46 protein-coding genes (1 of these 46 only partly in view) are annotated in these 55,772 nt (G+C 54.4%); 33 read left to right on the top strand and 13 right to left on the bottom strand.

Annotated elements, in window-relative coordinates:
- Window positions 1–41: 41 nt before the first annotated feature.
- Together NLX71_RS13595 and NLX71_RS13590 are read right to left on the bottom strand one after the other, a co-directional pair.
- The gene (locus tag NLX71_RS13595; protein WP_254364213.1) at window positions 42–1,952 is read right to left on the bottom strand and encodes a hypothetical protein; all 1,911 of its coding nucleotides are present in this window, start codon (window positions 1,950–1,952) and stop codon (window positions 42–44) included.
- Between the two features lie 19 nt (window positions 1,953–1,971).
- Window positions 1,972–2,910, bottom strand: coding sequence for a hypothetical protein (locus NLX71_RS13590; RefSeq protein ID WP_254364212.1), 939 nt, complete (start codon window positions 2,908–2,910; stop codon window positions 1,972–1,974).
- A 417-nt stretch (window positions 2,911–3,327) separates the two neighbouring features.
- Between NLX71_RS13590 and NLX71_RS13585 the strand changes: the two genes are divergently transcribed.
- The 8 genes from NLX71_RS13585 (at window position 3,328) to NLX71_RS13550 (ending at window position 17,791) form a co-directional block, all read left to right on the top strand.
- Window positions 3,328–5,043, top strand: a complete 1,716-nt coding sequence (locus tag NLX71_RS13585; RefSeq protein ID WP_254364223.1) for a vWA domain-containing protein — start codon at window positions 3,328–3,330, stop codon at window positions 5,041–5,043.
- A gap of 38 nt (window positions 5,044–5,081) precedes the next feature.
- On the top strand, window positions 5,082–8,471 hold the full coding sequence (locus NLX71_RS13580; RefSeq protein WP_254364211.1) for a tubulin-like doman-containing protein: 3,390 nt from the start codon (window positions 5,082–5,084) through the stop codon (window positions 8,469–8,471).
- 330 nt (window positions 8,472–8,801) lie between these two features.
- Entirely contained in the window at window positions 8,802–11,195 is a 2,394-nt protein-coding gene (locus NLX71_RS13575; RefSeq protein ID WP_254364210.1) for a hypothetical protein, read from the top strand.
- A gap of 9 nt (window positions 11,196–11,204) precedes the next feature.
- Window positions 11,205–11,753, top strand: coding sequence for a GNAT family N-acetyltransferase (locus NLX71_RS13570; protein ID WP_254364209.1), 549 nt, complete (start codon window positions 11,205–11,207; stop codon window positions 11,751–11,753).
- 16 nt (window positions 11,754–11,769) lie between these two features.
- A complete protein-coding gene (locus tag NLX71_RS13565) occupies window positions 11,770–13,068 on the top strand; it encodes a vWA domain-containing protein (protein WP_254364208.1) in 1,299 nt (432 codons plus the stop codon).
- An 18-nt stretch (window positions 13,069–13,086) separates the two neighbouring features.
- On the top strand, window positions 13,087–13,725 hold the full coding sequence (locus tag NLX71_RS13560) for a hypothetical protein (protein ID WP_254364207.1): 639 nt from the start codon (window positions 13,087–13,089) through the stop codon (window positions 13,723–13,725).
- A gap of 14 nt (window positions 13,726–13,739) precedes the next feature.
- A complete protein-coding gene (locus tag NLX71_RS13555; protein ID WP_254364206.1) occupies window positions 13,740–15,005 on the top strand; it encodes a TRAFAC clade GTPase domain-containing protein in 1,266 nt (421 codons plus the stop codon).
- Window positions 15,002–17,791: a GAP1-N2 domain-containing protein gene (locus NLX71_RS13550; protein WP_254364205.1), complete on the top strand. Its 2,790-nt coding sequence runs from the start codon at window positions 15,002–15,004 to the stop codon at window positions 17,789–17,791. The genes NLX71_RS13555 and NLX71_RS13550 overlap by 4 nt, the downstream gene beginning before the upstream one ends.
- A 70-nt stretch (window positions 17,792–17,861) precedes the next feature.
- On the opposite strand, the gene NLX71_RS13545 is transcribed toward NLX71_RS13550, so the two are convergent.
- Together NLX71_RS13545 and NLX71_RS13540 are read right to left on the bottom strand one after the other, a co-directional pair.
- Window positions 17,862–19,352: an oligosaccharide flippase family protein gene (locus NLX71_RS13545; RefSeq protein WP_254364204.1), complete on the bottom strand. Its 1,491-nt coding sequence runs from the start codon at window positions 19,350–19,352 to the stop codon at window positions 17,862–17,864.
- Between the two features lie 78 nt (window positions 19,353–19,430).
- Window positions 19,431–20,537, bottom strand: coding sequence for an amidase domain-containing protein (locus tag NLX71_RS13540; RefSeq protein WP_254364203.1), 1,107 nt, complete (start codon window positions 20,535–20,537; stop codon window positions 19,431–19,433).
- Between the two features lie 263 nt (window positions 20,538–20,800).
- On the opposite strand from NLX71_RS13540, the gene NLX71_RS13535 reads away from it, so the two are divergent.
- Complete coding sequence (locus NLX71_RS13535) at window positions 20,801–21,028, top strand: 3-dehydroquinate dehydratase (protein WP_254364202.1); 228 nt, start codon at window positions 20,801–20,803, stop codon at window positions 21,026–21,028.
- A 40-nt stretch (window positions 21,029–21,068) separates the two neighbouring features.
- On the opposite strand, the gene NLX71_RS13530 is transcribed toward NLX71_RS13535, so the two are convergent.
- The gene (locus NLX71_RS13530) at window positions 21,069–21,875 is read right to left on the bottom strand and encodes an AraC family transcriptional regulator (protein ID WP_254364201.1); all 807 of its coding nucleotides are present in this window, start codon (window positions 21,873–21,875) and stop codon (window positions 21,069–21,071) included.
- Between the two features lie 136 nt (window positions 21,876–22,011).
- Here NLX71_RS13530 and NLX71_RS13525 point away from each other — a divergent pair, with 136 nt between their 5' ends.
- From NLX71_RS13525 to NLX71_RS13500, 6 genes are all read left to right on the top strand, one after another.
- Window positions 22,012–22,785, top strand: coding sequence for a sugar phosphate isomerase/epimerase family protein (locus tag NLX71_RS13525; RefSeq protein WP_254364200.1), 774 nt, complete (start codon window positions 22,012–22,014; stop codon window positions 22,783–22,785).
- Between the two features lie 29 nt (window positions 22,786–22,814).
- A complete protein-coding gene (locus NLX71_RS13520; protein WP_254364199.1) occupies window positions 22,815–23,834 on the top strand; it encodes a Gfo/Idh/MocA family protein in 1,020 nt (339 codons plus the stop codon).
- Between the two features lie 263 nt (window positions 23,835–24,097).
- The gene (locus NLX71_RS13515; RefSeq protein ID WP_254364198.1) at window positions 24,098–25,156 is read left to right on the top strand and encodes a BMP family lipoprotein; all 1,059 of its coding nucleotides are present in this window, start codon (window positions 24,098–24,100) and stop codon (window positions 25,154–25,156) included.
- Between the two features lie 92 nt (window positions 25,157–25,248).
- On the top strand, window positions 25,249–26,781 hold the full coding sequence (locus NLX71_RS13510) for an ABC transporter ATP-binding protein (RefSeq protein WP_254364197.1): 1,533 nt from the start codon (window positions 25,249–25,251) through the stop codon (window positions 26,779–26,781).
- On the top strand, window positions 26,774–27,850 hold the full coding sequence (locus NLX71_RS13505) for an ABC transporter permease (protein WP_254364196.1): 1,077 nt from the start codon (window positions 26,774–26,776) through the stop codon (window positions 27,848–27,850). The genes NLX71_RS13510 and NLX71_RS13505 overlap by 8 nt, the downstream gene beginning before the upstream one ends.
- A complete protein-coding gene (locus tag NLX71_RS13500; protein ID WP_254364195.1) occupies window positions 27,851–28,813 on the top strand; it encodes an ABC transporter permease in 963 nt (320 codons plus the stop codon).
- A 90-nt stretch (window positions 28,814–28,903) separates the two neighbouring features.
- Here NLX71_RS13500 and NLX71_RS13495 read toward each other — a convergent pair whose 3' ends face one another.
- From NLX71_RS13495 to NLX71_RS13485, 3 genes are all read right to left on the bottom strand, one after another.
- Window positions 28,904–29,635 carry a nucleotidyltransferase domain-containing protein gene (locus tag NLX71_RS13495; RefSeq protein ID WP_254364194.1) on the bottom strand — a complete coding sequence of 244 codons (732 nt, stop codon included), beginning with the start codon at window positions 29,633–29,635 and terminating at the stop codon, window positions 28,904–28,906.
- Window positions 29,636–29,721: 86 nt separating this feature from the next.
- On the bottom strand, window positions 29,722–30,444 hold the full coding sequence (locus NLX71_RS13490; RefSeq protein ID WP_254364193.1) for a class I SAM-dependent methyltransferase: 723 nt from the start codon (window positions 30,442–30,444) through the stop codon (window positions 29,722–29,724).
- 65 nt (window positions 30,445–30,509) lie between these two features.
- A complete protein-coding gene (locus NLX71_RS13485; RefSeq protein ID WP_254364222.1) occupies window positions 30,510–31,235 on the bottom strand; it encodes a polysaccharide deacetylase family protein in 726 nt (241 codons plus the stop codon).
- Window positions 31,236–31,436: 201 nt separating this feature from the next.
- Between NLX71_RS13485 and NLX71_RS13480 the strand changes: the two genes are divergently transcribed.
- On the top strand, window positions 31,437–32,597 hold the full coding sequence (locus NLX71_RS13480) for a hypothetical protein (protein WP_254364192.1): 1,161 nt from the start codon (window positions 31,437–31,439) through the stop codon (window positions 32,595–32,597).
- 11 nt (window positions 32,598–32,608) lie between these two features.
- Here the strand turns inward: NLX71_RS13480 and NLX71_RS13475 are convergent, their stop codons facing one another.
- Window positions 32,609–33,691, bottom strand: coding sequence for a hypothetical protein (locus NLX71_RS13475; RefSeq protein ID WP_254364191.1), 1,083 nt, complete (start codon window positions 33,689–33,691; stop codon window positions 32,609–32,611).
- Window positions 33,692–34,038: 347 nt separating this feature from the next.
- Complete coding sequence (locus tag NLX71_RS13470) at window positions 34,039–34,857, bottom strand: Cof-type HAD-IIB family hydrolase (protein WP_254364190.1); 819 nt, start codon at window positions 34,855–34,857, stop codon at window positions 34,039–34,041.
- Window positions 34,858–35,166: 309 nt separating this feature from the next.
- Here NLX71_RS13470 and NLX71_RS13465 point away from each other — a divergent pair, with 309 nt between their 5' ends.
- Window positions 35,167–37,455, top strand: a complete 2,289-nt coding sequence (locus tag NLX71_RS13465) for a putative bifunctional diguanylate cyclase/phosphodiesterase (protein ID WP_254364189.1) — start codon at window positions 35,167–35,169, stop codon at window positions 37,453–37,455.
- Window positions 37,456–37,507: 52 nt separating this feature from the next.
- Here the strand turns inward: NLX71_RS13465 and NLX71_RS13460 are convergent, their stop codons facing one another.
- Window positions 37,508–39,691: a 5'-nucleotidase C-terminal domain-containing protein gene (locus NLX71_RS13460; RefSeq protein ID WP_254364188.1), complete on the bottom strand. Its 2,184-nt coding sequence runs from the start codon at window positions 39,689–39,691 to the stop codon at window positions 37,508–37,510.
- A 301-nt stretch (window positions 39,692–39,992) separates the two neighbouring features.
- Between NLX71_RS13460 and NLX71_RS13455 the strand changes: the two genes are divergently transcribed.
- From NLX71_RS13455 to NLX71_RS13390, 14 genes are all read left to right on the top strand, one after another.
- Window positions 39,993–40,439 carry a tellurite resistance TerB family protein gene (locus NLX71_RS13455; protein ID WP_309248951.1) on the top strand — a complete coding sequence of 149 codons (447 nt, stop codon included), beginning with the start codon at window positions 39,993–39,995 and terminating at the stop codon, window positions 40,437–40,439.
- Between the two features lie 139 nt (window positions 40,440–40,578).
- Window positions 40,579–41,178 carry a TerD family protein gene (locus NLX71_RS13450; protein ID WP_254364221.1) on the top strand — a complete coding sequence of 200 codons (600 nt, stop codon included), beginning with the start codon at window positions 40,579–40,581 and terminating at the stop codon, window positions 41,176–41,178.
- 32 nt (window positions 41,179–41,210) lie between these two features.
- Window positions 41,211–41,786 carry a TerD family protein gene (locus NLX71_RS13445; RefSeq protein WP_254364186.1) on the top strand — a complete coding sequence of 192 codons (576 nt, stop codon included), beginning with the start codon at window positions 41,211–41,213 and terminating at the stop codon, window positions 41,784–41,786.
- A gap of 81 nt (window positions 41,787–41,867) precedes the next feature.
- Window positions 41,868–42,449 (top strand): TerD family protein, encoded by a 582-nt coding sequence (locus tag NLX71_RS13440; protein ID WP_254364185.1) that lies wholly within the window; start codon window positions 41,868–41,870, stop codon window positions 42,447–42,449.
- A 76-nt stretch (window positions 42,450–42,525) separates the two neighbouring features.
- Window positions 42,526–43,767 (top strand): TerD family protein, encoded by a 1,242-nt coding sequence (locus NLX71_RS13435; RefSeq protein WP_254364184.1) that lies wholly within the window; start codon window positions 42,526–42,528, stop codon window positions 43,765–43,767.
- A gap of 39 nt (window positions 43,768–43,806) precedes the next feature.
- Window positions 43,807–44,610 (top strand): TerC family protein, encoded by an 804-nt coding sequence (locus NLX71_RS13430; RefSeq protein ID WP_254364183.1) that lies wholly within the window; start codon window positions 43,807–43,809, stop codon window positions 44,608–44,610.
- A 97-nt stretch (window positions 44,611–44,707) separates the two neighbouring features.
- A complete protein-coding gene (locus NLX71_RS13425; protein WP_254364182.1) occupies window positions 44,708–45,934 on the top strand; it encodes an HpcH/HpaI aldolase/citrate lyase family protein in 1,227 nt (408 codons plus the stop codon).
- A complete protein-coding gene (locus tag NLX71_RS13420; RefSeq protein WP_254364181.1) occupies window positions 45,855–47,255 on the top strand; it encodes a phosphoribosyltransferase family protein in 1,401 nt (466 codons plus the stop codon). The genes NLX71_RS13425 and NLX71_RS13420 overlap by 80 nt, the downstream gene beginning before the upstream one ends.
- 5 nt (window positions 47,256–47,260) lie before the next feature.
- Window positions 47,261–48,403 (top strand): cysteine protease StiP family protein, encoded by a 1,143-nt coding sequence (locus NLX71_RS13415; RefSeq protein WP_254364180.1) that lies wholly within the window; start codon window positions 47,261–47,263, stop codon window positions 48,401–48,403.
- Entirely contained in the window at window positions 48,400–49,227 is an 828-nt protein-coding gene (locus NLX71_RS13410) for an HAD family hydrolase (protein ID WP_254364179.1), read from the top strand. The genes NLX71_RS13415 and NLX71_RS13410 overlap by 4 nt, the downstream gene beginning before the upstream one ends.
- A gap of 21 nt (window positions 49,228–49,248) precedes the next feature.
- Complete coding sequence (locus NLX71_RS13405) at window positions 49,249–50,271, top strand: ATP-grasp domain-containing protein (RefSeq protein ID WP_254364178.1); 1,023 nt, start codon at window positions 49,249–49,251, stop codon at window positions 50,269–50,271.
- A 457-nt stretch (window positions 50,272–50,728) separates the two neighbouring features.
- Window positions 50,729–51,523: a thymidylate synthase gene (thyA, locus tag NLX71_RS13400; RefSeq protein WP_254364177.1), complete on the top strand. Its 795-nt coding sequence runs from the start codon at window positions 50,729–50,731 to the stop codon at window positions 51,521–51,523.
- A 39-nt stretch (window positions 51,524–51,562) separates the two neighbouring features.
- Window positions 51,563–52,063, top strand: coding sequence for a dihydrofolate reductase (locus NLX71_RS13395; protein WP_309248949.1), 501 nt, complete (start codon window positions 51,563–51,565; stop codon window positions 52,061–52,063).
- Between the two features lie 103 nt (window positions 52,064–52,166).
- Complete coding sequence (locus tag NLX71_RS13390) at window positions 52,167–52,484, top strand: hypothetical protein (protein WP_254364176.1); 318 nt, start codon at window positions 52,167–52,169, stop codon at window positions 52,482–52,484.
- A gap of 85 nt (window positions 52,485–52,569) precedes the next feature.
- Here the strand turns inward: NLX71_RS13390 and NLX71_RS13385 are convergent, their stop codons facing one another.
- Window positions 52,570–52,923 carry an NUDIX hydrolase gene (locus tag NLX71_RS13385; RefSeq protein WP_309248950.1) on the bottom strand — a complete coding sequence of 118 codons (354 nt, stop codon included), beginning with the start codon at window positions 52,921–52,923 and terminating at the stop codon, window positions 52,570–52,572.
- Between NLX71_RS13385 and NLX71_RS13380 the strand changes: the two genes are divergently transcribed.
- The gene (locus NLX71_RS13380; RefSeq protein ID WP_309248948.1) at window positions 52,922–53,437 is read left to right on the top strand and encodes an FtsW/RodA/SpoVE family cell cycle protein; all 516 of its coding nucleotides are present in this window, start codon (window positions 52,922–52,924) and stop codon (window positions 53,435–53,437) included. The genes NLX71_RS13385 and NLX71_RS13380 overlap by 2 nt on opposite strands.
- Before the next feature lie 114 nt (window positions 53,438–53,551).
- On the opposite strand, the gene NLX71_RS13375 is transcribed toward NLX71_RS13380, so the two are convergent.
- Window positions 53,552–54,415 (bottom strand): helix-turn-helix domain-containing protein, encoded by an 864-nt coding sequence (locus tag NLX71_RS13375; RefSeq protein WP_254364175.1) that lies wholly within the window; start codon window positions 54,413–54,415, stop codon window positions 53,552–53,554.
- Window positions 54,416–54,698: 283 nt separating this feature from the next.
- Here NLX71_RS13375 and NLX71_RS13370 point away from each other — a divergent pair, with 283 nt between their 5' ends.
- Window positions 54,699–55,772: the 5' portion of an alpha-amylase family protein gene (locus NLX71_RS13370; RefSeq protein ID WP_254364174.1), read on the top strand. Its footprint extends 903 nt past the window's final position; the window shows 1,074 of its 1,977 coding nt (coding positions 1–1,074); its start codon is at window positions 54,699–54,701; its stop codon lies off the right edge, out of view.

The raw sequence follows: 55,772 nt of genomic DNA, 5'->3' as shown, positions 1-55,772 counted from the left end.
AGCCTAAGACAGTTCCTCTTGAACCGCATCAGCGGTTGTTATTATTCATTTTCATTTACTGACATGCGAAATGTGGGTTTAACCGTCTTGTTTCCTTGCTTCAGGTCCTCGGTGGAAGTGTATATGCCCGTTACGACCGCCGGACCGGTGCTGAACTTGAATTTGCCGCTTAGCACAATGTACAGGTCGTCGAACTTGACGATGGCCCGATTGTTCGCGACCGATTGGATGTCGCATTGGAACTCGACCTTCGCGTTTTTGTGCTTCGGCAGCTCGTTGGCCACGATGCTTTTGACTTCCTTTGCGGCGTCCTTCGTTTCTTTTTTATCCGCGTCCTGCTTCACGTCGCTATTTCCGTCTCTGCCGGCGTTATCCGCGAAGTCCTTGTCGGACTTGACGAAGACATACCGCCCGCTGCGGTATTCGTAGACCGCTCTCGCTCCGGCTTCAAGTCCCGAGACTTCCGTACCGTTCTTGTCCTGAGTGTTCTCCATACTGTTCTTGTCCGCGTCGTTCTTTTCCGTCCGCTCGGGCACCGGATTATCGGCGCTTACGACGCCCTTACGCACCGTCTCCAGCTTGTCGGCCTCCAGATCGAGAATCGGCTTAAGCTCGGCCCCGTGCGCTTCGAACGCGACATAGCGGGCTTTCCGCTTTTTGGAGGCCGCTTCGAGCAGCAGCACGGGCTGTCCTTCCGGGCTGAGCTCGTCGGCCGGGCGAATCGCTTTGACGGCGGTCAGGTCGCCCGGCACCGCTCCTTCTGCGACCTCGATGCGCTGGTCCGGGAACAAGCGGACGAGCACGAGCTTTTTCTTGTCCGTAACCGCCGCGGCCGCCGTTTGCGCGCCGTTCGACCCTTTTAGACTTGTGGCTGCGGTAAGGGCGCCTTCGATGCCGGCCTTTTGAAGCAGCACGGCCGGATCGCTTTCCAATCGGCGCTGATCGAGCGCCTGTAGTTCTTTGGACGTGTCGCGGAACGCGCCGAGTGTTTTGTACAGCTCGTCGGCCTCCGCGTACTTTTTCGCGGCGATCAACTGCTCCGCCCGGGCCAACCGGCCGTTTACCACCGTTTGGATATACCCGTTCAGCTTGCTGGCGTTGCCGAAGAGCTCCTTGTTGGACTGCACGATTTTGGCAGCGGCCAGAAAGCCGCCCAGATCGTTTTTCTCTAGCTTGGCCAGCGTGTCCTGAGCCGCTTTCTCAAGTCTTGCAGCGACCCAGGGAGCCTCCCAGCCCCGATTCTTATAAAATTTTTGCAGTCCTTCGCCTTCCTTCAACATTTCCTCCAGCGATTTGGATTTGACAATTGCGTCCAGTCGGCCTTGGTCGTATTTTTGCAGCAGCGGATTCAGAGCTTTTCGCTTCGCCGCTTCGTCCTTATAGTAGACCGCGGGAATTTGCAGCAGGAAGCCGACCGCAGTGTCGGTGTCGAATTTTTTCTTGGCGACGGCGCCCTCGACGTTTTGGAGCAGCGCTGTCTTGACCGAGCCGAACGCTTCCGCGAAGCGTGCGTCGATATTGTAGGACGCCGCCGTTTCCGCGAACCGCTTCTGCGAGCCTTCGTCCAGCTTCGCGACCTGCGACTTGGCAGACTGATACGATTCGTACGCTTTCACTAAACTGCCGGCATCGTTGACGGCAACCGCAGAGGCGATCTGGTCGGTCAGAGACGAGAACAGCCGCTTCGCTTGCGTAACCGGCTGAAGAGCGCTGAGCGCCTGCTCCATTTCCGCCTCTTTATAATCGACGAAGCTGATTTTTTGCGCCTTGAGGAGCAACTCCTCGGCTTCGACCGCGTTGCCTGCGGCAAGCTGCGCCGCCGCCTGCTGGTAAAGCTCCGCTTTTTTCCACCAAGCGTAGACTTTAAAGCCCGCCGCCAAAAGCAGGAGGACGAGGACGGCAATTGCGGCGTTTCTGTAACGAACGGACCGTTTATACGTAGAGATTGACATAGGCAGCCTCCTTTCCTTTCTACAGGATGCCTTGGAATTCCGGGTCGAAGTCGTATTTCAGCTTCACGGCATCGCGCGCCTTCTGGGTCAGCTCAGGGTCGGCGTCCGGCTGCTCGGCAAGCAGCCGGCACAGCCGCAGCAGTCGGTCCTTGGGCAGCTCCTGGGCATGGTTCATCAGCAGGCTGCGGTACGCGTACAGATTGGATTTCACGCGCAGCGCGGCTCCGGCAGCCGCCGTCAGAACGTCTCTTCCCCCGGGAAGTCTCTCGATCATGCCCCGGTATTTCATGACGTAGTCGAGCGCTTCGCGGTTAATCAGCTGCGGACGCACCTTGCCGATTTCATGCATGTATTCGACGATGTCTTTGTCGAAACGGTTCGGCAGAAGCGAACTGAGCTCCAGATCCATGTCGCTGCGCAAAATAAATTTGTTCAGGCAGTACACCTTTAAGATTTTGATCGAGTCGTCGCGAATGAAATACCCGATCTCGCGGAGCTTTTCATAAGCGGTTTTAAAATCTTCCGCCCGGAGGTCCGCTTCCGCATCGTCGATGTCGAGCAGCAGGCCTTCGCGAATTTTTTGCTGATCTTGCAGGAGTAAACGGCTTAGCGTACGTCTATATAAAATAGGCTCGTAGCGCTTATGCAAAAAAACGTACAGCGCGAGCAGCAGAGCGGCGCCGACGACGGATAAAATCATCTGCTCCGCGTTGCGGGCGAGCAGGAAGGCGAGGGCGCCGATCGCGCCGATGGCCAGCAGACCGGTCTGCCTGTGGTGCTTTAGCACCGCTCCGGCCTGCTCAGGGACGGCGCTGCGGCTTTGCTCGGCTTCGCACGAGAGGCAGCGGTCGTCCCACAGGCAAGAATACCGGCTGCAGCGCCGGCACTGCCTCAAACGGTCAAACAAATGCGAGGTTGCTTGCGTTTTGCGGAATTGAACGGCGGACTTAGTCGTCATGACGTTCACCCTGATTTAAACTTGCCGCGAATGCGGCATCAATGTCTGCAAGCGGAGCGTCTTGCTTCCGTCTATAAGAGCAATACATAAAAAATGCTAGAAGAAACAGGGCTCCAAGAGCCAACACAGCTACGGTCAGCATAATTCTCTCCCCGGTATTTTCGAATTTGAAAGGCAATAACTTAAGAATTCTGTAAGGTTTCGTTAGTGGAATTTTACTTTGTGACCAGTTAATATGTAGATTAGTAGTCGACATGCAGTTCCATTGTACTACCCTCTACGGCAATTTACTACACTATACCATATTGGTTCGGAATGGTTCGACATCGGGCCGTCCATAGGTTTGGAGGAATGAACCCCGTGAAAATCATCAAAGCGCTGCTCCGACCCGCCGCCGCTCTTCTGCTCGCCGTCCTGATGCCGCTTCAGGCTGCGGCCGCTCCGGCAGGTGCAGTCGATATGAAAATGGACGCCGTTCTGTCGGTGGACGTCAGCACGTCCATGAACGAGAGCGACGTCAACAAAGTCAGCAACGAAGCGATGAAAATGTTCGTCGACATGGCGTCCGTGCAGGGCGATAAAATCGGCATCGTCGCCTATACCGATCAAGTAATGCGCGAGAAGGCGCTGCTCACCATTAACTCCGCCGCGGATAAGCAGGACTTGAAATCGTTCATCGACAAGCTGTCCAAGGGGCCTTACACCGACATCGCCGTCGGCGTTAGCGAAGCGGTGAAGGTGCTGGAATCCGGCACGGAGCCGGGGCACGTTCCGCTTATCGTGCTGATGACCGACGGCAACAACTGGCTGAACGCCGGCCGCACGCAGCAGCAGTCGGATCAAGAGCTCGCCGATGCGATCAAGAAAGCGCAGGACAAAGGCATCCCGATTTATACGATCGGGCTCAATGCCGACGGAACGTTGAACAAGGCGGTGCTGGAGCGCATTTCCCACGAAACGAAGGGCAAATCGTTCATCACGAGCACGGCGGACAATCTGCCGCAAATTTTGAGCGAAATTTACGCGAGCCACTTCAAGCTGAAGGTCGTGCCGCTGAACGGCTTCGTGGCGAACGGACAGTTTCAGGATGTGAAGGTGACGATTCCGAACGCCAGCGTGCAGGAAGCGAACATCTCGATCATGTCCTCGAAGCCGGTGGAAGTCAAGCTGTTCGACCCGTCCGGCAAAGAGCAGAAAATTCCGTCGGACCGCGTCGTTTATACGGCTTCGAGCGCTTACTCATTGTTGAAAATATTGACCCCGGCGCAAGGCGATTGGAAGCTGCAGGTCAAAGGTGTGCAGAAGGAAAAAATCAACATTAACCTCGTGTACAATTACGACCTCCAGCTCATTATGGAACCCTTGGCATCGACGACGTTAAAGCCGGGCGACGAAGTGCAGGTCAAAGCGTACCTGCAGACCGCCGGGCAAAAGACGGCCGATGCGGATTTGTACAAGGGCTTGAAGGCGTCGGCGGTCGTAACGGATCTGGATACGAAGAAGACCGAGGAGAAGCCGCTGACGATCGGCGCGCAAGGCATTGCGGGCAGCTTCAAGGTTCCAGACGCGCACGACTACGAGCTTAAGATCAAGGCGGAGGGCGCGAACTTCCTGCGCGAGACGCCGCCCGTGAAGCTCTCGGCCAAATCCGGCGGAGCGGCGTCCAAGCCTGCGACCGAGACGGCGAAGGAACCGGCGGCAGGTGCGCTCAGCCCGACCGTATGGGCGGCGATGATCGCCGGGGCGCTTGTGCTTGCGGGAGCCGTCCTGTACGCGCTGGCGGCTTACCGCAAGGCGAACAAGGGCTTCGTCGGGCAGCTCGTGATCGAGGTGAAGGACGAGGACACGGGCGAGCGGACGAATCCGCAGTACCGCAAGCTGAACGCGTTCAAGGGCAAGGTGACGCTGCATCAGCTGCTCCAGCTCGCGCCGGAGTTTGCAGAGACGAAGGACATCGTCTTCCGGCCCGGTCCGAACGACACGGTACTGCTGAACAATGCGACGCCATGTGTCGTCGAAAAAGGTGGACGGGTGTTCGATGCCGCCAAAGGAAAAGAAATTCGTGCAAACGACCGCATCAAAATCGCACTTCAAAACGTCAATAAGTCGATAAGCGTCGAATACTTGAAATAATTATCCTATTTTGCCTTGGTAACAGGAGGAGTCCGGACATGAAAGCAGTAGTCAGAGAGCATATACAGCAGTTGGACGTATCCTTGGGCGGCGGCATTGTCAGCGAGAAAATCCGCGTCGACACGATCGACAACCCGATGCTGGTCATCGGTCTCGGCGGAACGGGCATCGATGCGCTGCTGCGGCTCAAGTATCAGGTAAACCGGCGGTTCAGGCTGCCGGAGGACCCGTTCACGAAGAAGAAGCGCGAGAAGCCCGACAACATCGAGTTTCTCGCGTTCGAGACGAACGAGCACGACCGCAACAAGCGGTACAAGGGCATCGGCCTCGATCCGATGACCGAATTCGTGCTGCTGTCGAACGCGGAGATCGGCAGCGTGCTGCAAAACCGCAGCATTTTGGAGCCGTACATGAAAGAATGGCTGTCGCCGGAGCTGACGATTACGGACGGCATCAACGGCGCTTCCGGCGTTCGGCAAGCCGGTCGGCTGCTGCTGTTCACGAAGATCGTGCAGGTTGTGCAGACGATCGAACGCAAAATCAAGACGCTGTCGGTGGGCACGAACAAGAAGCTGATGGTGTTCTTGCTGACGGGTATCTCCGGCGGCACGGGCAGCGGCTGCTTCCTCGACATCGCGTATATCGTGCGCGGCATTTTGGAGCGGGATTACGGCTCGGCCGGCGTCGACAAAGTCGGCATTCTCGGCTACCTGTTCACGCCGGATGTCAATTTGGCGAACAAGGCATTGACCGAGCATTCGCGCGAATATATCAAGAAGAACGGCTATGCGGCGCTCAAGGAGCTTGACTACTGGATGAACGTCGACGAACGCGGCGACCGTTTCAAGCAGCAGTACGCGAACATTTTGACGGTCAACTCGCCGATGCCGCCGTTCAACCTCGCGCACCTCATTTCGGCGACGAACCTCGAAGGCAAGCAGCTCGAAAATGCGTACGACTACTGCATGAACGTGACAGCGGAGAACATCACGAACTTTATGGCGAGCGAGCAAAAGCAGTCCGGCGAGGAATTCGCCATTCACGACTATATCAGCAACATCCGCACGAACATCAATCAGATGCCGAAGACGTATGCGGCGAACTATCAATACAATATTTTGGGCGCGTCGTCCGCAGTCCTGCCGATCGAGGAAATGACGACGTTTTTGGCTTATAAAGTATTTCAGCGCATGTCGACGATGTTCGAGGCGGGTCCGAGTCAGGAGGACGTCGAGAAGCTGGCGCACAAGCTGGGCCTCGACCCGGATTCGATCCACCGCGAATTCGACAAAAACGTGCCGGAGCCGCTGCCCGGCTACCAGAACAGCGAGCGGCTCAGCTACAACAACGTCGTCAAGCAACAGATCGTCCATATCGACACGGAGCTGGAGCAGAGCTACCTGTCCCGGGCCCGGGAGGAGTACATCAAGAGCCGCAAACAGCTGCCGGGTCAAATCCGGGAAGTGTTCGCCGAGCAGATGGGCAAACTGTTCCGCCATCCCGAGCAGGGGCCATTTTACGTATCGCGGATCGTTTTGCAGGACAAAGGCTTCTGCCTGCTGAAGCTGATTTCGTCGTACATCGAATCGCTGAAGGAAAACGTGTACCGCATTCCGCGGGATATCGAGGCGGCGGGCGATACCGCCACGCAGAAGCTGACCGAAGCAAAGAGCGCGTTCATCTCCAAGGATAAGAAGAAGGACGCCTACATCGAAGCGAAAATCCAGGAATATCTGCTGCACTCCGACCGTGAGCGGATAGAGCAGATGATCGAGTTCTACGAGGACCTCTACACGCTCATCAACAACGACAACTCGCGTATTTATCAGGTGTTTACGGAAATCTTGAATGAGCTGAACAAAATTTTCCAGAAAAACGGCGATATCCTCACCAAAGGGCAGGAGGAAGTTGACCACAAGGGCAACCGCACGTACTATTGGAACATCGTCAGCGTGCCGGATATGGCGAAGCTGATTGGCGACGTGACGGACGAGAAGAACGTCACCGAGTTGATCCGCGACTTTACGCAGGAGCTGCTGGAGAAATCGAACCAGTGGATCAAGGAGCAGGAAGTGGACGTCGTCAGCTCGATTTCCGAGTTTTTGACCGAGCAGTTCAGCGACCTGATCACGAAGTCGATGGAGGATTTCCTGATCATCAAATACGGTCATGAGGATTCGCTGGAGAAGCTGGTGGAGCAGAAGATCGCCGGCCGTCTGTACGAGGAAGCGAAGCCGGTGTTCCATCTGACCAACAGCTCGGGCCATTTCAATTTCCCGTCATGGGGCTTCGTCTCCGTGCCGGTGAAGGCGCCGAATATTTTCAAGGGCATCCGCAACTTCCAGGACACCGCCATCGCGAATTCGCGCTTCACGATTAAGGAGAGCGAAGTGAAAAACCGCGTCTTCTGGCTGAACACTCAGAACGGCATTCCGCTGTTCCTGTATACGCCGTTGAAAGTATACGAGGAAAGCTACGAGCGCTCGATTCTGGAGCCGGAAGGCGTCGGACGCCATCTTGTCCAGAATGAGAAGACGAACTGGACGTACTTACCGTCGCCGATTCCGGAAAAATCGTGGGGCGACACGTACGAAAACGCGCGCGTAAAACATTACAACGCCGAAGTCCGCAGCATGTTCGATCAATCGCTGGCCTTGCGCATCATCCGCGAGAAGTCGGCGGATCAAGGCACGACAGGCCGATACGAGTGCGTGTTCACAAAGCCGTTCGATCTGGAGCAAAAGCTGGCGTCGTACCCGATGCAGCTTGACGCGGCGAAGCCGAACCTCGGCGAGATCAAGCGCTGCGTCGCCGATTTGAAGGCGCTTGTGGCAGGCGGCTTGGAGCAGGACGGCCTGAAAGACATCTTCGGCAGCGTGAACGAGGAGATGGCGAAGGAGAACCTGATCCGCTCGCCGGAGATGCTGCGCCGTGTCCGCGAGGAGTTGGGCAAGTACCGCCGGATCGAGGCGAAAATCGCCGAGCTGGAGCAGGTGCTCGCCGCGCATCAGGACGAGGAGAAATTCATCCAGCAGTTCATCGAGGCGATGTACACCGGCGCGATCATGAAAAAAGGCGCGCTGTACGTGTACGACCACGAGGCGGAAGAGGACCCGTGGGAGCCGTTCGTCAATCTGATGCAGGCCGGTAAATTCCCGGAATACGAAATTTACCGCAAAATCCGCGCCCTCGACGCGAAGCGCCTCGGTCTGCTCCAGCGCAAATCGTCGAAGCTCAGCCAGCAGCTTACCGCGCAAGAAGACATCAGCGGCCTGCTGACGAAGCTGCAGGACATGGCCGGCGCCTATCAGGACGCCAAGTCCGCGCTCGACTACGACCGCGGCGAATACGTCGACGGCGAAGACATGTACCAATTCTACAAACAAATCGCCAGCAAGGTGAGCGATATCCTTCGCAGCTTAAAGTAACAGCTTCGTAAGTCATAGCGATAGCGATATAAATAAGCAGCCGAATCCAAGGCTGCGGCGGTTTTTTAGTTATATTTCGTTTGAGATTTCGTCGTGAAACAGGTGACCTATCCCCCGGAAGAAGCGCTTGCGCTGTCCGCCTTTGAAATCTGTGAAAATACCATTAAACTTCAATTCAACTTTCACAGAGATTCGGGGTCCCCGAAAAGTAATAGGATTTGGCTACGAAGCATTGCTTCACTTTTTGGGGTGGGGGCGCGGCTGGAGGGGGATAGGTCACCGTCCCAACAAACGGCGAAATCTCAAACTCCCGATTGGAGGCTCAGGATCATGCGGGAGAAATTGATGCAATTCGCGAGCGCATACGCCGCGGAAACGGACAGCATGGGAACAGGCGGGGATGAGCTTCGCAGCATCAACCATCCCCTCGTGTTCCTGTTCGTCGGCGACCGGTCGGCAGAGGCGCTGGAACAGGTGTACGACCTGAACCGGAAAAAGTGGAACAACAGCGCTGGCGTCGTTTATTTACATATCGGCACGGAGGCCGGCGCACAGAAAGCCGCCACGCGGGACAACGTCTACAGCTGCCGCCTCGGCGGAGGCGGCGGGGATAAGAAAACGGAGCGTGCCGAAGGGTACAGGCAGTTTTACCGGGACGAAGCGAAGCTGCTTGAGTTGAACGTCCTCCTGCGGCAAATGAACAGCCGTATCTCGGAGTTCGGACGGCTGTACGCCTCGCTGCAACGGGTCAATATCGCCGTGGTCACGCGGGTGGACGATCCGCTCAACGCGCTCGTGCCTGAGCTGACGGTGCTGATGAAATCGATCTTCGGCGAGAGCTTCCGCTCCGTGGTCGTCGACTTGTACGGACTGCTGCAGGAGCAGCAGCCGGGCGACGACTTCGCGTACGCGGCGTCGCTCGGCGTCAGCTTTATGCGCGAGCTGGACGAGGTCCAGCGGCGGGAGTTCCGCTTGGCCGCGGAGCTGCAAGTGACGGGCGACGGCATCCGGCTGCCAGTCGAGCACCGGGACGCGGCATTGTTCGATACGGTGTATATGATCGGAGACAAGGACGAGCGCGGGCTATTTGCGTCCGGCGGGATGCAGCGGTGCTGCGAAATCGTGTGCCATTTGAACCTGCTCAAGAACCGTAAAGCCGCCGACGAGGTCGATCCAAGGCACGGCGCTTACAACCACCAGCAGTTCAAGCAAAACATGATGCCGCCAGGCGAAGCGGGCGGCATTTACGCCTCCGCAGGATTCGCCAAGGTGACGCGGCCTAATCAGGCGATCGCCCTGACGGTGCTGCATCATCTGTACCGGGGAATGCTGCAGCGGATGCGGGATAACGCGGTGATCCATCCGGCGGAGCTGCTGGAACTGGCCGAGCTGGACGCGAGGAAGGCGGAGGCGAGCGTCCGGGCCGTTGCGGGCGAACGGGCGAATCCGGTCGACGCCATGTACGGCTTGCTTTATGAGAACGTGCCGCACCACGAGCTGCGGTCAATGTCTCTGCGGCAGGCGGAGGCGGCCTTGTTTGGAACGAACGCCCGAACCTTCTTCGAGACGAATGCCGTCCGGGTCATGGAAGCGGCGCTTGAGGCGCGGAACGGGGCCGGAAGGCTCGGTCAAACGCTGCAGCGCAAAGCGGTCGATCATCCGTCGTACGGGTGCTACTGCATGTACCTGTGGACCTCGGAGCAGGAACGCGGAGCGGAGACGCCCAGTCTCGTCGCCATAGTCCGGGAGTGGCGCAAGGAGGCCGAGCGGCAGCTCGAAGACGGCAAGCTGGACCTCGAAGCGCTATATGAGGAGCGGGTGGAAGATCAGCGGTATGCCAAAGGCTCGCTGCTCGGTTTTCTTTCGCCCAAGAGTCAGGTCAAGCCGCTGGCCCGCGGAATGCTTGAGCAAATCTACAGCTTGAAATACGAGCTGCTGCTGCTGGAGCTGACGATCCGTGAGCTTCGGAGCTACGAGCGGAAGCTGGAAGAGATCCACGACCGGATGAAGCGGTATGTCCAGCGGCTTCATGACATCGAAGCGGCACTGCTCGACGCGAGCCGCCGCAGCATTTCGGAGACGAACGACGAGCTGGGACGCAACATTAACGAATACTACGGCCATGTCGTCGAAGTGATCGCTGCCGAAACGGAAAATCGCCGGGGGCCGCAGTTTTATTTTGACGAACGGTGGGTCGGGAACGTGACCGCGCTGCTTGCGCAAAGCGACGAAGCGTTGGTCGACAGGTTGATTGCAGCGGCGAAGCGGGAATGGTTCGTCCATCCGTTGTTCCATCAGCCGTTTGAGCAGGAGCTGCTGGCGCGGGCGAACGTGGCGGTCAGCTACGACAACCGCGAGGTGCTGACGAAGGAAGAGCTGTACCGCGATCTGTACGTGACGCTCGAGAGCGAGGCGGCGATCCGGCTGGACGTCTACAACTATACGCATAAGCACCGGTACGAGGAAAAATATTTTTTCGGCGATTTTCAAAGCGAATTGATTCAGTATGCGTACAGCGTTGATCACGGCAGCCGCACTTACAAGCTCGGCTGCATCCATGAGAAGAAGCAGAGCGGCGTCGAGAAGCTGAATCTGATGGGCGGGTTCCGCATGGCCGACCTGATGTACTACCGGAACGGCAGGCGGTACTACGATACGTATGTGCGCAGCGGATACGAGTTTCACGGACGCGAGATGCCGGAAGAACCGGCGGCGGAAGGGTGAAGGGAACGCATGAACGATAAGAACGCAACTATTTATATTCGCGCTTATGAACCTACAGATGCGGAGGCGCTGCTCGCTTTGCATCTGAATAACCGGGAGTTTTTTCAAACGTATAACCCCGCTCGCGACGAAGCCTTCTATACGCTGGAAACCCAGCTCGCGAGCATCGGCAATGGAAAAGACGAGTGGAGTCAGGACAAACGATACCAATTCGGTATTTTCCTGAAGGAGACGGGCGAGCTGATCGGGGAAATCTCGTTGTTTGAAGTGAAGCGCGGTCCGCTGCAAAAATGTATGCTGGGCTACTCTCTGGATCAGCGGCATAACGGAAAAGGCTACATGTCCGAGGCGGTCCGGCTGATCGTGGAGTTTGCGTTTGAAGAGGCCGGCTTGCACCGGATCGAAGCGGGCGCGAGTCCTCGCAACGCAGGCTCGCTGCGCGTTCTGGAGAAGGCGGGCTTCCGCCCGGAAGGCTTGGCGCGCAAAAACGTGAAGATCAATGGGGTTTGGGAAGATCATCAAATGTATTCGCTTTTGGACGAGGACGTTTTGAAGTAGAAAGTGAGGAAGGCTGATGAAACGTCGGAAATGGAATCCGCTGTTGACCGGACTTAGCATCGTGGGTGGCTTTCTTGGATTTATTGCAGGGGAAATGATGCTCAGCCGGTGGGAAGGAACGCTGCACGAAACGGTGCTGATGGGGTTATATTTCGGGGTGTTCTCCCTGATCGTCGGGCTGTGCTGCCTGCTGGCGGAGATCCTGTCACCGCAATTGAACGGAAGAAACTGGCGTCTCCGCTATGCCTCTGACGGATGGAAGCTGCTTGTTCCCGGCACGCTTCTTCTTCTGTTTGCGGCGGGGGCGCTGTTTCAATGGGCCTACGGGCTATATTTCGATTCTGCGAAAACGGGGCGGCCGCAAGATTACGTGCTCATTTTGGATACGTCCGAAAGCATGAAGCAGAACGATCCGGATAAGCAGAGCTTGCAGGCGGTCAAGTCGCTGATCAGGCAGATGGACAGCAACAAACGGGTCGGCGTACTGACGTTCAACGATACGGCGACCTGGGTGCAGAAGCTGACGCAGCTCAGCAGCGAAGCCGTCAAAAGCCAAGTGCTGGCGCAAATCGACGCGATTCCCGCCCCGATTGATGGAACGAATATCGCGCTGGCGCTTACTCAGGCGATCGACCATATGCAAAAGGAATCGCAGCACAAAGGAGCCGTCATTCTCATCTCGGACGGCTACAGCGATGTGGACGTCGACCGGGTGGTACAGCCTTACAATCTGGAAAACATAACCATACACACGATCGGGATGAAGCAGCCGAACGAGGAAGGAAGCCGCCTGCTGCAGCAGATCGCCGAAGCGACAGGCGGAACGTTCCAAGAGGTGAAGCAGGCCGAACTGGTGGCGGACGCTTTCCGCAACATCTATTTGAAAGACCATCATTTCCATCTCATGAACGAACGGCAGGGACAGATGCACGGCAGCGGTTGGTATGCGGCGCTGCGGGTCGTGCTGATTCTGTTCATCGGCGCGCTGCTCGGGCTGTCGCTCGGCATCGTGTTCGACAACCGCTTCCTGGCGCGCAGCTTTGTTCTCGGCGGGGCGGTAGCCGGCCTGCTCGCAGGCCTGACGCTGGAATACGGCCTGCCCTCGGAGCATCCGAGCACCGTGCGCGCTATAGCGGACCTTATTCTGGCCGTCGTGCTGTCACTGTCCACCTTGCTGTTCGCTGTTCATGAAAGCACCGGCGCGAACGCCGGTCTTCGCCGCGGCAGACCGAGTGAGCTGTATGCCGGTACGGATGGCGATAGCGGCCGCTATGGCGGCAGAGACGGCAGCCGGACCAGCAAGCGGTTCCGGTAACGACGGGGGGCTGGCAAAATGATGCAATGGAGTGAACCTGACGAGCGGTACCGGATTGCGAAGGCGGCCTCTGAGGTCAGGGAAGGCGAATGTCTTCTGACCTGGCATTGGCCGAAGGAAATCAATTACGTCTACATCGACAGCTTCGAAGACGGGGGCGAGCAGCCCCCGGACGGGCTGGACCCGAAGCGGCTCAAGCTGTTTACCCGCGAGGAATACAAGGCGAAATCCGGCTACCATGCCCGTGTCGACTTTACGGGGCCGCAATATTACCGGATCTATCCCTGCGTGATGCTGGAAGGAAGGCTGACCCCGCTGCTGCAGCGGGACGGAGACAATCTGACCCGCGTCAGCGGAGGCCGGGCGAAAATCCGCTACGGCATCAAATACGGCGGCGGCTGGTTCAGCAAATATAAAACCGTGCAGCTCCGGCTGTTCTGCGAAATTTCGGTCCCCCGGGAAGCCCTGTGCTACGTAAAAAAAGAAGGAGCGGCCCCGCGAAATAAGGAAGACGGGACCTTTTATCCGTTCATGAACGATTTTCCGCCGGGGCGCACGGAGCTGCCGCCCATCGAGATCGGCAAAAACGACTATATCCGGTTGTTTTTTACCGAAGGACCGGTCTATGGCGAGCGGTTTGAACTCATTCCAGAATAAAGGAGGGATCTGGCATGTTGGGGTTTTTCAAGCAATTTTTCGAAAAAAAGCCTGTGGAAAAAGAACGTCTGCCTTATTACAGCATCGTTTGTCCGTACTGCTTTCATAAATTCGAGCCGGACGAGGTCGTGTTCCGCGCCGCGCATACGAAGGAGAACGACGACGAATTTACACTGCAGGAAGACGAGCGGCTGAACGCATGGCGTCGCAAGTTCAACCTGTCGCCGCAGGACATGGAGGCGGTGATCGAGCCGCATACGATCCCGGAAGAGAGCTGCGTCTATTCGGAAAACGTGCTGGTGGCGGTCATCGACCGTTACGGCGTGGCGACGCGGCGGCGGCTGTGTCCGAACTGCCACAACGAGCTGCCGATTTCGGCGGGCAAAACGCCGAGCAACATCATTTCCATCGTCGGGGCGTCGCAGGTCGGCAAATCGGTCTATATGACGTCGCTGATCCATACGCTGCAATCCTCGACGGCTTCGAATTTCGACGCGGCCTGCATGCCGCTGAGCGCCGAAATCAGCCGGAAGTTTCGACAGAATTACTTGGAGCCGATCTTCGACCGCGGCATGATGCTGGAGTCGACGAACCCGAACGAGCAGCAGGAACCGTTTATTTTCCAGTTCGTGTTCAAGGACGACCGGCGTGCGCCGCTTACGCTCGTCTTCTTCGATGTTGCGGGCGAAGGCATGGTGGAGCGCGATTATCTGGAAATTTACGCATCGCATATTAAAAATTCGTCCGGCATTTTATTTCTTGTCGACCCTCTGCAAATCCGCACGATCCGCGACAAAATCCGCCTGAACGTCGGCCAGGAGGAAGGCGAGTTCGCGAGCCGCTACGATGAGCCGCGCGAGGTCGTCATCAGCTTGTTCGAAAACTTCATCGCCCACCAGCAGGGCAGCAAGACGAAAATTCCGACGGCCATCGTTCTGACGAAGAGCGATATGCTGCAATATTTGAAAGAGGAAGACAGCGAATATATTCAGTCCAACAGCAACGTGTTCCGCAACGTCATTCACAAGGGCTATTTGGACGAGAGCGAGTTTGAGAACATTAACGGCGAAATTCGCCGTTTTATCGAGAAGGTGGATCGGCCGTTCAAGGATGCGGTCGACGTGTATTTCCAGAATACCGCCTACTTCGCCGTATCCGCGCTCGGCTCCAATCCGGTGAACCGGCAGGTGACCGGTGTCATTAGCCCGACCCGGGTGGACGAACCGTTCATCTGGCTGCTTCACCAGCTCGACTACATCGACAGGAGAGATGCGCCGTGAGCCGGGACCGAAACATTCAGCAGCACTATTTTACCCGGGATCGGGAAGGGATTTTCCGCACGAACGAAGGGTTCGATACGGTAGCGAAATCCGCCGGGCTCGATAACGGTTTTATTAAAGCGGCGTTGCATCCGTACTGCGTGTACAAGGCGCCGCAGGAGCTGCTCGCACGCGGGGAAGCGGACGAGAGCCGCTATCCGGAAGCGTTCGGCGTCTTCCATGCCGACAGCGGGGAGCTTGTGATCGGACGCGCCGTTTACGTCAGCGCCGACTTCACCGGACAGCGGAGCGCTTTTTTCACGCATCATTACGTTGTGCCCAAGGAGCGTCAAGAGGCCTTTGTGCGCGAGCCGCAGCGTTTGTTTGCCCTCCGGGGCTTCCGAAGCGGCTACGATATTCAAGAGGGGAAGACGATTCCGGAGCTGGACGAGCTGGATTGCGACGCCGCGGCCAAAGCGGAGAACCCGGACCGGCTGCTCGGCAGACTGAAGCTGGACCACACCCGGTTTCTGCAACTGCTTTGCGCCGTGATGTCGTCGCTCACCAACAAGAAGAAAGTGTACGTCGCGTTGGACGCGGACGTGTCTGCCGTGAGCGCCGAAGCGAAACGGCTGATGGAGCTGGTCTACCGCTGCCTGCCATATGCGATGCGCCGGCAGCTCGGATTCGTCACGTACCAGAACGAGCCGGAAGGCAAGCAGCATTACCATGTCATGTTTGTGGAAAAAGGCAGCATCCGCCTGCCCGACCGTCAGCTTGAAAAAGATTATTTGTTCGATCTGCCGAATGAGCGGATTCACGGCGTAGACGTATCCGGCACCGAGCATTTGTATCTGGACTACGTTTGGGAGCACCTGGGAGATAAGGCAGGTCTGGAGCGGTTTTACGAATTTTGCGAGGAAGCGTTGCAGGACGCCGGTCCCGCTGCGCTCGCCATCCCGACCTATTCCCAGCTGTGCGAGCTGTTCCGGATCGAGCAGGGACAGGACGGCTTGTACGAGCAGAATCGGGCAGGCACCGTGAAGGGCATCCTCCAGTACCTGACTGCGGAATCCGCAGGAAGGAAAAAACGGCTGAACGACCTGCTCGGCAACCTGATCCGCAAGGAACTGATGGATGGGGACAGCGTGCCTACGGCGGAATTCGTTGCGCCGCTGCTGGATTATTACGCTTTTGCCGACGAGGGGACGAAGACGCTGCTGATTGCCAGCTTTGCGCTTTATATCCGGCGAGCGGCATCTGCGGCCTCGGGCGATATCGGCGCGGCGGTTCCGTTGATCGATCCGCTGCGGAAGCAGAATGAGGTCTTTCTCTCCGTTCTGAAGCAGCTGCACGAGCAGCATCCCCAGACGGCGGAGCAGTATGCAGCCTATCGCATAAACGCGAGCGGATCGATGAAGGAGTTTTTGGAAGAAATCAAGTTCTGGCTGGTCTCCACGGACGATCTGCTGCTGCAGCACTTCTTCCGCAACGAAGTATTGAAAAAAACGAAGCGGCTGCTCAAGGCGGAGAAATCAAGACGGATGGAAGTGGCCAAAAATACATACATCTACTTCGACCGTCTGCCGGAGCGCGAAGGAAAGCCGCAGTTCGAAGACTTCTGCATGCAGCTCAAGCTGGAAATCCAGCTCGAATTGCTGGAAGACCTGACCCCGACCGGATTGAGCTACGAAGACCTGCTGCAGCTTGAGTTTATGCTGGACCCGCCGCAGCCGGAGCTTTTGCACAACCTGAACAGCGGCGAACGCATGACGCTGGACTTGCTGACCGCCGTGTACCGGGTGCTGACGCTCGAGCGGCGCAAGCCGTCCGATGTCGTAGCAGCCATCGAGCGGCTTGGTCCGCTGGACTTGGAGCGGTCGCAGGAGCTGCTGAAGAAGACGCTCGGCGATAAGGTAGGACCGGAGACGTTCGGCAAAATTGCCTACGCCTTCAGCCGTCCGGATGCCGGAAACCGGGGCGGGGGCGGATACGAAGCCGGGTATGACTTTGACCGGATGCTTGAGTACGTAGCCGTTCGAACCCGGGGGACGGATATGATCTACGAATTTATGCTATGGAGCGCGGGAGACTCGCGATTTTCCGGCGGCTCGGGGATCGATATTCACTACCGCGCTGCGCTGACGCGGTATTTTGACCGGCATGATTCCACGGCGTTCAAGAACAAGCCGATTAAGGAAATGCTGCTTGGCGTGCCGAACGAAGCATTCGCCGCCGTGTTTAAAGAAATCAAGATGAAGCAGGCTCCGGGCGTTGTCCAGTTTATGCAGCGGTATAAAAGAAAACTGTTTCGGCTAGGCCTTCTGGCGCTTCCGCTTGTACTCATCATTATGCTGGTGTCCACGTTCTGGACGCCGATGATGGGATCGATTCTTAGCCCGGCGCCTACGCTCACGGTCGAGACGCTGCCGGAAAAAACGGCCCAGTCGGTTATCACCGTGAAGGCAAGCGCGACAGACGGCGGCTACGATCAGAGCCCGAACATTTTTGTAAACGGGCAGCGCGTCGGCAGCGGACAAGTATCTGCTCCTGTCGTCCTGATGATCGGCGAGAATACGATTGAGATCAAGGCGGAGAACAAATACGGCAAAGCCAGCGAGCCGGTCGTCAAAAAAGTACGGCTCGACCTTCCGATGCAAGGCCCGTCGCTTCCGGCGGGCGGCGCATCGAAAGCTAGCGGGGCTTCCGGCGCTCAAACATCCACCGAACCGATCGCCGGCCCGAAGTTTACGCCGTCAAATACCAAGGGGAAGCCGGATCAGCAAACGAATTCCGGCGGACGCTAAATCAAAGCAGCCTGAATCCTTTCACGACCGAAAGGATTCAGGCTGTTGTCGTTTCCGATGCTGCGGCTCGTCACTTTGGACGCGTTAGGGCGACGAGCGCAACGTAACTGGCGGAGCAAGCGAACGTCAAGAGCATGAGCGTCAGTTGCAAAGGCATTCCGGTGAAGCCCGCGGCGGGCAGCAGCCGGCCTCCCCAAAGCGTGACGACGCTGGTGAGCAGCAGCAGGACGACGGCGTTCATGACAAGCGTCCTCCCGGAGAAGGAAAGCTGCAGATCGCGGCGGAGTACGGTAAGATTCCACAGTACCGGAATCGTTTCAAACAGCAGCACCCCCGCCGCAATCCCGGTATAACCCCATCCGGGAATCCCCGTCAAGACGTAAAGCACCGTCATGGAGCAGACAATGCCGATGAGAATGCCGCGCATCGGTTCTTTTTTTTGGCCGACGGCCCACAGAACGCTTGTCGTTAATTCTCGCAGTCCCGCAAGCAGCGGACAGAGCGAAAGCAAGCGAATGGCTGTCGCAAGCTTCTCTTGGTCGAACAGCAGGCGCGCCAGTTCTTCGGCGAAGGTAAACAGAAAGAGCGACGCGCTGATTCCCCATAACATGCTTAAGTTTAGAGCCTTGCCGATTCTCCGGAAGGCGCGGTCGAACTGCCGGGCCTGCCAATCGGCGGCGATTTTGGGGGACAGTGTATGGGTGAGCGAAAACGTGATCAGGGTCGGGATATAGACGATCGTCATCGCCATGCCCGTCATTTCGCCGAATATGGCAAGTGCTTGTCCCGACGGCAGTCCGGAGGCCTGGAGCTGCATAGGAACAATGGCCGCTTCCAGGAAATCCGATAACGGAATGATAAGCCGGGTGGCCGTCAAGGCAAGCGCCGTATGCGCGAACAAGCGGAGATTGCGCTCCGGCAATGCTTCGCTTGAGGTGGCGCTCGCAGAAGAAGACAGTGAATGGCGAAGCAGCATCACAAGCAGGAAAGCCAAGGCGCAGACGGCCCCCGTCGATGCGCCCAGCGCAGCCGTACCCAAGGCTTGCGGCATGCTGACGCTTGAGAGGAGCAGCAGAATGGTTCCGACCCGGACCGATTGCTCGACGAGTTCGGAGGCGGCGATCGCCCCGAACGCTTCCACGCCTTGAAGAAATCCGCGAAGCAGACTTAGCAGCGGCACGAGCCAGAGCGCCGGCAAGAACATGCGAATCGCCAGCTCCAGCTTCTCGTTGCCAAGCAGAAGCGCAATTTCGTTCGTGAACAGGAAGAAGCCTGTGCACAGCAGCGTACATACCCCGATGTAGAGCACGGACATGTTGCGGTAAATCCGCCAGCCGTTTCCGGCGTTTTTGGCGGTGGACAAGGTCACCGCCATAGGCATGCCGCCGGTCAACAAGGTCAGGACAAGGCCGTAAAACGAGTAGGCAATCTGATATAAGCCGACTCCTTCCGGACCCAAATAACGAAATAACGGAATGCGGAGGAGCAGCCCGAGTAATTTCACAATGAACATTGCGCTTGTCCGAAGCGCCATCTGCTTGAACATTGAGGGCAGAATCATCCGCATCACCACCTCGGCCGGACGGAAAAGTGTTGTCCACTCTCATCTTATGTCCGAGGCGGCGGCCGTATGATTTCTCTAATCGTTGATATGAATCAATACAAAGTGGGTGTAATTTTCCCAGCCCAAATCAAACGGAACGTGGTAACGGTCTGTCGTATGGCAGTTGATCAAGGGCAGTCCCTGCTCATCTTTGTCCACGACGACGGCAAAGTGGTCCAAGTCGTTATTGTACATATAAGCAATCAGGTCGCCGGGCTTCAGCTTGGACCAGATGTCGGACGCCGAAGGGTTCCGCATGATCTGGTCGAAGGTGCCGCTGGCGATTACTTTCCCGTAACCGGAATAAAGGAGAAACGACTTTAAAGCGTCGGTGCTTACCCATGCCCGGCTTCCGCTGCCGGCGCTATACCTCCACGCGTTCGTCATCGGCAGTCCTCCGCCTTCAGCCGGGTCGCCGATGACTTGAGAGACGAAGTTCGTACAGTCCCCGCCGATGCCAGTATAATCGCGGTATTTTGGATTGTAACGGTTATCGTTCCCGGCTCCCCAAGCCGAGCCGGCGTACTTATTGGCATACGCTACGGCTTTCTCGCGGTTGTACCGCTTCTTTCGCGGCGGCTTTGGCTTCGTATCGGACTTCAGGTTTTCGGTTTCCGGCTCCGATGCGAAAGAAGGCTGGTGAAGCCATACATCGTCCGAATCGATGTCAAGCGGATCAAGATACCATTCTTTAAGCACCCGCAGCTTTCCGTTTTCTTTTTTTAAGGTAAGAACGTGCCGTGTTCCGAGTCCGAATGCAACAGGCGCTTCGCTGCCTTGGGCATACGAATAAGTGACCTTCATCCTGTGCACGAGCGATACTTTGACCAACGAATCGGTTGGTCTTATACGAAAGATTTTCAGTGTCCCTTCGGTTCCATGGACGATGATGCCTCTTTTATCGGCCCAGGCCTGAAAATACGCTTTCCGCTTTTTTTCAAGAAAAAGGGCCTGTTGGCTTGTAGGCACCTTTTCGAAGTAAAAGGCGTCGATCGGCATGTCCCGAATTAGAAATTCCGACCGAGCACGGTATAATTCCGTTAGAAAATTGCGGATTTCCGCAGTCTCCGACGAGGGCTCGGCGTTGGCTTGAAACGGGCCCAACATTAGCGATAAGACAATGATCCAAGCAATACGGCGCATGCCGGTTCCCTCCATCTCATCACACATTCAGTCCCGCATTAGTATGAGACAAATCGGGGAAAACATACTTCCTTTTACTTGGCTTGTCGATTTCCGGGAACCCGCGCTTCCGAAACGATCGGCAGGAAATAATTGGCGAGCGGGATTTTAGTAAATGATTAAGAAACTTGTTGACAAATTGTAATATTATTTTAAGCTTATTTTAATGATCGTAATTTATCCTATTAGTAACTAGTAAACTATGACGTAGGGACGGTGTGAGGATGAAAGTTTTTGTAACCATTCAAAACAAAGAGATCCCCGTTTTCGCCGACAACTTGAATAAAAAGACATTGAAGCTCCTAAAGGTGGCGCTGGATAAAAAGGTTGAAAGCGGAAGAATGACGCTGAAGAAATGTCTTCAAACATTAATCAGCATCGAAGTGATCGGCTGCGAGGCCATTTTGCATTCGTTTAACGAAAAAGATTCGCTTGCTTTGTCTCTCTACTAAAAATAAGAGAGACTTTTTTTGTGCCCGGCTTCGTTCTTCGTTATTCCCGGCGTTGGCCGCTTCGGTAGGCGCCCGGGGAAATGCCGAACTTGTCCTTGAATACCCGGTGAAAATACGAATATCCTCCGAACCCGCAGCTCTCGGCAATTTGTTCGAGCGTCATGGCGGTATATTTCATCCGTTCCAGAGCGGCGGTCAGACGGATTTCAAGTGCGTATTCCAGCATCGTCTTGCCATAGCATTCCTTGAACAGATGAACCGCCCGGGATACGCTGAGTCCTGCCTGACGCGCGGCAGCCTCTACCTTGAACGTCGAGGTGGCATGCTCCTCCACGAACCTTTTCATCCGAAGCGCCGTAAAGGACCGGCCATAGGAGGGGGCGCTTTCCGTGGCCGCGCGCTCGAGTGACAGGCAAAGGGCCTGCAGCAAGCAGCCGATGAGTTCGTCGGTCTGTTTGTCCGCCGGGCGCTGCTTTTCAATAATCAAGTGCCGCCAAAGCGCCAGCAGTTGCTCTCCCGGATCGATTCGCGAGAGCGTCGGCTTGTCTCCGCGTTTCCACCATTGGTCCATCCAACGGCCGCCGCAGATCAAGTAATAATCCCCGCTGGAAATTGTTTTTCCCTTGGACGTCGTTTCATATTCGTCGATGAATAGCTCGTACGTTGTTCCGGGATTCAGCAGCAGCAGGTCCCCTTGTCCGAGCCGGTGCGTTTTGCCGTCGATCACCGCCTCGCTGGCCCCTTCCGTCTGCAGCCGGAACAAATAGAGCGGCAGCCCGTTTTTATAATGGGTATGAAACCGCTGCGCATGATACGAATAACCGCATGTGAACACTTCCGCTTCCATGGCCGTCTCTCCGATTCGTAAAATTAGTAGCAAAATTGTTGATGTCACGATTATATCGTTTATGTTCATTTTAGGCTATTCTCGTGTATGATGAGAGCAAATAAGCAATCTATTCCTAGATTAGGGAGTGTTCACGATGAGAAGAATGGGCATCGGGCTTCAGCTGTACACATTGCGGGATGAAACCGCCGCCGATTTTCGCGGCACGTTGAGGAAAGTGGCGGAGCTTGGCTATGAGGGCGTCGAATTTGCCGGATACGGCGGTTTGGCGAAGGAAGAGCTAAGAGATTTGCTTCAGGAGCTGGGACTTAAAGCGATTGGCAGCCATGTCGGACTGCAGCAGCTGCGGGACGATCTGCAGGGCCAAATCGATTATATAAAAACAATTGGCGGACAATATTTGATTTGTCCTTACGTGGCCGAAGAAGACCGTCGTACCGAAGAGGATTGGAAATCATTGTTTGCTTTCCTGCAAGAAGCGGGAACGGAAGTGCGCAAGCAGGGGCTTATTTTCGCTTATCACAACCATGCTTTCGAATTCGAGATGAACGTCGGCAGCTCTTATGTGTTCGATGCGATGTACGAAACGACTTCTCCCGAAGCGGTGCAAGTGGAGATGGACGTCTGCTGGGTGCAATTCGCCGGACAGGACCCGCTGGCCTACATTCCGAAATACGCGGGCCGGCTGCCGCTGCTGCACTTGAAAGATTTCGGCAAAGACGACAACGGGCAAATGAAAACGTTGGAGCTCGGCCTAGGGGTCGTCGACTTGCCTAAGGTCATCGCCGCCGCCTCCGAGGCAGGGGTAGAATGGCTCGTCGTAGAGCAGGACGTATGTCAGAAGCCTCCGCTGCAAAGCGTGGCAAACAGCTTGCAATGGGTGAAAACGAACTATCTGCAAAATATTTAATTCACCAAACCGAAGGAGCATTGAAATTCATGAGCAAATTGAGAGTGGCCGTGATCGGCTGCGGCGCTATTTCCAAGCACCGTCATATTCCTGAGTACGCCGCAAATCCCCATGTGGAGCTGGTCGCTTTTTGCGATTCGGTTAAGGAAAGAGCCGAGCATTACGCCGGACAGTATGGAGCAAAGGCTTACACCGATTATGAAGCGCTGCTGCGCGAGGTAAAACCCGATGCGGTAAGCGTCTGCACTCCGAATGCCCTGCATGCTCCGGTATCGATTGCCGCAGCGAAGTCCGGAGCGCATGTGCTGGTCGAAAAGCCGATGGCTGCGACGGAAGAAGAAGCGCTGGCGATGATCGAAGCGGCCAAGGAAAACGGCGTTTACTTGATGGTCGGTCACAACCAGCGGCTGATGCCTCACCATCTGAAGGCCAAGCAGATTTTGAACTCAGGCGTTCTCGGCAAAGTGCTGACGTTCCGTACCGCTTTCGGACATCCGGGACCGGAAAGCTGGAGCGTCGACGGAGGGGATAGCTGGTTTTTCCGCAAGGATGAAGCGATTATGGGCGCCATGGGTGATCTGGGCGTACATAAATCCGACTTGATCCGCTGGCTGCTCGACGATGAAGTGGCGAATGTCGCCGGTTTTATCGGCACGCTTGACAAAGCGGGAACGGACGTAGACGATAACGCAGCCTGCGTGCTCCGCATGAAGAGCGGCATCATCGGCACGCTTGCCGCAAGCTGGACTTATTACCAAGGCGGGGACAACAGCACCGTGCTGTGGTGTGAGAACGGCGTCATGAAAATCGATACGCATCCAGACAATCAAATTATTGTGGAGCTCTGCAACGGTTCGGTCGAACGGCATAAGGTGGGCGCCATCGCCACCAACGAGAAGCAGACGGTCAGCGGTGTGATCGACGCGTTCGTGGAATCGATCGTGACGAAAACCCCGCCGAGCATTTCCGGGGAAGAAGGCATGCGCTCGCTGAAAGTGATTTTGGCGGCGTTCGAATCGCAGGCTACAGGCCAGGTCGTCAGGCTGTAAATGACGAAAAAAGGCAGTTCTTCGCATTTCGAAGGACTGCCTTTTTCTCATGGAACGAGCACGAATACAAACAATCGGGACCGGTAACGCCTTTCTACAAATTTTAAAGTAGCTATGAGGCGCAGAATTGTAACAAAATCTGCGTTTTTTTTGAAATTTTGTTCAGAAAGATATGGACGATGGTTAAATAAAACCTTTATAATGGAAATGCTATAGGACTTGTTTTAACGCTTACATACAGATAAATGGAAGGGGAAAACAAAATGAAAACATGGTTCAAATCGACGGCAGGCCTTATGCTCGCGGCTACGCTCGTCCTGAGCGGATGCGGAACGAAGCCGGCGCCGAAAGAAGCGGCTAACGGCGGCTCCAAGCCCACGGAGAGTACGGCGGGAGCCAGTAAAAAAGGTGAAAAATTTAACATCGCCATGGTTACCGACATTGGCGGGGTAAATGACAAGTCGTTTAACCAAAGCGCGTGGGAAGGCTTGAACGAGCTTAAGAAAGAAACCGGCGCCAATGTGAAATACCAGCAAAGCAAAAGCGACGCGGACTTTATTCCTCATCTCAATTCATATGTTAAAGATAAGTACAATCTGATCTGGGGGATCGGGTTCCTGATGGGCGACGCCATCAAGACGGTTGCGGCGCAAAACCCGAAATCGAACTTTGCGATTATCGATAACGTCGTGGAAGGGCCAAACGTCGAATCCGTCACGTTTGCGGAACAGGAAGGAGCGTATCTGACAGGCGTCGTAGCCGGTCTGATGACGAAAACGAACAAAGTCGGCTTCGTCGGCGGTCTTAAGATTCCGGTCATCGAGCGTTTCGAAGTCGGCTTCAAGGCCGGCGTCGCTGCGGCCAACCCGAATGCGAAGGTTACGATCAACTATACGGCATCTTTCGACAAGCCGGACCAAGGAAAAGCGGCGGCGGCAACGATCTACAACGACGGCGCGGACATCATTTTCCATGCGGCGGGCGGAACGGGCAACGGCGTGTTCAACGAAGCGAAAGACCGTTTCAAAGCAGGCAAAAAAGTATGGGTCATCGGCGTGGATAAGGACCAGTCGCTTGAATTCGGCGACGATGTTACGTTGACCTCGTTGGTGAAACGCGTCGACAAAGCGGTGAAGCGCGTGTCCATGGATGTGATCGACGGCAAATTCCAAGGCGGCAAAAACATTGTTCTCGGTCTCAAAGACGACGGCCTAGGCTTGCCGGAAACGTCCAAGAAGAACGTACCGGCCGACGTGCTGAAGAAAGTGGACGAATATAAAGAAAAGATCGTCAAAGGCGAAATCAAAATTCCGGAAAAATAAATTCCCAATTCGACAAGGCTGGTGACCCACCGGCCTTGTCGTTTGATTTGCAATATTGAACGTATTTGTACATTCTGCGGGGAGGGAAGCTCATGAGTTCACCCGACATGATGGTCGAGCTGCGAGGGATTACGAAGCGTTTTCCCGGCATTACGGCCAACGACTCCATCAGCTTGAAGCTGCGCAAGGGAGAGATCCATGCGCTGCTGGGCGAGAACGGAGCAGGTAAATCGACGTTGATGAACATTTTGTTCGGCCTGTACCAGCCGGATGAGGGCGAGATTTGGGTCAAAGATAGCAAAGCCGCGATCGACAGCCCGACGAAGGCGATCGAGCTGGGAATCGGTATGGTGCATCAGCACTTCAAGCTCGTACAGCCGTTCACCGTAACGGAAAATATTATTCTCGGCAACGAGCCCCGTAAGGGCTCTTCCATCAACTATAAAGAAGCGGACGAGAAGGTTAGAAGAATCTCGGAGCAGTACGGCCTTAAAGTCGATCCGAAAGCGAAGATCGAAGATATTTCCGTCGGCATGCAGCAGCGCGCCGAGATTTTGAAAACGCTGTATCGCGGGGCGGACATCCTGATTTTCGACGAGCCGACCGCCGTGCTGACGCCGCAGGAAATTCAAGAATTGATGGATATTATGCGACGGCTTGCCGCCGAAGGGAAATCCATCATTCTGATCACGCATAAGCTGAAGGAAATTATGGCGATTGCCGACACCTGCACGATTATCCGGCGCGGAAAGGTTATCGATTCGGTGAAGATCGCCGAAACGAATCCGCAGCAGCTTGCCGAGAAGATGGTTGGGCGCAGCGTTGCGTTCAAGGTCAGTAAGACCAAGGCTGCACCCGGAGCTCCGGTGCTGCAGATCCGCGGTCTGACGGTCAAGGATAACCGGAACCTTCCCGCCCTGAAAAGCCTCTCGCTTGAGGTGCGGGCAGGAGAGATTCTCGGACTCGCGGGCGTGGACGGCAACGGGCAAAGCGAGCTGATCGAAGCGCTGACGGGGCTGCGAGCCGCGGACGGTGGAGAGATTTTACTTCAGGACAAGCCGCTGGCCAACCGTTCCCCACGGTTCATCTCCGAGGCCGGTGTATCGCATATTCCGGAGGATCGGCATAAACACGGACTCGTGCTGGATTTCTCGATGAGCGAGAATATGGTATTGGAGACGTATTACCAACCGAAATATAACCGGGGCGGTTTTCTGAACGGCGAGGCGATCGACGCTCAGGCGCAGCGGCTGATCGGCGAGTTCGACGTGCGTACGCCAAGCATCCATACGAAGGCACGCGCGCTATCCGGCGGGAACCAGCAGAAGGCGATCATCGCTCGCGAGATGGATAAAAACCCCGAGCTGCTAATCGCAGCTCAGCCGACTCGGGGTTTGGATGTCGGCGCCATCGAATTCGTGCACCGCAAATTGATCGAAGCCAGAGATCAGGGGAAAGCCGTGCTGCTGATTTCGTTCGAGCTGGATGAGATTCGGAACGTATCCGACCGGATTGCGGTTATTCACAGCGGCCGGATTGTCGGCGAGGTGGACCCCGAAACGACGAATGAGGAAGAATTGGGGCTGCTGATGGCCGGTGGACAAGGAGAGACCGATCATGGATAAATTGATTAAAATCATGACCAAAGACTCGGCGCTGGTCCCGTTTGTCGCGATCTTGATGGGGCTGCTTTTCGGAGCGCTGGTGATGCTGGCCGGCGGCTATAATCCGCTGACTGCTTATGGCGCGCTGGTAGGCAAGGTATTCGGGGACCCTTACGATTTCGGCGAGACGATCCGCGAGATTACTCCGCTTATTTTGACGGGACTATCCGTTGCTTTTGCATTCCGTACCGGGCTGTTCAACATCGGCGGGGAAGGACAGTTCATGATGGGGATGACCGCAGCCTCCGTTATCGGGATCAAGCTGCAGCTGCCTTGGTTTATTCATGCGCCGCTTGCCGTCGTCGCCGGTGCGCTGATCGGGGGGATATGGGGCGCGCTTGCCGGTTATTTGAAGGCGAAGCGCGGCGTTAACGAAGTTATTACAACGATTATGCTGAACTGGGTTGCGTTGTATATCTCCAACTACGTGGTCAATCAATTTTTGCTGCAGCCGGGACAGCAGCGTTCGTATCCGACGCAGGATTCGGCCACGCTCTCGATCGGCTGGCTGTCCGAATTGATGGGCAACGCCCGGATGCACTGGGGCACGGTGATTGCCTTGGCGGCAGCGACGGTATTCTATGTGCTGCTGTGGAAGACGAAGCAAGGCTATGAGCTGCGCGCCGTCGGACACAATCCGCACGCCGCCCGCTATGCGGGAATGAACGTGAACCGCAATATCGTCAAATCGATGTTCATTAGCGGCATTTTTGCCGGGCTGGCCGGCGTCGTCGATGTGCTGGGCGTGTTCCATTATCAGACCGTGGTGGCTGCTACGCCGGGCTATGGCTTCGACGGGGTCGCAGTAGCGCTGCTCGGCGGCAACAGTCCGCTGGGCGTCGTGCTGGCGGCCGTGTTGTTCGGCTCGCTTACGTACGGCTCAGCCGGGATGAGCTTCGCTGCGGACGTGCCGCCGGAAATCATCCGCGTCGTCATCGGCTCGGTCATTTTCTTCGTAGCGACTCACGGTATCGTGCGCTGGGTGCTGCTCCCGATATACGCCAAACGGAAAAAAGAGGAGGCGGCTTAGATGAATGCATTGACTATCTTCGGCGAGCTGATCAACACCACGCTGGTGTTTTCCACTGCGCTAATCTTTGCCGCCTTGGGCGGCATTTTCTCGGAGCGGTCGGGCATCGTCAATATCGGCCTGGAAGGGCTAATGGTATCCGGGGCGTTCGCCGCCGCTATCGCCACGTATTACGCCGAGAAAGCGGGGATGGATGGAACGGCGCCGTGGATTGGCTTGGTCGCCGCCATTATTTTCGGAATCGCCTTCGCTCTGATTCATGCCGTGGCGACGGTAACATTTAGCGCGAACCAAGTCGTCAGCGGTGTGGTCATCAACTTTTTGGCGGCCGGGCTTACGGTGTATTTGGTCAAAATTCTTTTTGAAGGGGCGGGGCAAACGGAAACGCTGAATGCGGTGTTCACCAAAGTGGCGATTCCGGGACTGTCTTCCATCCCGTTGATCGGCGAGGCATTCTTTAAAGCTTATCCTACGACGTATCTGGCGCTCATTCTGGTTGCGGTAACGTATTACGTCATCTACAAAACGCCGTTCGGCTTGCGTCTGCGATCGGTAGGGGAGCATCCGAGCGCGGCTGATACGATGGGCATTCGCGTCTCCCGTTACCGGTATATCGGCGTCATGATCAGCGGGGCGCTCGCGGGTCTTGGCGGGGCGACGATTACGCTGACGACGACGAGCAGCTTTTCGCATAATACGATTTCCGGTCAAGGCTTTATCGCCCTTGCGGCGATGATCTTTGGTAAATGGCACCCGGTCGGCGTATTGGGCGCCGCGCTCTTCTTCGGCTTTGCTCAGGCGATCCGCAACTTCGTGCAGTTGTTCGATTTTGCCAAAAACATTCCGATGGAGTTTCTCTTCATGCTGCCATACGTGCTGACGATTCTGGTGCTTGCCGGCGCCGTAGGCCGGGCAATACCGCCCTCCTCACTCGGCCAAACGTACGAAACCGGCAAACGATAATCCTTTTTTTGCCGGATATTCACAAGGGAACCGTAAAAAACAAAGTGCTTCCGTGCCGCAGATTATGCGAACGAAGCACTTTGTTTTTCGTTACGGCCCGGTTTCTTCGTCGCCCGGATCATCGCCTTCGGCATAGCCTTCAACAAGAAAGCCTCCAAACGGCTCCAGCAGCTTTTGCACGAAAGCGGAAAGGGGCTCGGTGCGATCCAGCCGGTAGTAGGCTTCAAGCGCTTCGTACAGCTCTTCCGCGAGGACCGGGACCGACTGCTTGAGGCTGCGCTGCAGCCACTTCCCGTCTCCGATCCAGAAGCCGCCGGTCCGCAGTGCGAATTCGGCGAGCATCCCGGCGAGCTTTGCCGTTATGAATAACCCTTCGGGTCGCGAGGCGCTGGATTCCAGATCCGTCAGCGTCTCGCCGATTTCATACCGCACCCGGTCGAGCTCTTGGAGGGACCAGGCCGGAGGACCGGCATCGAAATCGCGCCTTGCTTCCTCGATGATGGCCGCAATGTGCTCGTAACCGCGGAGCACGATGCCTTCCGAGCACATGCGAAGCAGAGAGGGAATGGCCGATTCCACCGCCTGATCGAAAAAGTAGCGGTACGTATCCCTGTTCAATACGAACGCTTCGATGACCCACCCGAAAGCCCGGTACGTTTTTCGGAATGGCCCAAATTGGGATTCGTCGAATAGGACGATGTCCAGGTCTGACCCTGGCGTCGCGCCGCCTTGGACGACACTTCCGGCCAGAATGGCCGCTTCGCTTTGCGGAAACCGCATATTCACAAACCGCTGTGCGGCTTCAAGGCCCGACAGGCTCATGGTAAGCATCACACTCAACTTAATTTAGGATAGTTCAACATATGCTTAAGCCGGCCTGATGTTGCTGCTTTTCGCCATGACGCTCGTCATTTTCGGGCAATGAACAGGGCGTGCTCCAAGTAATCGTGGTTCGCGGTAATCAGATCGTCATGCGCAATCGACGTTTGCCAGACGGATGCATCGAGCAAAGCCCCCGGGTCCATGACTTGGTTCATATCGGGGTAGGCGATTTGATCGTCCGCAACATGCTCCTTAAAGGCCGAACGGTCGCAAACGGCGATCTCGGCAAAACCGGACGCCTGAAGCAGCTCGATCCATTTTGGCTCCGTGAGCAGGCTGTTCAATTGAAAGAAGCCGGTGACCTCCCGATAAGCCTCCTCTGTGATTGAGGAGGTCGCGATCACCTCCCGGTCGTAAAGAATACCGCCGGGCCGGAGCACCCGGCCGTATTCGGCCAACGCCCGTCCGATGTCGGCAAAATTCGTAACCGATTCCGCGAGCACGACGTCGAAGGTCGCGGCTTCGAACGGTAGTTCCGTGATGTTTCCTTCCACGAACCTCACGTCAAGCAGCTCGGCTGCGGCCCGGCGCTTTGCTTTGGCCAGCATGTCGGGACGAAGGTCGAGCCCCGTAATGTCAAACCCTTGCTTCGCCAAATAGCAGGACGTTCTTCCCGTACCGCATCCGACCTCCAGCACCCGGCTTCCCGCGGGCAGCGGAAAGCGGGAAAGCTGGGACATGGTGGCGGAGAAGCCGCCGGGATGCGCGCTACCGACGCCCAAACGGGACAGCATATCCAAATAGTTCACCGTACTGCTCCTTCCTCTTCCCAAAATACAGATCACTGTATGGTATGGAAGGAGAGGGCATTCGGTTAGGGATGAATGTCCGGGGTGCGCAACTTTTTTACGTGGTTCATTTTACCGTAGGTCGACAGCTCCGATACGGTAACGAAACGGAAGCCGCGCTTCTTCAACTCCGGTAAAATTTCCTTGAGTGCATCGGCGGTCTGGCCTTTTCCTTCCACGTAATCGTGGAACAGCACGATATTCCCGTTGCGCGCATTGCTGAGAACCTTGTTGACGATTTTGTCGACTCCCGGAGAACTCCAGTCCCTCGTATCCTGATGCCAAGACCACATCACGACCGTGTATCCTTCGCTCCTCGCCATTTGGATCAGCTTCTCGTTATAAAAGCCCCCGGGTGGCCGAAACAGACGGCAATTTTGACCGGAGGCTGCATAGATGACCTCCTCTGCGCGCTGTATATCTTGTTTCAGCTTGGAGACGGACCCGTTTCGTTTAAAATACGTATGGGTATACGTATGATTGGCCAGTTCGTGGCCTTCCTCCGCTTCGCGCTTCACCAGCTCCGGGAACCGCTCTACCTTGTTGCCGACCAGAAAAAACGTTGCCTTCGCTTTGTAAAGCTTGAGAAGATCGAGAATTTGCGCGGTATCGTCCGGGTCGGGGCCGTCATCGAACGTAAGCGCAATGACTTTTTCTGCCGTCGGCACTTCCCAGATGACCTCGCCTCGTTGTTCATAGTAGACTCTTCCTTTGCGGGGCGCGTCCTCTGCCGTGATGGAAGACTGAACCATAAGCAGGCCTGCCACGGCAGCCGTCAGTGTAGCCGTAATGATCTTACGAATGACCGATCCCTCCTGCACGCAAATGTTAGATTTTAGGATGGCCTGTCCGGTGAGGATTATAACGATCATCCGTTTCTACCTTTTTCCTTGTGTGAAAATGCCATTGAACCGGCAAGCTAATGTCATATCCTTGAAGTACGGAGGAAACGTATGAAAAAAGGGGTTCTGATCATGGCGGCGGCCGCGGTCTGCATCGGTCTCGGGTCGTTGCCCGTCCGCGCAGGGGCGCCTGCTGCTCCATCCAAGCTCACCTTCATCGTGCAGGCTTCGCCGGAATCGGCTATGCGCAGCGAGCTGTCGGTCCGATCGCCCAAGCTGCTCAAGAAGCTGCTGCCGGAGAAGGTACAGCCTGTGCAGCAGGTGCCGCTTACGGATGTGTATGCGGTGCTGGAGAAGCAAGGAGCGGCGGTCCGGTATGCGATCGACGCGCATGGGAACTGGTACGATACGCAGCATAGGCAATCGCAGGAGCTGCCCCAGGTCCTAAAAGATCGGCTTCACGGATATGCCGAAGCGGTCCGTGCCGCCCATTACGGTCAACTGGCCCCGTGGGAGGAAGCGCAAAAAACGGTTGCGATGAAAGCGGTATGCCGGATCGTCGACTTGGAGACGGGGCTCGCCTTTCAAGCGCAGCGCCGCGCTGGCAGCAGCCATGCGGATATGCAGCCGCTGACCAAAGCGGATACAGCGGTAATGAAAAAGATCTATAAAGGCGCTTGGAGCTGGAGACGGAGAGCCGTATTGGTCGAAAAAGACGGGCGGTCGTTTGCCGCTTCGATGCACGGCATGCCGCATGGCGGCGACGGCATTCCCGGCAACGGGTTTTCCGGACATTTTTGTGTCCATTTTCTCGGAAGCACGACCCATCGCTCCAAAACGGTGGACCCCGACCATCAATGGATGGTGTACAAAGCGGCCGGTCGCTTGGAGGAAGGCTTCAGGCTTGCTTCGCCCTATGCCGTGGCGGACAGCTTTCTGATCGCAATCAATCAACAGGACCCGCAGCTGCTAAGATACGCTATTGGCGATACGGCAAACCCTGAGGTGGAGCAGTATATAAGTGGCATAGGCAAAATTAAGGCTATTCGCCGAATCAATCCGCTCCGCGATCAGGATACAAACGGTCGGCTCGGACTGGAGCTGCCTGTTGAGGTAACGGTCCATGAGGTCAACCGTCGACCGACAAAGCAGAAGCTTACCTTTCACTTAAAACGCAGCGATGAGAGCGCCAGATGGGTCATTGAGCGGATCGAACCTCCTTTTTTCCCCGGTCAAATGTCAAAAGCCCTGCGCCGCGCACAGAGCTTTTGACGTTGCAGACGTTACCGATGGCAAAAAAATTGCTCGATCCGGTTCAAATCTAGGCCGAAGTATACCCAATGGCCGAAAGGCCCGTATCCGAACCAACGGAACCCGGCGATGGAATTGCGGCCGACAAACGTCAGAAAGATCCAGTACTGCTGGCCGTTCGTTTGCCAGATGTACACGTATTGGAAACGGCATCGCCAGATGCTGCCCGGGTCGACGGCAAACGCTTGGGCCATTTGCGGAGGTATATATGACGGCGGCGGGGACAGGGGAGCGCCTCCGGGCCCACCGGGAGGTCCCCCAGGCCCGCCGGGGAAGCCGTCCGGCCTGGGGGGCAAGCCTTGGAATCCGGCACCGGGAGGTCCGTCGGGCATGCCTTGGAACTCTGCGCCCGGAGGCCCGCCGGGCATGCCTTGGAAGCCTGCGCCCGGAGGTCCGCCGGGCATGCCTTGGAAGCCTGCGCCCGGAGGTCCGCCGGGCATGCCTTGGAAGCCCGCGCCCGGAGGTCCGCCGGGCATGCCCTGGAAGCCTGCGCCCGGCGGACCTCCGGGCATGCCCTGGAAGCCCGCGCCCGGAGGTCCGCCGGGCATGCCTTGGAACCCAGCGCCCGGAGGTCCGCCGGGCATGCCTTGGAAGCCCGCGCCCGGAGGTCCGCCGGGCATGCCTTGGAAGCCAGCGCCCGGAGGTCCGCCGGGCATGCCTTGGAAGCCAGCGCCCGGAGGCCCGCCGGGCATGCCTTGGAAGCCAGCGCCCGGAGGTCCGCCGGGCATGCCTTGGAACTCTGCGCCCGGGGGCCCGCCGGGCATGCCCTGGAACCCAGCGCCCGGAGGTCCGCCGGGCATGCCTTGAAAGCCTGCGCCCGGAGGTCCGCCGGGCATGCCTTGGAACTCTGCGCCCGGGGGCCCGCCGGGCATGCCTTGGAAGTCTGCGCCCGGAGGTCCGCCGGGCAAGCCTTGGAATCCTGCGCCCGGAACGCCTCCATACGTACCGGGGCCTCCTCGTTCGTCAGGATATCTTTCCAGGCTTGCCGCATCGTCCGGCGTCTCAGAATAGAATTCGTCATACGAATAGGTGTAAGGAATGTCTTCATAACTCATGATACCCTCTCCCTTTTGGCTTGATAGAAAACATACGCACTCTATGCTAATGCCTATAATCCCTTACCAAGTATATGAGACGGGTGCCCAAACGTGACCGGAAAAAAGGGAGGGCTTGTTTGTTTTTTCCAGAGAAGGCCAGCATAATTGATTTCGGGTTGCCCCCCTCCCACCCCCAAACATGCTCTCCTTTCGCAGATGGATCAAGCGCCGGGGCGAAGCACGTCAAAAAGACCGCTCCAGGAGCGGTCCGGCTATCACAGATGTTAGTGCAAATTTTCATAGCTTACTAAAGACGCTTGTCCTATAAAACAGGACGTCCACTCGTTCCAACCCGGCATCAAGCCTCAGTTGCCGCTCCCTGCTTCTTCACGGCGCAGCACGAATTTCTCGACAACGTGCTTGACACCGTCCTCATTATTGCTGAAAGTCACATAATCGGCGATTTCCTTCAACGACTCGACAGCATTGCCCATCGCGACGCCAAGCCCCGCCACCTCCAGCATTTCGCGGTCGTTCCAGCTGTCCCCGATACCGATGACTTGCTCAAGCCCGATGCCAAAATGCTCGGCCAGATGCGCAAGAGCATGCCCTTTGGTGCCTTCGATATGCACGATTTCCAGAAAATGCGGCTTCGATTTCGTAATATGTACCTGCCCGCCGGTCAATCCGCGGAGCCGCTCCGCGACCCGGTCCAGCAGCTCCGGTTCGTCGATGATCAGCAGCTTCATCGAAGGCTGAGCTGCCAGCTCTCCGAAGTTTGGGTACACGGTATAAGGGATTTTCGAAAGCGCGGCGTACGCTTTCGCTTTATCGTTGTCTTCCTTGACATACAGCACATCGTTCACGTACGTTTGCAGGTGCAATCCTTCAGACTCGCAAAAATCGAAAATGAGCCGCGCCGCGTCGGAAGGCACGGTCCGTTCGTACAAGACGCGTCCGTCGATTGAATTTTTGACGAGCGACCCCTGGTATGTAATCAGCGGCACGTTTAGTTCCAACTGACCGGCGAGCAGCTTGGCTGAGGCGTACATGCGTCCGGTGGCCAGCGTAACGATGACCCCTTCGGCAAGCGCCGCGGCAAGCGCTCCTTTGGTTCCTTCCGTGATCTGCTTCTCGTCGTTGATCAGCGTATCGTCGATGTCGATTGCTAGCATTTTGTACATGGTGCGCTCTCCACTCCTGTAAAGTCAAATTGCCCTCATTATAACGTACGGCGCATATTTTTCAAGCTTTTTGTTCGTACGCTTGAGCAGGGAACCGTTCCGCAGGCATGTGGCGGTTGAACAACCACATCGGCGAATTCGCGCAGCGCTTGCCGAATCCGGATCGAAGCTTCGGTCGAGGCGTCGTTGGAAAGCTTCAAGGCGTTCTTCGAAATTGTGAGAAATCAGACCGAAAAAAATAGTTCGAATTGCCCGATGATTAATTTATAATTAAATACGCGAGACAACAATGAGATGAGGCGGATGGTTATGAACTGGATGGCTTGGCGTAAACCGATGATCGCGGTGATCGCGGTCTATTTTGCGGTATTCGCCGCAGCAAAATGGGGCTTGGGGGCGGATGAACGCTTTTTCCTGCTTTGGGAGAACATTCCGCCTGTGGCTTCGCTTGCTATGCTGCTGCTGACTTACCGGGCCCGCCGGGGCAGCGCAGGAACGTTCTGGCTGCTGATGGCTGCGGGCGCCTGTTTCTATTTGCTGGGGCAGCTGGTCTGGTCCTTCTATGCCTGGGGGCTGCTTGTTCCTCCGCCGAAGATCAGTTTAGCCGACCTGTTCTGGAACCTGCATACGGTGTTGTTTTTTGCCGCTTTGTTTTACTTGTTGTTCCGGGAAAAAAGCATCTCGCAAGGCATCCGGTTTCTTTTCGACTGTATCATGATCCTGCTGATCGTCGGCACGGTCAGTTGGGAATTCGTCATCGAACCCAACCTGCAGGCGATTATGTCCAATTCCGACGGGTTCGGTCGGGCGACGGTTCTGTCGTACCCGATAACAGATTTCGGGATGCTGCTTTCCCTGTTTGTCCTTCATTTCGCTTATATGCCATTGTTCGACCGGCGGGTGCTTGCCTTGATCACCTTCGGTTTCGTCGCCATTATCGGCGGGGATACGATTTATGTGCTCGACATAATCTCGGGAAAATATCAGGCTGGGCAGTGGTACGGGCTGCTGTGGAGCGCGGGGCTGTTCGCATACGGCTTCGCGGGCTGGCATGCTTCCCACCCCGAAGACCGGCCTGTGCCAGAGCCCCGCATCGTCTCGGGCGCCCGCCTGCTGCGGTTATTTTTTCCTTACGCCGGCTTCGCGATTTTATTCTTGTTAATGCTTCGCCGCATCGACCAACTGGACGCTTTCGTGACAGGAACGGTCATGGTTACCGTCCTGATCCTCGTGCGCCAAATCTCCATGCTTCTCGAAAATGAAAAGCTGGTGAGCCGCCTCAAACAAATGCTGGAAAAAAGCGAGTTTCTTGCGTCCCATGACGACTTGTCCGGGCTTCCGAACAAGCGCTTGTTCGAGCGGAAGGCGCAGGAAGCAATCGAGAATGCCTCGCTGGACGGACAGCCGCTTGCGGTGCTGTTTCTCGATCTGGACCGCTTCAAATACATAAATGATAGTCTTGGCCATGTGACGGGCGACGAATTAATCCGTCAAGTGGCGGAACGGATTCGCAGAATCGTTCCGGAGACGTGCATCGTCGCGCGCCAAGGGGGCGACGAATTTACCATTCTGACCGGGTCGCTTGCCTCTTCCCGGCAAGCGCAGGCGCTTGCGGAATCGATTCTTCGGGTCGTCGCCGAGCCTTTCAAGGTCGGAGTTCACGAGATTCAGACCTCAACGAGCATCGGCATCGCGGTGTACCCGGAAGACGGCTTGACCAAAGCCGATCTGATGAAGCATGCGGATGCGGCCATGTATCAAGCCAAAGAGCTGGGCGGAGGCCGGTTCCGGTTCTTCACGCCGTCGCTGAAGGACGGCATGCTGAGAAATATCCTGATGGAGCGCGCGCTGCGGCATGCGCTGGATCACGACGAGCTGTTTCTGTGTTACCAGCCGCAGGTGTGCTCCGAGGATTTGTCGATCGTCGGGGCGGAAGCGCTGCTGCGCTGGCGAAATGCGGACGGGCATCTGGTGCCGCCTTCCGACTTTGTGCCGCTCGCGGAGGATACCGGCTTGATCGTGCCGATCGGCGATTGGGTCATTCGGACGGCGTGCAGGCAAGCGGTCGATTGGGAGCGGGAAGGGAGGCCGCCGCTGAAAATTGCGGTTAACGTCTCGCCCAGACAGCTCGTGCAGGACGGTTTCGTAGACAAGGTGACCGGTATTTTGAAGGAAACGGGAATGGCTCCCGGCCGGCTGATTATCGAAATTACGGAAGGCGTCGCGCTGCAGAATACGAAGGAAACGACCGATACGCTGCTGCGCCTCAAAGCGTTGGGGCTGCATATCTCGATGGACGATTTCGGTACGGGGTATTCGTCGCTCGGCTATTTGCGGACGTTCCAGGTTGATTCGCTCAAAATTGCGCAGTCGTTCGTCGGGGAAATGGCCGAGAACGAAGGGCATGCCGGCATTGTCAAAGCGATTATGGCCATGGCCCGGAGCCTGAATTTATCGGTCGTAGTCGAAGGGGTGGAGACAGAGGAGCAGGTGAAGCTGCTTCGAGCGATCGGCGGCTGTACGATTCAAGGCTATTATTTTTATAAACCGATGCTGCCTGACGAATTTTCCGCTTTATGGGATAAGGCGAAGCCATAAAACCCGCAGACCTGAACGAGCTAGGGCCTGCGGGTTTCCTTGTGCGGCGGCCTTATTTTTTCAGATCCAGCCGGATTTCGCGGCCGTCGTTCGTCAGGGAGATCGGCTGGCCGGAAGCGCCCTTCTCCTTCGAATAATCGACCCAGGCGTCCAGCATGATCATGCCGTCCTTCCAGTCCTTCACTTCGGCAAATGTCGTAAATCCGTCCCCGGAGCCGGTTGACATGAAGTCGTTGGTTGTCACTTTGAAGGTACGGCTGTCGTTCAGCTTCCCGTCAACATAGATCGGAGTGCCGTCCAGCAGCGTAATTTTGCTGTATTTCTGACCCTGCGGCTTCGTGTTGTCCCACTCGACCTTCAGACCCGAGAATTGCATGGCCGGCAGCTTGGAATATTGGTCCGTGACCTCGAGCAGCGTCTTGATCTGGGCGGCGGTCATCGTGCCGGTGCGGTTGTAGTTGCCGAACGGCAGCACTTCAAACATCATGCCGTAGGTTACTTTGCCCGGCTCGATATCCGCGCGCAGCCCGCCGATGTTCGTGAAGGCGATATCGGACTTCTCGGCCCAGCGCATCGCATCGGTGACGGAGTTGCCGATCGGCGTCACGCCGTCGCGTACCTGATTGCCGTTCGAGTCGTACCGGTAGGAGCGGGTCGTCCATTTTTCGGCGGCTACGGCGATTTGCTTGTTGGTTTGCCCGGCAATTTTTGCTTGGTAGTCAGCGACCGTTTTTTGCACGTCTTTGTTCGCGGTCGTCAGATTTGTATACGTTTCCAGCAGACCGGCGCTTGAGGAAACGACTTTTTTACTGTTCTTATCGACATAAAGCTGAATGTGGCCGACGGCGTACAGCCAGCTTTGCGCTTCGACGACCGGAATGTGGTTCACGATCCCGGCTACGCGCCGGTGGGAATGGCCTCCGACGATGGCGTCCAGCGTCCCGTTGCCCGTCCCGTTCGCCAGATCGACGAGCTCTCCCATAATTTGCCGCGATTTGGCGTCCTGCTCGCCCGGCAGGTGGGAGGTCACCACGACGATGTCGGCTCCTTTGCCGCGCAGCTCGGCCGACAGCTCCTTCGCGTACGGAACCGGATCGGCGAACGTCAAGCCTTCGATGTTGGTGGACTTGGTCGTCGTCTTGGTCTGCGGCGTAGCGAGGCCGATGATGCCGACTTTCAGCCCGTCCTTCTCCACGATGGTGTAAGGCTGCGTCCAGTCGACGCGTTTGCCGGTTTTGTCTTCGATGATGTTGGCTCCGAGAATCGGGAACTTCGCTTTCTTGATGTTGTCGATCAGCGTGTTGCGGCCGAAATCGAACTCATGGTTGCCGATGGCAGCAGCGTCGTAGTTGACCTGAGCCATCGAATCCATGACGGACTGCCCGTTCGTCGTATTGGAGATGAGCGTTCCTTGCCATGCGTCTCCGCCGTCTACGACGACTGTGCCGCGGGGATTGACCGAACGGAAATCGTCGACGATGCCGCCGAGCGTTTCGATCCCGCCCTGCGCCTGATTGCGCTTCTTGTCGAAGCCCACCTCAATATGGCCGTGAATGTCGTTCGTGGTAAGAATATCGATAACCTGGAAAAGGACCGGTTTCAGCGCCCTGACCGCTTCGTCGCGGGTCACGGAGCCCTTCGGATCGAAATTGCCGTCCAGCTTCGGCTCAAACAGGCCCGCGAGCACGCCGTAAGCGACATACGGGCGGGACGACTCACTGATGGAGGCAGCGTCCTTGAAGTAGCTCAGCACGTTCTGGTTTACTTTCGGCGCCTGGCCTTTGGTGAGGGCGCGCACAACGAGGACGGCCAGCTCTTCGCGGCTCACCGGACGGTTCGGCTCGAAGCGGCCGCTGTCGCTCTTGGATACGATGCCGGCGGCGACGGCGTTGGTAACGGCTTCAAGCTGCCACGCCTCCAAGTCGGAGAAAGGCAGCGCCGATTTGTCGCTCTTCGCCAGCTTGGCCGCCCGGTTCAGCATGGTGACGAGCTCCGCGTGGGTCACCGGCCGGCTGCCGCGCAGGTCGGTATCGTTCGGATACCCTTCGACCGCTCCTTTCTCGAAGGCCAGCTGCATGTCGGATTTGGCCGGAGTCGAAGCGGCGGCTTTCGTGGCCGTCGCCGATTCGGCCGCCAGCGCGTAAGGGACGCCGGAGAGCCCGGGCGCGCTCAGCAGCGAGGCGGAGAGTACCGATAGGACGGCGGTTTTTTTCCAGCGGGACGAATGATTGGTCAAATGTTTTCCTCCTCAAAATATGGCTATATTTGGAACAATTCTATTATAGCGGATAACTGTCATCGGGGTGTGAACGCGACTCATATTTTTGACGAAGCGGGCCTTGAAAGCTCACGAACGATCGAGGTGCGATCGATGGGTCTGCCGCAGGACATCATGTCGAACGGTGTGCGCAAGACCCCGGCTTCAATCCTCACGGAGCCGGAAGATATCGATATTTGTAAAAGAACGTAAAATCTATTAGAATAATATTACAAGTTATAATATGGGAGAAGAGAACGGAGGAATTGATATGAGCACAATGAGTTCTTTTTCTAACTGGCTTTCGCGCACGAAAGGCAATTTAGCCGATGGTGTAAAACGATTCAAAAACAAGGACCTTCTTGATGCGATCGTAGCCGGCTGCGCTATGGTTGCTGTAGCTGACGGAACAATTGACGCTGCTGAAAAGCAGAAAATGGCTGGCTTTCTTGGCCGTAGCGAGGACCTCAGTGTCTTTAACATGAGCGAGGTTATCGATCGCTTCAATCACTTTGCAGGAAATATGGAATTCGATGTCATGATAGGTAAGCAAGAGGCGCTTCGAGTAATCGGTAAATTTAAGTCGAAACCGGAAGTCGCACGTGTAATTGTTGGGGTCTGTTGTGCTGTTGGCGCTGCAGACGGCGATTTTGACGACAACGAAAAAGGTGTGGTCAGGGATATTTGTAACGTTCTCGGACTTATGCCTAGTGAGTTCGGACTGTAGAAAGTAGATAGCGCAAGTAATATGTATCGAACGAACGAAGAAGCGCCTCTGGCGGTTGTCCAAAATGGCAAGTTATGTTGAAAAATGTCTAAAGTTAGAATATGCTAAAAACGTAATGAAAGGGGGTGCAAAAGACCTAATGTCAATCTCACTGGTAAAGGGACAAAAGATCGACTTAACCAAAGGCAACGCAAATTTGACACATATAACCGTCGGACTAGGATGGGACCCTGTAGAAGTTGAGAGCAAGGGCTTTTTCAGTAGGAAAAAGGTTGCTGCCAACGTCGATTGTGACGCTTCGGCGCTCCTGCTCGATGCCAATGGAAAACTGAGTCAAGAGGACCATTTGATCTGCTTCTACAATCTAACGAGTCCTTGCGGTTCAGTGAACCACTCCGGTGACAATCTTACCGGAGAGGGAGATGGCGACGATGAGCAGATTCATATTGCGCTGGAAAAGGTGCCCGCAGGCGTACAAAGAATCCTGATGTGCGTAAACATTTACGACTGCGAGGCTCGCGGTCAGGATTTCGGAATGATCCAGTCTGCATTTATTCGGGTAGTCAATTCCAAAAATAGTCAGGAACTGATCCGTTTCAATCTTACGGAGAACTACGCGGGGATGACGGCGTTGATTGTCGGGGAAATTTACCGCCACAACGGCGATTGGAAGTTCAACGCTATTGGCGAAGGCGCTCACGCCGTTCATATTGATATTCTCGCTCAGCGATACACGTAAGTCCAAATATACTATGTGAGGAGACAAACGCAATGGCAATTTCTCTTTCTAAAGGACAAAAAGTTGATTTGACGAAGACGAACCCGGGGCTGAGCAAGGTGATTATCGGTCTTGGCTGGGACACCAATAAATATGACGGTGGCCAAGACTTTGACCTTGATGCCTCCGCGTTCCTGCTCAACGCATCCGATAAGGCCGCTTCCGAGAAGGACTTCATTTTCTACAATAACCCGCAGAACAGCAACGGTTCTGTAGTGCATAGCGGCGACAACCGCACTGGCGCAGGCGATGGGGATGATGAGGTAATCAAGGTTGACCTGTCCGCAGTACCTCAAGAGGCGGAGAAGATCTCCTTCTGCATCACGATCCACGATGCTCAGGAGCGCAAACAGAGCTTTGGCCAAGTTTCGAACGCGTACGTACGGATCGTAAACGAAGCCACCGGCGCAGAAATCATTCGTTATGACCTGGGTGAAGATTTCTCTGTTGAAACGGCTATCGTCGTTGGCGAACTGTATCGCCATAGCGGCGAGTGGAAGTTCAGCGCAGTAGGGGCAGGATACAAGGATGGTCTCGCCGGACTCGTGAAAGACTTCGGTTTGGCTTAATCGAATAAGCGCCAGGAAAAGGCCGTCCATGACAGGCGGCCTTTTTTTACGAAATGAACCATAAAAAAGGAGAAAGCCAACATGACAATCAGTCTTTCGAAGGGCGAGCGCGTTGACCTGACTAAAGGTAACCCGGGGTTAACCAAAGTTGTTGTCGGTTTGGGTTGGGATATCAACAAGTATAGCACCGATGCAGATTATGACCTGGATGCTACCGCATTCATGTTACATCAGGACGGAAAGGCGAAGGATATCTCGGACTTCCTCTTTTATAATAACCCTAAGTTGTACAATGGCGCGATAGAGCATACCGGAGATAACCGTACCGGGGCAGGCGACGGCGATGACGAACAAATCGTAATCGACTTCCAGAAGGTACCCGATTTCGTCCAGCGCATCGGAATCACGGTGACGATTCACGAAGCGGAAGCGAGAAAACAAAACTTTGGCCACGTCACCAACGCTTTTGTACGGATCGTTGATGCAGCAACAGGTCGCGAGATTCTCCGCTATGGCCTCGGCGAAGTGTTTTCCCTTGAAACCGCAGTCGTGATTTGCGAGTTATACCGTCAAGGAGCAGATTGGAAGTTCCAGGCTGTCGGTTCCGGATTTACAGGCGGCCTCTCCGCGCTTTGCAAAAATTACGGTTTGGATGCCCATTAATAGATTATAAGGGGGCTGTCAACGAGAACAGCGCCCCGTCCTCATTCTCATTCCCTTGATTGAAAGGTTGATACTAATGACCACCGTACTCGCTAAAGGACAAAAGGCAGACCTTACGAAGAGCAATCCAAGCTTGAGCACCGTCGTAGTGGGCATGGGCTGGAATTCGCCTGGCAGTTCTATCGAAGTAGACTTTTCTGCTTTTTTACTCTCGGGGGTTTCCAAAGTAACAAAAGATGAGGACCTTATTTTCTATGGCAATCCATCTGGCCCCAATAACAGCATCACTGTGAACAATAACTTATCCAGTTACGCATGTATTCAAGACAAAGCTCAGCTATCGGTTTCTTTACGAAGTATTCCAGCTCAATACGAACGAATTTCTTTTGCTTTAACCCTATATGAAGGCGAGAAGAGACGCCAAAACTTCTCCATGCTAGATGATACATACATTCGCATTATAGATTCGGTAAGCGGTCACGAACTGCTCCGTTTTAACATGGGAAAATCCTTCTCCGTAGAAACGGCTATTGTCGTAGGGGAATTATATAGATATAACGGTGAGTGGAAATTCAACCCTATTGGTTCCGGTTATTCAGGGGGACTGGAGGCATTGTGCGGAAGCTTTGGAGTAGATATATCGCAAGAGACAGAGAGCGCTCCGAAGGTTATACCCGAGCCTGAGAAAGACGTTTCTCCTGTCCCTGACATTCCTCCAACAATCAATTTTTCCAAGATCGAATTGAAGAAGAAGGGTGACGTTGTTAACCTGCAAAAAGGCACAGGCTCCATGGGAGAGATTCTGGTGAATTTAAACTGGAATCAAAAAAAGTCAAAAGGCTTTTTTGCATCTAAGGGGGTCGACCTTGATTTAGGGTGTCTTTTTGAGCTTAAGGATGGTCGAAAGGGAGTTGTACAAGCTCTTGGCGAAAGCTTTGGCGACCTCAAACGCCCCCCTTTTGTAGCCTTGGACGGCGACGATCGTACAGGTTCTGTAACGACAGGCGAAAATCTTCGAATCAACGGGCAGCACATTTCAGAGATTGAACGCGTGGTTATATACGCTTTTATCTATGAAGGCGTTGCAAAGTGGTCTGAAGCAGACGGTATTGTCACCATCAAACAAAACGGTGAACCGGACATTGAAGTGAAGCTGGATCAGCATGATAACAAGAAGCGGATGTGCGCGATTGCAATGATCCGAAATGTCAACGAACAGACGGTCAGTATTGAAAGACTTGTTGAATATTTTTCAGGCCATCAGGAATTGGACAGAGCGTATAGTTGGGGGTTAAGGTGGGTAGCAGGAAGTAAATAAATGCAAGTCTATGCGCTATTTTAGGAGGAAGCATTGTAAATGGATTTTCTCAACAGCTTCATCAACAATTTCATGGAATTCTTTAACTGGGCGAATCTCACGGCCATTTTATCAGACCCAGTAAATTGGGGAATCATTGCTTCTCTCGTTGTGTTGGAAGGCTTGTTATCTGCGGATAATGCACTCGTTCTGGCAGTACTGGTAAGCCATCTGCCAAAGGAACAGCAGAAGAGAGCTTTATTTTATGGCTTATTGGGAGCTTACGTATTCCGATTCCTTGCAATCGGCTTAGGCACCTTCCTGGTTAAAATTACATGGATTAAGATCGCCGGAGCTTTATACCTGCTCTGGATCGCATGCAGCAACCTGTTTGATCTCGAGGTGAGATGGCTCCGGGTTGGCAATGTCCCCCTCCTCCCGTACATTGCCAGAAAAGCCGACGATGAAGAAGGGGAATCCGTTCAAAACAAGAAAATGGGTTTCTGGCGCACTGTATTAACCGTAGAGTTAATGGATATCGCCTTTAGTGTCGATAGCGTTATTGCAGCGTTCGGTGTAAGCAATCAGGTGTGGGTGCTGTTCCTCGGCGGCATTCTTGGCGTTCTCATGATGCGCGGTGTAGCTCAGGTATTCCTCAAACTTATCGAGCGCTTCCCTGAACTGGAGAAAGCCGCATTTGTTCTCATTATTATTATCGGTGGAAAAATGCTTGCGGCAGTTGCCGGGTTCGAAATATCGCATCTGGTATTCTTCGGACTACTGATAGCTGTTTTCGTGGGAGCAATGGTGCTCAGCACCATTCGCAAGAAAGCAGCACATAAGGATGATTCGGAATCGGCGTAATTTTCCAAATCAATCAAACTTGGTCATGATCAACGTTGTCCCTCCTTATTATAGGAGGGATGTTTTATGACCAGCGAGCCCTATAAGGAGGGTGAATATGCGATATTTCAACTATCTTACTCGTGACGAGGAAGAAAGCCTTTTTTATTTACCGCCCTCGATATTTTCTAATACATCAGAGAAGGAGCTGTTGGCCTATGCGGTCGGTGCAGCCCTTTATATGCCTGCCACCAGGCAAAGCATTGCCGACGAGATCGTGACAGGAAAGTATCCGGGTCTTGTCTCTGTTGTGATTGACCTGGAGGATGCTGTAGGCGACCATCAGGTAGAGCTTGCCGAAGAAACATTAAGTCAGCAGTTCTACAGGCTTTATTCGTTAGTTCGAATGGGTGCGCTAACCTATGAGGAGCTGCCTTTACTGTTTATTCGTGTTAGGACGCCTCAACAAATGACGCGAATGATAGCGTTACTGGAAGATGCCATGAAACTTGTCACGGGAGTTGCATTGCCGAAGTTTAATGAAGACAATGGTATTCAGTACTTCGAGCTAATAGAAGCGTACAACCGGCAGAAGCCAGTAGATTTTCCGACCTTATATGGAATGCCAATTCTGGAAACTGCCGAAATTATGTACCGGGAGACACGGGTTGAAGCATTGAATGCAATCCAACGTTTACTAACCAGGTTCAAAGAATATGTCCTGAATGTGCGCATTGGGGCAACTGATTTTTCAAGCTTGTATGGACTTCGAAGGAAACCGGACATGACCGTTTACGATATTGGCGTGCTTCGGGACTGTATAACAGACATCGTAAATAGGTTTGGAAGAATGCAAAATCAGTTTGTCATCTCAGGCCCTGTTTGGGAATATTTCAAAAGCGACCGTGTGTTAAAGCCGGTACTACGACAAACATCTTTTGAGGAGTCAGAAGGCAGGGCCGACCGTCTAATCCGATTAGAATACATGAATGAGTATTTGGACGGACTCATACGTGAAGTGATTATGGATAAGGAGAATGGCCTTCTTGGCAAAACCATCATTCATCCGACGCACATTATTCCGGTGCAATCTTTATATGCTGTAACCCATGAGGAATACATGGATGCAAAGAACATTTTGAATTCCAACAATGGGCTTGTTGGCGTTGTAAAAAGCCAGTATTCCAATAAAATGAACGAAATCAAGCCACATTCGAATTGGGCCAAAAGAATAATGATCCGATCAAAAGTATACGGGGTGTTACATGAAGGAAAAAACTTTACCTCTATCCTCATTGGCCAAGAGCCAACGAAACAAGAGCATTCACTCATTTCAAATACTTAATGATTTGGAAGTAACCGTGGAGATCACGGACAACCCCTTGAACCTGTCACCTGCAATGCTCTTTCAGATGGCGGCAAGGATAAACAAAAAACGAAGTTTTCTATTCGTAAGTAAAATCTTGGGGAAGCACTTGCCGGTTAATCCGCACATTGCCCTGTTGGGAGGCGCTTCTCTGGGTAGTTTGTATTACCAAAAGTTAGGCTATCAAACCCCGTTTGGCATTTCGGATATGGTGGAAGCTTTTCAGGATAGCAAACGCGCGAAGGAACTCTATGAGCTGCTCAAGCTTAGCCCGCTTCAATTGCATGACCCCACGTTGTTCATCGGTTTTGCAGAGACAGCTACGGCACTGGGACAAAGCATGTTTGATGTGTTTAGGGGACCCATTCAATACCTTCATACAACACGCGATTTCGTTAAGGGAGTCGAACCTGTCATCAGCTTTGAAGAAGAGCATTCGCACGCAACGGCTCACCGTTGCTACCCACTCGACGAGGACTGCTTCGGTGGGCCTGAGTCCATCGTTCTCGTGGACGATGAGATCACAACGGGGAAAACGGCCCTTAATATTATACGAGCTCTTCATCGGAGGAGGTCCCATTCCAATTATGTGCTTGCCTCCTTGTTAGATTGGCGCTCCGAGGCAGACATGGACAAGTTTGCGCAGCTTGAGCGTGAACTTGGAATCACGATTACATGTCTCTCGTTAATGAAGGGGAAAATTCGCGTAACTGGAAGTCCTGGGGAATGCGAAACAGGGGAGCTTTGCCCATCGGTATTAGGTAAGGGAAGGGTGGAACATTTGTTCGTCGATGGTTATTTCGAGCACATCGCTCATAAATCAATAGATTCATTCGGCGAAGAAAACCCACTGCGTTACCTTAAAGCAACGGGGCGTTTTGGTGTCGAGGGCGCTTATATCCCCATCATGGACGAACAAATTATGAAGTGCGGACACTACCTTCAATCGAAACGTAAAGGGAAACGCACGTTATGCATGGGGTCTGGAGAATTCATGTATATTCCGATGCGCATTGCAGCAGCGATGGGCGAAGGGGTAAGCTATCAATCCAGTACACGAAGCCCCATCTATCCGTACACAGGAGAAGGGTATGCCATTCAGAATGGCTTTCCATTTGCCAGCCATGAAGATTCTGCGATCCCCAATTTCTTCTATAACATTCAGACAGATGAATACGACGAAATCTTTGTATTTGTGGAACGAGTAAATAACCTTGCAGCTCTATCATCCTATCTTGAAGCAGTACAGCGTACATCTATACCTAATATCCATTTCGTGCATTTTGCTAAGGAGGCATAACGGAGATGTCTATCGAGGTTCTCGCGAGTCGCATCGCCAGCCCTAAACCGCTAGGTAGTTATAGTTCCGAAGATGTCATCTTTCTATTAAAGGATTTAAGCGGAGTCCATCTTGAGAAAGGAACAGAGGACAGGGAGGAAGCTATACAGGCCGGCACACACTATTCGGAGATGCTCCCCGTCGAATATCAACCGACGAGGGAATATATTCATCTGTTCCATGAGACACTAGCGTTCACGGCTCGCAAGGTTGCTTTTGCAGCCGCAGTTACAGCAGAACAGATCGCTGCCAAGCGAGGCCGCAACATCATGCTGGCATCGTTGGCCAGAGCAGGGACGCCGATCGGGATTCTGATCAAGCGGTACTTCAAAACGATTTATCAATATACTTTACCTCATTACAGTATTTCGATTATCCGGGGTAAAGGGATTGATGAAAATGCGGTTATCTACATGTTGAACCAACACCCCGGCTTTGAAATTCAATTTGTCGATGGTTGGACAGGAAAGGGAGCGATACGCAAGGTACTGACGGATGCTGCCGAAACAATCTTGGCGAAGTACGGCATACCGCTCAATGACGATCTGGCTGTCCTTGCAGACCCAGGGCAATGTTCTTCCACATTTGGCACCAGAGAGGATTTCCTCATTCCGAGCGCATGCTTGAACTCTACAGTATCGGGTCTGATGAGCCGTACCGTCCTTCGTGATGATTTGATTGGTCCGCATGACTTCCATGGTGCGAAATTTTACAAGGAATGGCTCTCGGATGATCTATCCAATCATTTTATCGATACGGTATCAGCGTATTTTCAAGAAGTCGCGGGAGAAGCACAACTGGTAGCAAACCAGCTTTTAAGCGATAGTTCTAAAACAGAGGAAACGTGGAAGGGTCTAAATGACATCAAGCGGATTCAGCTGGATTTCGGAATTTCGGATTTGAATTTGGTGAAACCCGGGGTGGGTGAAACCACGAGGGTTCTTTTGCGCCGCGTGCCATGGAAGATTTTAATTGACCGATGGGATAACCCGAATTTACGGCACATTTTGTTACTGGCTGCGGACCGTAGTGTTCCAGTGGAAGTGTACCCGAATCTGACCTATTCTTGCTGCGGCATAATTAAACCCTTGAAGGGCGGGGGGGAATGACCTTGATTTTCGCTAGTGATTTGGATAAAACCCTCATCTATTCGAAGAACTCTATGGATGAGATCGTACCCGAGGAAGAATTAATACCGGTCGAAGAAAATGGGGGGGCCTACACCTCTTTCATGACGAAGCGTGCAATAACCCAGTTAAGCGAAATCGCGAAATCCGCATTCATTGTACCCGTGACCACCCGTACCATTACACAGTACAAGAGGGTCTTTTACTTCAACAAGGACTTGAACCTGAGATATGCGATAACTAGCAATGGGGGGAACATTCTGATTGATGGCTCCCCTGATGAGGAATGGTCGGCACTTGTTCAAAGCGCGTTGCGCATGAGCGCAGATCATCTGGAAGTAAAGGCGATGTATGACCAAATCTCCTCGCCTGAATGGGCATTACGCGGATGGCTTTGCGATGGTTTGTTTTACACGATGATCATTGACCCGAAAAAAACACCTTTCGAGCGGTTAGATCAGTTCCGAGAAACCATACATCCCATGGGATGGGTACTTTCCGTACAAGGGCGGAAAGTATATCTGGTCCCGGCTCGCGTGACCAAGGGGGAGGCGATGCTTCACCTTAGTAAACGGCTAGGCTCCAAGTTTATTGCAGCTTCTGGCGACTCTCTCCTGGATGCGAGCTTGTTAGCTATCGCTGACTATGCGATTGCACCCGGTCATGGAGAGCTCTTTGGTAAGTCGTCATCCGGATTCATGTATCAATTTACACAGAAAACGGGGATTCGAGCTTCCGAAGAAATACTGGAACGGGTCCATCGCGAACTGCAACACTACCTTGCGCAAAACTCATCGGCCAGCTGATCAACCAGGAGGCGATTACGAATGACAACACGGATATGGTTTAATCGAACCTTTGCAACGGCAGCGCATTACGTGGATAAGATCAGGAACAACCCGGATGGCAAGGTCGTTGAGATCTATGCAACTCATCCCAAGCGACATTCACTCATGCTTCAGGCTGCAGATCACGCAGACTTGGAACCAGACCTGTCGATGGAACAATATCCACAGTTTTGTATCGATTATTGCCGGCAGCACGCTATCGACATCTTTATCCCTCACTTCGGATTATCGGAAATTGCCAAGTATGCTGATGAATTTGAACGCATGGGCACAAAAGTAATGCTTGGGGGAAATGCTGACTTACTTCGTCTCGTTTCGGATAAGGGAGATGTGTTTCGGAAACTCGCCGGTATAGAGGGGCTTACCATACCGGAGTATCACATCGTCTCCACGTCCGAGGAGTTTGAAGCAGCTTTCCTGAGTCTTAAGGATAAGGGGCTGAACGCTTGTTTTAAGCCCGTTACCGGCGAGGGGGGAGCAGGCTTTCGAGTTATCGATGACATGCCGCCAACGCTCGACATCTTGTATCGCTCGGTTAAACCTAATATGTACATTGGCGATGTAATGAGGATGCTGTCTGTCGCGGAATCCTTCGAGCCACTCATGGTTATGGAGCTGCTAACGGGCCCGGAATATAGTGTAGATTGTCTGGGAAGCCAGCAGAGTCTTCTGGCAGCCGTTCCTCGTAAGAAGGTGGAGGGGAGGATTCGAGCGCTGGAAGATAATTCGGAGCTGATCCGGTTGGCTGCTGCCATTTATGAACGCATTCCGCTTCAATACAACTTCAATATCCAATTTATTTACCAAGACGATACACCCAAGCTGCTTGAAATCAACCCGAGAATGTCGGGGGGGTTATACACCTCTTGTTTAAGCGGCATTAACTTTCCATATCTAGCCGTCAAAATGTTGCTGAACGAGGAGATTGTGGTACCGGAGCCAAACCTCAACTTAATGGCCACTCATATTGAAAAGGAAGTGCTGTTAAAACACGAATTGTAAAAAGACCTCGCTTCATCCAAGGGATGAAGTGAGGTTTTTTGTCTACCTGCCAGAATAAAGGTAGAAACCGACACCCTGCAATGAAATAAAGTAGACAAATGTGGAAACAATGCTAGCATACGCCTTCGCTGATACACATATACATTAGCAAAAAATGATGAGGTGAACAGCATGATAGATTTCTTGATTTGCTTGGGACTATTACTGGTACTCACCATTGTGGCAGCATCTGAACGCGCAGAATCTATTTCCGAGATAAACCGGTAATCAAAGGATGGATGGCCTAAAACCCGGACTCGTTATATAATGATATTTATGGATTCCTCAGGCTGCGGCGAAGACAACAGATCGCACTCACGTAGAATGGCATAGCAAATTAAGAGATAAAAATGCTCAAAGCACATCGGGTTCATCTCGTTTTGTGCCTTGAGTGTAGCGAAAGGAATGGACATAACGAATGAGAGCATATTTAGACCTGCTTAGTGATGTACTGGAACAGGGGGTTCGTAAGGAGGATCGAACTGGCACGGGTACGGTTTCCGTTTTTGGAAGGCAGATGAGAATAGATTTGACAAAAGGATTTCCGCTGCTGACGACCAAAAAACTGCATATAAAATCGATTGTTCATGAACTGCTGTGGTTCTTAAGCGGCAGTACGAATGTGAACTATCTTCGTGAGAACGGCGTTACGATTTGGGATGAATGGGCCGATGAGGATGGCAATCTTGGCCGTGTCTACGGTGCTCAGTGGAGGACTTGGCATGCTCCTGATGGCAGAATCATTGATCAAATAACCAACGTCATAAATCAAATCAAAACGAATCCGGATTCCCGCAGGCATTTGGTTAGCGCTTGGAATGTTGCAGAGGTAGACCAGATGGCTTTACCGCCTTGTCATTATGCATTTCAATTCTATGTAGCCAATGGCCGGCTGTCCTGCATGTTTCAGATGCGGTCTGTCGATACCTTCCTGGGCCTTCCATTTAACATAGCATCGTATGCGCTCCTGACTTATATGGTGGCGGAGCAGTGCAATCTTGAAGTCGGTGACCTGATCTGGACGGGCGGCGACGTGCATATCTATTTAAATCATATAGAGCAGGTTCAATTACAGTTAACGAGAGAGCCATATCCTCTACCAGAACTTAGGATTAAACGCAAACCGGAATCCATTTTTGACTACAAATTCGATGATTTTGAGTTTGAAGGGTATCAGTCCCATCCCGGTATCAAGGCTCCTATAGCTATCTAGCAAAATGAGAATAAGACAAAAGACAAGGAGGGCGTTCGCGTGACGATTTCTTTCATACTGGCGATGGACGAAGCCCGCGGCATCGGCATCGACAATAAGCTGCCGTGGCGCTTGCCGGCGGATTTGGCTTATTTCAAGCAAACGACGAAGGGGCATACGGTGCTGATGGGCCGCAAGACGTTCGATTCCATCGGCAAACCCTTGCCCGGACGGCGCAATGTCGTGCTGACCCGGGACGAACGATTCGCTGCGCCGGGCTGCGAAGTGGTCCATTCGGCGCAGGAGGCGGCCGCCGATTACGGCCGCGGCGGAAGCTGGGCATCCGAGGAGCTGTTCGTCATCGGCGGCGCGGAGGTATACCGGCAGCTGCTCCCGTTCGCGGACCGGCTGTACATTACGGAGATCGCACACCGGTTCGCGGCGGATACGTTTTTTCCCGAGCTTGAGCCCGGCGAATGGCGCGAGGTGTCGCGACAGCGCGGCGTGAAGGACGAGAAAAACCCGTACGATTACGATTTTGTCTTGTATGAGCGGGCCTAAATGTAACGTTTCTCCAAAAAAGGAATGAAGCCGGAGCTTTTCGCGCATCTTAAAGGTTGAACCGTGTGCACATCCCAGCATGATTGAGAGGAAGATGCCGAACATGACACAGGTCAACCAGCATCAAATGCCGATCCGGCATGTGATCGACAACGCGGAGAAAGCGATCCAGGTCGCCAAGGACGCCGAAATGGCCGTCCGCCACGCGCAGCTTCAGTCCGATCCGCACAAGCTGTCCGCAGCGCTCGCGGAGATGGAGTCGGCGCAGCAGGCGCTGGCGAAGGCACAGAGCCAGATGGCGGCGCAGGACCACGAGCATCACGGACAGGAGCTCGTGCAGGTGCAGGACCAGTTGAATCAGACGCAGCAAAGCTTGGATGTGGTCGCATCGAACACCGAGCAGCCGAAGCAAGTTCGCTGACCGGACGCAGGTTCGTGCCGCACCGTGTCAATTAAGCGAAAAAAGCACAGGCCCGCCGATCAAATTCGGCAGAGCTTGTGCTTTTTTAATCGGCTAGCCATAGGCTGTGGCTCAACTTCACTTGTTCGATCATATGACCGATGTTTCCTTCGCCCGCAAAAAGGGTCATGTCAAAAAAATCTTGATTTAAGTCAGACCAATACAATTCGTTCTCTTCCCCTGAAACGACGACTTCACGCGTTAATTTGCCGACATAAACTTCAACATAGCAGTTCTGCAAATAATATCTAAAATCCATTAAATGATGCAAAGTCACATCTTCTTTGGAAATGCAGGTTTCTTCAAATAATTCTTTGTACGCAGCTTCAAGCCCTGTTTCTCCACTTTCGATTTTTCCCCCGACTAAATTGCTTAATCCTTTGTAGGGGTTTCTCCTGATGTGCGCAGCGGCGGTGATTACGATAGGTCATCAGTATATGAAATATCGTCTCGGTGCTTTTCTTTATCCGTTCGCAGACCCTTCGGGTGGGGGGTATATGTATATCCAGATGAGAGAGGCACTGAGCAGCGCCGGCTGGTGGGGTCGCGGATTCGGGGTGGTTAATCCGAAGTTGCCGTATGTTCATGGGGATCTCATTTTCACCTATCTCGTCTACAGCTTCGGCTGGGGCGTCGGTATCGCGGTCGCAGTCGCTGCCGTCTATTTCGTGACTCGGATGCTCCATTCGATGGGGCAGGTCCGTGAGGCATACGGCAAAATGCTGATAGTGGCCGCCACTTCCATCATCGGAGCGCAATTCGGCTATTGCATCGGCATGTCCCTCGGGCTGCTGCCGATTATGTCCATCACTTTTCCATTCGTAAGTTATGGCGGCACTCGTACACTTATCGATTGCTCGGCTATCTCGACCAAGATTTCAATTTTGACGAAACGACAATGCGCGAGCCGCTAGAGTTTCTGCGGCGTGACGAGGTTTTTCACTATATCGAAGCATCGGTCAACCGTTGTACGGCCTCCGTGCTGGAGCACGTGATGGAACCTGAAATTGGCGAGCTTCGGCCGGCCGCTAGCCCGAATCCCGCGGCAGACTGTTCCGGCTGCGGAAAGCCGTCGGACTGATCCCGTAAAAGGCGGTAAACTGCTTGGAAAAATAATGGATCGAATCGTAGCCAAGGTTGTCCGAGATCGATGTGACCGACTGCCGGCTTTCCAGCAGCAAATTGGCCGCTTTTTTCATTTTCATCCGCAGCAGATACTCCTTCGGGGTCGTGCCGGTTTCCTGCTTGAACAACTTGTAAAAGTAGGACTTTTTCAGTCGGCATTTGCGGCACCAGTCCTCGAACGAATAACGGTGCTCCGGGTGCCGCTCCATCTCCTCCATAATTTGCAGGATGCGGTAATCGTTCGGTGCGGCGCTCTTGATACTGTTGTACCAGCGCAGCAGAAATGCGCGCATCAGCGCCCCCGTAATCGATTGCGCATAATAAGGAGCGTCCTCCGATCTGGCGATTTGCACGAACAGCTCAATCAGATGCGGATAGGGGCTCAGCGACGTTTTGGTCGAAAATTCGTCCAGTTCGGGGCAGGCTTCCTGCCGGGTCAGCATCGACCGGTTGGGCGGATCGGGATAAAAGGCGAAGCGCGGCTCCGGCACCTGATGCTGCTCCCATAAATCGCAGTATATGTTATACGAATCGAGCGGAAAGCCGGACTTATGATGAAACGAATGCACCTGCCCCGGACGGATGAAAATCAGGGTGCCTTTTTCCACGGAATACGTGACGCTATCCACGACGATATCTCCGCGGCCGTCCAGAAACAGGTGATAGGCGAACGTATAACCGACTCTGGTTCCTTCATGCTCGCCTCCGTTATACGTATAGGGTGCGGCCGAACGCACATACGGAGCGATTTCTGCCAAATCCTTCATCTCGGATTCCTCCGGGCGTTAAGTTCTCGCGAATAGCGGAATTTTGTACAAATCGATGGAAGGCCTTTCAAATACATTTCCAACGTCCTAATGATACAATAACCCCGACAAAAGAAAAAGCGCAGGAGGCTGGAAGGCGATGGAGGAGCGGAAACGGTTAGGCGGCAGTCTGACACAAGCGCAGCTGGACCGCTACGATAAGGACAACGACCGGCTGCTGCAATTCTAATCAAATTCACGGGTTTCGTACTCACCTATACCAAGAAAGCGAGGTCGCCATACGATGCGATTCCGGCAAGTACACTTAGATTTCCACACCTCTGAAATGATCCCGCATATCGGGCGGAAGTTCTCCAAGCCGCAGTTCCAGGAAATGCTCAAGCAAGGACATGTCGACTCGATTACCGTCTTCGCAAAATGTCACCATGGCTGGGCGTATTTTCCTTCCGAGACGAACGAGATTCACCCGCATCTGGATTTCGACCTGCTCGGCGCGCAGATCGAAGCGGCGCACGAGATCGGCGTGAAGATTCCGGTCTACTTGTCGGTCGGCTTCGACGAGAAGCTGGCTCGTGTCCATCCCGAATGGCTGATGCGGGACGAGAACGACCAGACAAACTGGGTGAAAGGGTTCATGACGCCGGGGTACCATCAGTTTTGCTTGAATTCGCCTTATCTCGATCTGATGATCCGCCAGGTGGAGGAGGTCGTACGCAAGTACGATGCCGACGGCATCTTCCTCGACATCGTCGGCGTCCGCACCTGCTACTGCCATACGTGCGTAGCCATGCTGCGCGGGGAAGGAAAAGACCCGCGCGAGAAGCGGCATGTTGTCGAGCAGGGCGAGCGGATTTATGCGAATTATACGCAGCGGATTCGCGAAGCGATCCATGCGATTAAGCCGGAGATGCCGATTTTCCACAACGCGGGGCATATCTCGCAGGGACGCCGGGACTTGGAAGCGATGAACACGCATCTGGAGCTGGAATCGCTGCCTACCGGCGGCTGGGGCTACGATCATTTCCCGCTGTCGGCCCGCTACGCGCAGCCGCTCGGCATGGATTTCCTCGGCATGACCGGCAAATTCCACACGTTCTGGGGCGAATTCGGCGGCTACAAGCATCCGAATGCGCTGCGCTACGAAACGGCGCTCAGCTTGGCGAACGGGGCGCGCTGCTCCATCGGCGACCAACTGCATCCCGAAGGGCTGATGGACCCGGCCACCTACGAGCTGATCGGCCAAGCATACGCCGAGGTTGAGCGGAAGGAAGCGTGGTGCGCGGACACGACGGCGATCGCGGATATCGGGCTGCTGTCCGTCGAATCGGTCGGCGTGGGCAAAATGGGCGGCGCGATG

Origin of the sequence: Paenibacillus sp. MZ04-78.2 (assembly GCF_024213375.1) — a bacterium.
GTDB lineage: Bacteria > Bacillota > Bacilli > Paenibacillales > NBRC-103111 > Paenibacillus_G.
This window is presented reverse-complemented; position numbering and strand designations above follow the sequence as displayed.

What these genes read in the sequence shown, in the direction of transcription:
- NLX71_RS13595 (WP_254364213.1), bottom strand. Translation starts at nt 1,952, where the DNA reads ATGTCAATCTCTACGTATAAACGGTCCGTTCGTTACAGAAACGCCGCA.
- NLX71_RS13590 (WP_254364212.1), bottom strand. Translation starts at nt 2,910, where the DNA reads ATGACGACTAAGTCCGCCGTTCAATTCCGCAAAACGCAAGCAACCTCG.
- NLX71_RS13585 (WP_254364223.1), top strand. Translation starts at nt 3,328, where the DNA reads ATGCCGCTTCAGGCTGCGGCCGCTCCGGCAGGTGCAGTCGATATGAAA.
- NLX71_RS13580 (WP_254364211.1), top strand. Translation starts at nt 5,082, where the DNA reads ATGAAAGCAGTAGTCAGAGAGCATATACAGCAGTTGGACGTATCCTTG.
- NLX71_RS13575 (WP_254364210.1), top strand. Translation starts at nt 8,802, where the DNA reads ATGCGGGAGAAATTGATGCAATTCGCGAGCGCATACGCCGCGGAAACG.
- NLX71_RS13570 (WP_254364209.1), top strand. Translation starts at nt 11,205, where the DNA reads ATGAACGATAAGAACGCAACTATTTATATTCGCGCTTATGAACCTACA.
- NLX71_RS13565 (WP_254364208.1), top strand. Translation starts at nt 11,770, where the DNA reads ATGAAACGTCGGAAATGGAATCCGCTGTTGACCGGACTTAGCATCGTG.
- NLX71_RS13560 (WP_254364207.1), top strand. Translation starts at nt 13,087, where the DNA reads ATGATGCAATGGAGTGAACCTGACGAGCGGTACCGGATTGCGAAGGCG.
- NLX71_RS13555 (WP_254364206.1), top strand. Translation starts at nt 13,740, where the DNA reads ATGTTGGGGTTTTTCAAGCAATTTTTCGAAAAAAAGCCTGTGGAAAAA.
- NLX71_RS13545 (WP_254364204.1), bottom strand. Translation starts at nt 19,352, where the DNA reads ATGATTCTGCCCTCAATGTTCAAGCAGATGGCGCTTCGGACAAGCGCA.
- NLX71_RS13540 (WP_254364203.1), bottom strand. Translation starts at nt 20,537, where the DNA reads ATGCGCCGTATTGCTTGGATCATTGTCTTATCGCTAATGTTGGGCCCG.
- NLX71_RS13535 (WP_254364202.1), top strand. Translation starts at nt 20,801, where the DNA reads ATGAAAGTTTTTGTAACCATTCAAAACAAAGAGATCCCCGTTTTCGCC.
- NLX71_RS13530 (WP_254364201.1), bottom strand. Translation starts at nt 21,875, where the DNA reads ATGGAAGCGGAAGTGTTCACATGCGGTTATTCGTATCATGCGCAGCGG.
- NLX71_RS13525 (WP_254364200.1), top strand. Translation starts at nt 22,012, where the DNA reads ATGAGAAGAATGGGCATCGGGCTTCAGCTGTACACATTGCGGGATGAA.
- NLX71_RS13520 (WP_254364199.1), top strand. Translation starts at nt 22,815, where the DNA reads ATGAGCAAATTGAGAGTGGCCGTGATCGGCTGCGGCGCTATTTCCAAG.
- NLX71_RS13515 (WP_254364198.1), top strand. Translation starts at nt 24,098, where the DNA reads ATGAAAACATGGTTCAAATCGACGGCAGGCCTTATGCTCGCGGCTACG.
- NLX71_RS13510 (WP_254364197.1), top strand. Translation starts at nt 25,249, where the DNA reads ATGAGTTCACCCGACATGATGGTCGAGCTGCGAGGGATTACGAAGCGT.
- NLX71_RS13505 (WP_254364196.1), top strand. Translation starts at nt 26,774, where the DNA reads ATGGATAAATTGATTAAAATCATGACCAAAGACTCGGCGCTGGTCCCG.
- NLX71_RS13500 (WP_254364195.1), top strand. Translation starts at nt 27,851, where the DNA reads ATGAATGCATTGACTATCTTCGGCGAGCTGATCAACACCACGCTGGTG.
- NLX71_RS13495 (WP_254364194.1), bottom strand. Translation starts at nt 29,635, where the DNA reads ATGAGCCTGTCGGGCCTTGAAGCCGCACAGCGGTTTGTGAATATGCGG.
- NLX71_RS13485 (WP_254364222.1), bottom strand. Translation starts at nt 31,235, where the DNA reads ATGGTTCAGTCTTCCATCACGGCAGAGGACGCGCCCCGCAAAGGAAGA.
- NLX71_RS13480 (WP_254364192.1), top strand. Translation starts at nt 31,437, where the DNA reads ATGAAAAAAGGGGTTCTGATCATGGCGGCGGCCGCGGTCTGCATCGGT.
- NLX71_RS13475 (WP_254364191.1), bottom strand. Translation starts at nt 33,691, where the DNA reads ATGAGTTATGAAGACATTCCTTACACCTATTCGTATGACGAATTCTAT.
- NLX71_RS13470 (WP_254364190.1), bottom strand. Translation starts at nt 34,857, where the DNA reads ATGTACAAAATGCTAGCAATCGACATCGACGATACGCTGATCAACGAC.
- NLX71_RS13465 (WP_254364189.1), top strand. Translation starts at nt 35,167, where the DNA reads ATGAACTGGATGGCTTGGCGTAAACCGATGATCGCGGTGATCGCGGTC.
- NLX71_RS13455 (WP_309248951.1), top strand. Translation starts at nt 39,993, where the DNA reads ATGAGTTCTTTTTCTAACTGGCTTTCGCGCACGAAAGGCAATTTAGCC.
- NLX71_RS13450 (WP_254364221.1), top strand. Translation starts at nt 40,579, where the DNA reads ATGTCAATCTCACTGGTAAAGGGACAAAAGATCGACTTAACCAAAGGC.
- NLX71_RS13445 (WP_254364186.1), top strand. Translation starts at nt 41,211, where the DNA reads ATGGCAATTTCTCTTTCTAAAGGACAAAAAGTTGATTTGACGAAGACG.
- NLX71_RS13440 (WP_254364185.1), top strand. Translation starts at nt 41,868, where the DNA reads ATGACAATCAGTCTTTCGAAGGGCGAGCGCGTTGACCTGACTAAAGGT.
- NLX71_RS13435 (WP_254364184.1), top strand. Translation starts at nt 42,526, where the DNA reads ATGACCACCGTACTCGCTAAAGGACAAAAGGCAGACCTTACGAAGAGC.
- NLX71_RS13430 (WP_254364183.1), top strand. Translation starts at nt 43,807, where the DNA reads ATGGATTTTCTCAACAGCTTCATCAACAATTTCATGGAATTCTTTAAC.
- NLX71_RS13425 (WP_254364182.1), top strand. Translation starts at nt 44,708, where the DNA reads ATGCGATATTTCAACTATCTTACTCGTGACGAGGAAGAAAGCCTTTTT.
- NLX71_RS13420 (WP_254364181.1), top strand. Translation starts at nt 45,855, where the DNA reads ATGAAGGAAAAAACTTTACCTCTATCCTCATTGGCCAAGAGCCAACGA.
- NLX71_RS13415 (WP_254364180.1), top strand. Translation starts at nt 47,261, where the DNA reads ATGTCTATCGAGGTTCTCGCGAGTCGCATCGCCAGCCCTAAACCGCTA.
- NLX71_RS13410 (WP_254364179.1), top strand. Translation starts at nt 48,400, where the DNA reads ATGACCTTGATTTTCGCTAGTGATTTGGATAAAACCCTCATCTATTCG.
- NLX71_RS13405 (WP_254364178.1), top strand. Translation starts at nt 49,249, where the DNA reads ATGACAACACGGATATGGTTTAATCGAACCTTTGCAACGGCAGCGCAT.
- thyA (WP_254364177.1), top strand. Translation starts at nt 50,729, where the DNA reads ATGAGAGCATATTTAGACCTGCTTAGTGATGTACTGGAACAGGGGGTT.
- NLX71_RS13390 (WP_254364176.1), top strand. Translation starts at nt 52,167, where the DNA reads ATGACACAGGTCAACCAGCATCAAATGCCGATCCGGCATGTGATCGAC.
- NLX71_RS13380 (WP_309248948.1), top strand. Translation starts at nt 52,922, where the DNA reads ATGTGCGCAGCGGCGGTGATTACGATAGGTCATCAGTATATGAAATAT.
- NLX71_RS13375 (WP_254364175.1), bottom strand. Translation starts at nt 54,415, where the DNA reads ATGAAGGATTTGGCAGAAATCGCTCCGTATGTGCGTTCGGCCGCACCC.